At 60.5% G+C, this 56,062-nt stretch carries 56 protein-coding genes, 1 tRNA gene and 1 pseudogene (1 of these 58 cut by a window edge); 32 read left to right on the forward strand and 26 right to left on the reverse strand.

Annotated features, from left to right (window positions below):
• The 4 genes from K5E37_RS12030 to K5E37_RS12045 all read right to left on the reverse strand — a co-directional run.
• The coding region (locus tag K5E37_RS12030) for a DUF4350 domain-containing protein (protein ID WP_221533946.1) at positions 1 to 315 on the reverse strand (315 nt) is incomplete at its 3' end.
• Entirely contained in the window at positions 312 to 1,856 is a 1,545-nt protein-coding gene (locus tag K5E37_RS12035) for a DUF4129 domain-containing protein (protein ID WP_221533947.1), read from the reverse strand. The genes K5E37_RS12030 and K5E37_RS12035, both read right to left, overlap by 4 nt.
• The gene (locus K5E37_RS12040) at positions 1,843 to 2,820 is read right to left on the reverse strand and encodes a stage II sporulation protein M (protein ID WP_085607023.1); all 978 of its coding nucleotides are present in this window, start codon (positions 2,818 to 2,820) and stop codon (positions 1,843 to 1,845) included. The genes K5E37_RS12035 and K5E37_RS12040 overlap by 14 nt, the downstream gene beginning before the upstream one ends.
• Positions 2,817 to 3,542, reverse strand: coding sequence for an RDD family protein (locus tag K5E37_RS12045; RefSeq protein WP_085606644.1), 726 nt, complete (start codon positions 3,540 to 3,542; stop codon positions 2,817 to 2,819). Before K5E37_RS12045 ends, K5E37_RS12040 begins: the two co-directional genes overlap by 4 nt.
• 180 nt (positions 3,543 to 3,722) lie before the next feature.
• Here K5E37_RS12045 and sbcB point away from each other — a divergent pair, with 180 nt between their 5' ends.
• Positions 3,723 to 5,153 (forward strand): exodeoxyribonuclease I, encoded by a 1,431-nt coding sequence (gene sbcB, locus K5E37_RS12050; protein WP_074688370.1) that lies wholly within the window; start codon positions 3,723 to 3,725, stop codon positions 5,151 to 5,153.
• Positions 5,154 to 5,254: 101 nt separating this feature from the next.
• Here the strand turns inward: sbcB and mvaT are convergent, their stop codons facing one another.
• Entirely contained in the window at positions 5,255 to 5,632 is a 378-nt protein-coding gene (gene mvaT, locus K5E37_RS12055) for a histone-like nucleoid-structuring protein MvaT (protein WP_007951234.1), read from the reverse strand.
• 339 nt (positions 5,633 to 5,971) lie between these two features.
• On the opposite strand from mvaT, the gene purU reads away from it, so the two are divergent.
• Together purU and K5E37_RS12065 are read left to right on the forward strand one after the other, a co-directional pair.
• Positions 5,972 to 6,820, forward strand: a complete 849-nt coding sequence (gene purU / locus K5E37_RS12060) for a formyltetrahydrofolate deformylase (protein WP_011335666.1) — start codon at positions 5,972 to 5,974, stop codon at positions 6,818 to 6,820.
• A gap of 133 nt (positions 6,821 to 6,953) precedes the next feature.
• Entirely contained in the window at positions 6,954 to 7,130 is a 177-nt protein-coding gene (locus K5E37_RS12065; RefSeq protein ID WP_007951232.1) for a hypothetical protein, read from the forward strand.
• Here the strand turns inward: K5E37_RS12065 and K5E37_RS12070 are convergent.
• The 5 genes and pseudogenes from K5E37_RS12070 to K5E37_RS29665 form a co-directional block, all read right to left on the reverse strand.
• Entirely contained in the window at positions 7,114 to 8,112 is a 999-nt protein-coding gene (locus K5E37_RS12070) for a lysylphosphatidylglycerol synthase transmembrane domain-containing protein (RefSeq protein ID WP_221533948.1), read from the reverse strand. The genes K5E37_RS12065 and K5E37_RS12070 overlap by 17 nt on opposite strands.
• The gene (locus K5E37_RS12075) at positions 8,109 to 8,885 is read right to left on the reverse strand and encodes a DUF2334 domain-containing protein (protein WP_221533949.1); all 777 of its coding nucleotides are present in this window, start codon (positions 8,883 to 8,885) and stop codon (positions 8,109 to 8,111) included. Before K5E37_RS12075 ends, K5E37_RS12070 begins: the two co-directional genes overlap by 4 nt.
• Entirely contained in the window at positions 8,878 to 9,990 is a 1,113-nt protein-coding gene (locus tag K5E37_RS12080) for a glycosyltransferase family 1 protein (RefSeq protein WP_221533950.1), read from the reverse strand. Before K5E37_RS12080 ends, K5E37_RS12075 begins: the two co-directional genes overlap by 8 nt.
• Positions 9,991 to 10,148: 158 nt before the next feature.
• Positions 10,149 to 10,913 (reverse strand): methyl-accepting chemotaxis protein, encoded by a 765-nt coding sequence (locus tag K5E37_RS29660; protein WP_371915861.1) that lies wholly within the window; start codon positions 10,911 to 10,913, stop codon positions 10,149 to 10,151.
• Between the two features lie 93 nt (positions 10,914 to 11,006).
• A pseudogene (locus K5E37_RS29665) lies at positions 11,007 to 12,038 on the reverse strand (cache domain-containing protein); the annotation flags it as partial.
• 188 nt (positions 12,039 to 12,226) lie between these two features.
• Between K5E37_RS29665 and K5E37_RS12090 the strand changes: the two are divergent.
• Positions 12,227 to 13,714 (forward strand): helicase HerA-like domain-containing protein, encoded by a 1,488-nt coding sequence (locus K5E37_RS12090; protein WP_085607021.1) that lies wholly within the window; start codon positions 12,227 to 12,229, stop codon positions 13,712 to 13,714.
• A 10-nt stretch (positions 13,715 to 13,724) separates the two neighbouring features.
• Here the strand turns inward: K5E37_RS12090 and K5E37_RS12095 are convergent, their stop codons facing one another.
• Entirely contained in the window at positions 13,725 to 14,180 is a 456-nt protein-coding gene (locus K5E37_RS12095; protein WP_007951226.1) for a DUF721 domain-containing protein, read from the reverse strand.
• 307 nt (positions 14,181 to 14,487) lie between these two features.
• Here K5E37_RS12095 and secA point away from each other — a divergent pair, with 307 nt between their 5' ends.
• From secA to K5E37_RS12115, 4 genes are all read left to right on the forward strand, one after another.
• Positions 14,488 to 17,226 (forward strand): preprotein translocase subunit SecA, encoded by a 2,739-nt coding sequence (gene secA, locus K5E37_RS12100; protein WP_127799575.1) that lies wholly within the window; start codon positions 14,488 to 14,490, stop codon positions 17,224 to 17,226.
• A gap of 122 nt (positions 17,227 to 17,348) precedes the next feature.
• Positions 17,349 to 18,566: a bifunctional glutamate N-acetyltransferase/amino-acid acetyltransferase ArgJ gene (gene argJ, locus K5E37_RS12105; RefSeq protein WP_085606632.1), complete on the forward strand. Its 1,218-nt coding sequence runs from the start codon at positions 17,349 to 17,351 to the stop codon at positions 18,564 to 18,566.
• A 62-nt stretch (positions 18,567 to 18,628) separates the two neighbouring features.
• Complete coding sequence (locus K5E37_RS12110) at positions 18,629 to 19,261, forward strand: glutathione S-transferase family protein (protein ID WP_221533951.1); 633 nt, start codon at positions 18,629 to 18,631, stop codon at positions 19,259 to 19,261.
• Positions 19,258 to 20,202 carry a Nudix family hydrolase gene (locus tag K5E37_RS12115; protein ID WP_221533952.1) on the forward strand — a complete coding sequence of 315 codons (945 nt, stop codon included), beginning with the start codon at positions 19,258 to 19,260 and terminating at the stop codon, positions 20,200 to 20,202. The genes K5E37_RS12110 and K5E37_RS12115 overlap by 4 nt, the downstream gene beginning before the upstream one ends.
• A 137-nt stretch (positions 20,203 to 20,339) precedes the next feature.
• Here the strand turns inward: K5E37_RS12115 and K5E37_RS12120 are convergent, their stop codons facing one another.
• The 3 genes from K5E37_RS12120 to K5E37_RS12130 are packed head-to-tail and all read right to left on the reverse strand — an operon-like array spanning position 20,340 to position 23,927.
• Positions 20,340 to 20,924, reverse strand: coding sequence for a cob(I)yrinic acid a,c-diamide adenosyltransferase (locus tag K5E37_RS12120; RefSeq protein ID WP_221533953.1), 585 nt, complete (start codon positions 20,922 to 20,924; stop codon positions 20,340 to 20,342).
• 3 nt (positions 20,925 to 20,927) lie between these two features.
• Positions 20,928 to 22,964 (reverse strand): HAMP domain-containing sensor histidine kinase, encoded by a 2,037-nt coding sequence (locus K5E37_RS12125; RefSeq protein WP_085745209.1) that lies wholly within the window; start codon positions 22,962 to 22,964, stop codon positions 20,928 to 20,930.
• A gap of 45 nt (positions 22,965 to 23,009) precedes the next feature.
• A complete protein-coding gene (locus tag K5E37_RS12130; protein WP_221533954.1) occupies positions 23,010 to 23,927 on the reverse strand; it encodes a putative 2-dehydropantoate 2-reductase in 918 nt (305 codons plus the stop codon).
• Between the two features lie 140 nt (positions 23,928 to 24,067).
• Between K5E37_RS12130 and K5E37_RS12135 the strand changes: the two genes are divergently transcribed.
• Positions 24,068 to 24,553 (forward strand): YajQ family cyclic di-GMP-binding protein, encoded by a 486-nt coding sequence (locus tag K5E37_RS12135; RefSeq protein ID WP_007951218.1) that lies wholly within the window; start codon positions 24,068 to 24,070, stop codon positions 24,551 to 24,553.
• A 138-nt stretch (positions 24,554 to 24,691) separates the two neighbouring features.
• Positions 24,692 to 25,531 carry a mechanosensitive ion channel family protein gene (locus tag K5E37_RS12140; RefSeq protein ID WP_064599011.1) on the forward strand — a complete coding sequence of 280 codons (840 nt, stop codon included), beginning with the start codon at positions 24,692 to 24,694 and terminating at the stop codon, positions 25,529 to 25,531.
• Positions 25,532 to 25,654: 123 nt separating this feature from the next.
• Here K5E37_RS12140 and K5E37_RS12145 read toward each other — a convergent pair whose 3' ends face one another.
• Positions 25,655 to 27,001, reverse strand: coding sequence for an OprD family porin (locus K5E37_RS12145; RefSeq protein ID WP_085606620.1), 1,347 nt, complete (start codon positions 26,999 to 27,001; stop codon positions 25,655 to 25,657).
• A gap of 75 nt (positions 27,002 to 27,076) precedes the next feature.
• Between K5E37_RS12145 and K5E37_RS12150 the strand changes: the two genes are divergently transcribed.
• The 3 genes from K5E37_RS12150 (at position 27,077) to K5E37_RS12160 (ending at position 28,535) form a co-directional block, all read left to right on the forward strand.
• On the forward strand, positions 27,077 to 27,430 hold the full coding sequence (locus K5E37_RS12150) for a hypothetical protein (RefSeq protein WP_139834488.1): 354 nt from the start codon (positions 27,077 to 27,079) through the stop codon (positions 27,428 to 27,430).
• Between the two features lie 470 nt (positions 27,431 to 27,900).
• The gene (locus tag K5E37_RS12155; RefSeq protein WP_085606618.1) at positions 27,901 to 28,326 is read left to right on the forward strand and encodes an HIT domain-containing protein; all 426 of its coding nucleotides are present in this window, start codon (positions 27,901 to 27,903) and stop codon (positions 28,324 to 28,326) included.
• Between the two features lie 2 nt (positions 28,327 to 28,328).
• Complete coding sequence (locus K5E37_RS12160; RefSeq protein WP_007951214.1) at positions 28,329 to 28,535, forward strand: SlyX family protein; 207 nt, start codon at positions 28,329 to 28,331, stop codon at positions 28,533 to 28,535.
• 94 nt (positions 28,536 to 28,629) lie between these two features.
• Here K5E37_RS12160 and K5E37_RS29580 read toward each other — a convergent pair whose 3' ends face one another.
• Entirely contained in the window at positions 28,630 to 29,232 is a 603-nt protein-coding gene (locus K5E37_RS29580) for a cold-shock protein (protein WP_007951213.1), read from the reverse strand.
• A 309-nt stretch (positions 29,233 to 29,541) separates the two neighbouring features.
• On the opposite strand from K5E37_RS29580, the gene K5E37_RS12170 reads away from it, so the two are divergent.
• The 19 genes from K5E37_RS12170 to nadA all read left to right on the forward strand — a co-directional run bounded on the left by K5E37_RS12170 (position 29,542) and on the right by nadA (position 44,611).
• Complete coding sequence (locus tag K5E37_RS12170; RefSeq protein ID WP_007951212.1) at positions 29,542 to 30,012, forward strand: Dps family protein; 471 nt, start codon at positions 29,542 to 29,544, stop codon at positions 30,010 to 30,012.
• A gap of 243 nt (positions 30,013 to 30,255) precedes the next feature.
• Positions 30,256 to 30,603, forward strand: coding sequence for a ribbon-helix-helix domain-containing protein (locus tag K5E37_RS12175; RefSeq protein WP_007951211.1), 348 nt, complete (start codon positions 30,256 to 30,258; stop codon positions 30,601 to 30,603).
• A 113-nt stretch (positions 30,604 to 30,716) separates the two neighbouring features.
• Complete coding sequence (locus K5E37_RS12180) at positions 30,717 to 30,938, forward strand: FmdB family zinc ribbon protein (RefSeq protein WP_007951210.1); 222 nt, start codon at positions 30,717 to 30,719, stop codon at positions 30,936 to 30,938.
• Between the two features lie 108 nt (positions 30,939 to 31,046).
• Positions 31,047 to 32,822 carry an aspartate--tRNA ligase gene (aspS, locus tag K5E37_RS12185; protein ID WP_007951209.1) on the forward strand — a complete coding sequence of 592 codons (1,776 nt, stop codon included), beginning with the start codon at positions 31,047 to 31,049 and terminating at the stop codon, positions 32,820 to 32,822.
• Between the two features lie 124 nt (positions 32,823 to 32,946).
• Positions 32,947 to 33,693 (forward strand): YebC/PmpR family DNA-binding transcriptional regulator, encoded by a 747-nt coding sequence (locus tag K5E37_RS12190; protein WP_003227527.1) that lies wholly within the window; start codon positions 32,947 to 32,949, stop codon positions 33,691 to 33,693.
• 101 nt (positions 33,694 to 33,794) lie between these two features.
• Positions 33,795 to 34,322 carry a crossover junction endodeoxyribonuclease RuvC gene (ruvC, locus tag K5E37_RS12195; RefSeq protein WP_007951206.1) on the forward strand — a complete coding sequence of 176 codons (528 nt, stop codon included), beginning with the start codon at positions 33,795 to 33,797 and terminating at the stop codon, positions 34,320 to 34,322.
• A gap of 114 nt (positions 34,323 to 34,436) precedes the next feature.
• The gene (ruvA, locus tag K5E37_RS12200; RefSeq protein WP_007951205.1) at positions 34,437 to 35,045 is read left to right on the forward strand and encodes a Holliday junction branch migration protein RuvA; all 609 of its coding nucleotides are present in this window, start codon (positions 34,437 to 34,439) and stop codon (positions 35,043 to 35,045) included.
• Positions 35,046 to 36,107 (forward strand): Holliday junction branch migration DNA helicase RuvB, encoded by a 1,062-nt coding sequence (ruvB, locus tag K5E37_RS12205; RefSeq protein ID WP_085606616.1) that lies wholly within the window; start codon positions 35,046 to 35,048, stop codon positions 36,105 to 36,107.
• 127 nt (positions 36,108 to 36,234) lie between these two features.
• Positions 36,235 to 36,702 (forward strand): tol-pal system-associated acyl-CoA thioesterase, encoded by a 468-nt coding sequence (ybgC, locus tag K5E37_RS12210; protein ID WP_007951203.1) that lies wholly within the window; start codon positions 36,235 to 36,237, stop codon positions 36,700 to 36,702.
• Complete coding sequence (tolQ, locus tag K5E37_RS12215; RefSeq protein ID WP_007912733.1) at positions 36,692 to 37,387, forward strand: protein TolQ; 696 nt, start codon at positions 36,692 to 36,694, stop codon at positions 37,385 to 37,387. Before ybgC ends, tolQ begins: the two co-directional genes overlap by 11 nt.
• Before the next feature lie 23 nt (positions 37,388 to 37,410).
• Entirely contained in the window at positions 37,411 to 37,863 is a 453-nt protein-coding gene (tolR, locus tag K5E37_RS12220; protein ID WP_162130475.1) for a protein TolR, read from the forward strand.
• Positions 37,863 to 38,942, forward strand: coding sequence for a cell envelope integrity protein TolA (tolA, locus tag K5E37_RS12225; RefSeq protein ID WP_085606614.1), 1,080 nt, complete (start codon positions 37,863 to 37,865; stop codon positions 38,940 to 38,942). The genes tolR and tolA overlap by 1 nt, the downstream gene beginning before the upstream one ends.
• Before the next feature lie 17 nt (positions 38,943 to 38,959).
• Positions 38,960 to 40,240, forward strand: a complete 1,281-nt coding sequence (tolB, locus tag K5E37_RS12230; protein WP_162831782.1) for a Tol-Pal system beta propeller repeat protein TolB — start codon at positions 38,960 to 38,962, stop codon at positions 40,238 to 40,240.
• Positions 40,241 to 40,292: 52 nt separating this feature from the next.
• On the forward strand, positions 40,293 to 40,790 hold the full coding sequence (pal, locus tag K5E37_RS12235; RefSeq protein ID WP_003178634.1) for a peptidoglycan-associated lipoprotein Pal: 498 nt from the start codon (positions 40,293 to 40,295) through the stop codon (positions 40,788 to 40,790).
• Between the two features lie 6 nt (positions 40,791 to 40,796).
• Positions 40,797 to 41,636 (forward strand): tol-pal system protein YbgF, encoded by an 840-nt coding sequence (gene ybgF, locus K5E37_RS12240; protein ID WP_007951199.1) that lies wholly within the window; start codon positions 40,797 to 40,799, stop codon positions 41,634 to 41,636.
• A 164-nt stretch (positions 41,637 to 41,800) separates the two neighbouring features.
• Complete coding sequence (gene queE, locus K5E37_RS12245; protein WP_007951198.1) at positions 41,801 to 42,448, forward strand: 7-carboxy-7-deazaguanine synthase QueE; 648 nt, start codon at positions 41,801 to 41,803, stop codon at positions 42,446 to 42,448.
• Between the two features lies 1 nt (position 42,449).
• The gene (queC, locus tag K5E37_RS12250; RefSeq protein ID WP_007951197.1) at positions 42,450 to 43,142 is read left to right on the forward strand and encodes a 7-cyano-7-deazaguanine synthase QueC; all 693 of its coding nucleotides are present in this window, start codon (positions 42,450 to 42,452) and stop codon (positions 43,140 to 43,142) included.
• 63 nt (positions 43,143 to 43,205) lie between these two features.
• A tRNA-Lys gene (locus K5E37_RS12255) sits at positions 43,206 to 43,281 on the forward strand.
• A 271-nt stretch (positions 43,282 to 43,552) separates the two neighbouring features.
• Positions 43,553 to 44,611 carry a quinolinate synthase NadA gene (gene nadA, locus K5E37_RS12260; protein ID WP_039766022.1) on the forward strand — a complete coding sequence of 353 codons (1,059 nt, stop codon included), beginning with the start codon at positions 43,553 to 43,555 and terminating at the stop codon, positions 44,609 to 44,611.
• Between the two features lie 58 nt (positions 44,612 to 44,669).
• Here the strand turns inward: nadA and K5E37_RS12265 are convergent, their stop codons facing one another.
• From K5E37_RS12265 to K5E37_RS12310, 10 genes are all read right to left on the reverse strand, one after another.
• A complete protein-coding gene (locus K5E37_RS12265; RefSeq protein WP_221533955.1) occupies positions 44,670 to 45,158 on the reverse strand; it encodes an RDD family protein in 489 nt (162 codons plus the stop codon).
• Positions 45,159 to 45,254: 96 nt separating this feature from the next.
• Positions 45,255 to 45,467, reverse strand: a complete 213-nt coding sequence (locus K5E37_RS12270; RefSeq protein ID WP_007951194.1) for a cold-shock protein — start codon at positions 45,465 to 45,467, stop codon at positions 45,255 to 45,257.
• Between the two features lie 404 nt (positions 45,468 to 45,871).
• A complete protein-coding gene (gcvT, locus tag K5E37_RS12275) occupies positions 45,872 to 46,993 on the reverse strand; it encodes a glycine cleavage system aminomethyltransferase GcvT (RefSeq protein WP_221533956.1) in 1,122 nt (373 codons plus the stop codon).
• 93 nt (positions 46,994 to 47,086) lie between these two features.
• On the reverse strand, positions 47,087 to 48,463 hold the full coding sequence (locus K5E37_RS12280; protein ID WP_007951192.1) for an L-serine ammonia-lyase: 1,377 nt from the start codon (positions 48,461 to 48,463) through the stop codon (positions 47,087 to 47,089).
• Between the two features lie 203 nt (positions 48,464 to 48,666).
• Complete coding sequence (gene gcvP, locus K5E37_RS12285) at positions 48,667 to 51,519, reverse strand: aminomethyl-transferring glycine dehydrogenase (protein ID WP_221533957.1); 2,853 nt, start codon at positions 51,517 to 51,519, stop codon at positions 48,667 to 48,669.
• A 10-nt stretch (positions 51,520 to 51,529) separates the two neighbouring features.
• A complete protein-coding gene (gene gcvH / locus K5E37_RS12290; RefSeq protein ID WP_114885059.1) occupies positions 51,530 to 51,913 on the reverse strand; it encodes a glycine cleavage system protein GcvH in 384 nt (127 codons plus the stop codon).
• A gap of 306 nt (positions 51,914 to 52,219) precedes the next feature.
• Positions 52,220 to 53,728, reverse strand: coding sequence for a sigma-54-dependent transcriptional regulator (locus tag K5E37_RS12295; protein WP_011335629.1), 1,509 nt, complete (start codon positions 53,726 to 53,728; stop codon positions 52,220 to 52,222).
• Between the two features lie 198 nt (positions 53,729 to 53,926).
• Entirely contained in the window at positions 53,927 to 54,289 is a 363-nt protein-coding gene (locus tag K5E37_RS12300; RefSeq protein WP_085606600.1) for a DUF5064 family protein, read from the reverse strand.
• Positions 54,290 to 54,351: 62 nt separating this feature from the next.
• Positions 54,352 to 55,281 carry a carbamate kinase gene (gene arcC / locus K5E37_RS12305; protein WP_007951187.1) on the reverse strand — a complete coding sequence of 310 codons (930 nt, stop codon included), beginning with the start codon at positions 55,279 to 55,281 and terminating at the stop codon, positions 54,352 to 54,354.
• Between the two features lie 69 nt (positions 55,282 to 55,350).
• Positions 55,351 to 56,062, reverse strand: the 3' portion of a protein-coding gene (locus tag K5E37_RS12310; RefSeq protein ID WP_007951186.1) for an ornithine carbamoyltransferase. Its footprint extends 299 nt past the window's final position; only the last 712 of its 1,011 coding nucleotides appear in the window; the start codon falls outside the window, past its right edge — the gene reads right to left on this strand; it ends in the stop codon at positions 55,351 to 55,353.

Genomic DNA, 56,062 nt, shown 5'->3' on the forward strand with positions numbered 1-56,062 from the left:
GGCCCGGGCCCAGTTCAGCACCTGATCGACCTGACGCGGGGTCATTTTCGAGCGGTCGTTGAACATCAGCAGCGTATGCTGGCGCGGATCGATATCGGGCAACACGGCGAGGCTTTCAGCATGGGTTACGTCGATCCCGCGTTCGCGCAAAAATATCTCTGCTGCCAGATAAGGATTGGCTTGCGCGGCGGGGGACGGGCCGTGATCGACCTCGGCCTGGTAAGGCGTGGCCTTGAGGTACAGATAAATGCCCAGCGCACCGAGCAGGGCGACGATCAGCGCGCCGCCCAAAAGCCAGAGCGTGCGCCGGCTCAACGGGCGACTCCTTGGCCAAACAGGGTGCGCCAGCCGTCACACAATTCCTGTTGCAGATGCGCCGCCGGTACTCGGTGCCCATAGGCCATGTTCTGCCAGTGACCGGTGAGCTGACGGCTATAAGTGAGCAGGTCCGGTCGCTGCAACTGTTCGATCCGGGCCAGCACTTCGTTTTCGGTGTCGGCGGGTTTCAGGGTCAGGTTGAAGTCGTGCAATAGATGACTGAGCAGTGCCCGGTACAGCAGACCCAATGCCGCGCGCGGCTCGGTTTGCCAGAGCTGTTCCGCATGGCTGGCTATGTCATCGGGCAGGCTTTCCTTTTGCAGATCCAGACCGAAGGCTTGTTGCGGCAAGGGCCTTTTGTTCGTTTCGGGCAAGCGCGGACGGCGGCCGACGAACGTTTGCAGAAAATCCCGATAACGCCAGACCAGCCAGCCGAGCCCGGCGATCACCGCGCCCCACAGCACGACTTCAATCGCCTTGGCCAGACCGTCGAGGTGTCGGCCATCCAGCCAGTCGAGCAGGGTCTTCAACCATTGCGGTGCTTCGCCTTCCTTGGGCTTTTCAGCAGCCGCGGTATCTTCGCCGAAGCGATAACGGGTGACGGTTTCCTTGTTCTTGAACGGCGGCTGTTCGAGCAAGGCCTTGATGCTGTTGCGGGACGCCTCGCTGGTCAGCGGCTGGTTCAACAGACGCGGTGCATCCGGAGCAGTGGCGGGCTCGGCAGCCCAGGCTGAGGGCAACCCCGGCAACAGCAGACACGCCACCATTAGCAAGCCGATCGCGCTGCTGTTCAAACGCTGGCGCAAGCGGCGGAACACCAGTTCGATGTCCCAGGCTTCGAGGACGGTGCGGCGGTTCAGATACAGGCTGAATCCGCAGGCGACATACACCGGTTCCCAGATCACCAGAATCAGCGCATAGAACGCATTGGTCAGATGCTCCAGCCAGCGCCATTCGTAGTCGGCCGCGAAGATCAGGCTTTGCCAGTCCCAATCGGTTTCGACCTGTTGCGGCAGAAGCAGGTAGAACAACACCATCAGGCCGATCCACAGCGCCGTTTCCAGGTGCACGCCGATGATCGTCAGCCACTGCGCGGCGCCGGCATTGCGTTGCAACAACACCTGCAAACGCTGCTGGCGGGCCGTGCCGTCGAGGCCTTCGAGTTGCAGCACGGGCAGCAGGAAGCTGCGACTGAGGCTGAGGCGGCGCCAGGTCAGGCTGGCGATGAGTTGCGGCTTGAGCAGGCGCGGCCATTGGCGCAAGGCCTGTTTCAAGGTGGGTGTTTCGCCGAACAGCGCCTTGGACAGGATGTACAGCGGCAGGCGTTCGTAGGCCGGTTTCAGCCACCAGAAGATGAACACGGCGAGCGACGGTGAATCCCACAATAACAGGCTGAGCACCGCGAACAGCGGCAGGGTGACGATGGCCCAACTGGTCATCAGCAGGCGCCGATGTTGCTGGCTCATGAGCACGCCCAGATCCATGGCTTCCCAGGTGGTGCGCGGACGGATCGCCACGGTTGCGTCACTCAGGCGCATGGCGGGTCCTTCCGGCGAACAGCAGATAGAGCGCCACGCAGAGCCAGAGCCCGGCGCCGACCAGGTATTTGGTCTGCGGCGTAACCCCGGTGCGCGACGACCAGTAGGCTTCGATAAACGCGGCGATCAACAGAAACAGCATCACGCCGCAGATCAACAGGATGCTCTGGCGCGCCGCGATCTGCAGGGCCTCGATTCGTGTCAGGCGTCCCGGCGCGATCAATGCCCAACCCAGTTTCAGTCCTGCCGCGCCGGCCAGGGCGATGGCGCTGAGTTCGAACGCACCGTGCCCGATCACGAACGACCAGAAGGTCTGGCCAAAGCCGATTTCACTGAGGTGTCCGGCCACCGCGCCGATGATCAGCCCGTTGTAGAACAGGAAAAACGCACTGCCCACCCCCAGCAGCAAACCGCTGGCGAAGGTCTGAAAGGCGATGCCGATGTTGTGCATGATGTAGTAGCCGAACATCACCCAGTCTTCGCTCGCCGCGCGCTCGGCCGAACGCCCGAGATGGCCGGCGGCGGGGTCGTACATGCTTTGCATCTCGCGCACCTGATCGGCGGGTATCAGGTTGTAGACCAGCTCCGGAAACAGGAAAACCAGCAAACCGAAACCGGCCAGGCTGCCGAAGAACAACAGGGCGGCGGCCAGCACGAAGCGCCATTCGGCGCGCACCAGCCGTGGAAACCCGGCGAGGATGAAACCCAGCACGTTAGCGCCGAGCTGGCTGCGATGCCGGTAAAGCTGTTGATGCCCGCGCAGCACTTGCTGTTGCAAGGAGTCGACCAGAAAACTGCTGTATCCACGTTCCTGCGCCAGCGCCAGATGCTGGCAGAGTCGGCGATAGGCCTTGGGAAATTCCGCGACCTGCGAAGTGTCCTTGCCTCGTTCAAGTCGTTCGAGGGCGAGGGTGAAACGCTCCCATTCGGCCTTGTGGCGGGTTTCGAAAAGGCTTTGCTTCATGTCGGACCCAACAGGCCGCGAGCGATGCCGTTGAGTTCACCGACGGCTTTCGGCGCGCTGATGTGCAGCGGCTGGGCCAGCAGTGCAGCGAGTTCGTTGACCCGCGCTGTCGACAGTTCACCTTGGCGTTCGGCGAAGGCGAGCAGGGCGCGTTGTTCAGTCAGGGTCAGCGGGATCGGTGAGCGGCGGGGTTCGGCATCGGGCAACTGCGGGCGCTTGAGCGGGCGTTCGCTGTAGATCACCAGCGTGCCGGCAGCGATGTCGCCGAGGCGTTTGAAGGTCGGGTGTTGCAGGCAACTGATCGCACCGAGGAAATAGCCGAACGGCATCAGGTCGACAAAACGCAGCAAATTGCGCAACAGGGAGGCTGACCAGCCGACCGGCGTGCCATCGTCGTGCACCACCCGCAGGCCCATCCATTGCTTGCCCGGCGAGCGGCCCTGACGCAGCACTTCGAACAACACCATGTACCACCAGCTCACCACGAACAGCAGCAATGAACCGAGGCCGATACCGAGCTTGCCAAGCAACGCCAGCACCATGAGCAGCAGGCCCAGGATCAGCCCGCGCAACCCCAGATCGATGGTGAACGCCACGGCACGCACCGTCAGGCCGGCGGGACGCAGCGGCAGGTCGATGCCTTCCGGCGTTTCGACCTGGTGCCGCGTATCCAGTGGCGGGGCCAGCGGTGCTTTCCTTGGCGGTGCTGTGGTCTCGAGCATGGGCTACCTGATGTTGCCGGATCGGGATGCAAGTGCGTCCGATGCTAGCAGTCTCTCGGGGGGAAACGACATAACTATGTCATACACATCCTTCAACCAAAGGTGACTGAATGATGCGGCGCTGGCCGCGACCGCAGTCGAACGCCTAGACTTTGCCGATCTTCAGTTCAGGAACCGCCCGTGACTTCCATTTTCTGGTACGACTACGAAACCACCGGCATCAATCCCCGATGCGACCGCCCGTTGCAGGTGGCCGGGATCCGCACCGACCACGAACTCAACGAAATCGACGCGCCGGTCAATCTCTACTGCCAGCCCAGCGAAGACATCCTGCCGCACCCGGCGGCGTGCGCGATCACCGGCATCACCCCGAGTCGTCTCGCCGAACAGGGCTTGAGCGAAGCTGATTTCATGACCCGTGTTCACGCCCAGCTCGCGGCACCCGGCACTTGCGGTGCGGGGTACAACACCTTGCGCTTCGACGATGAGATGACCCGCTACAGCCTGTACCGCAACTTTTTCGATCCCTATGCCCGTGAATGGCAGGGCGGCAACAGTCGCTGGGACCTGATCGACGTGGTACGCGCCGCCTACGCATTGCGCCCCGATGGTCTGGTCTGGCCGACCGATGACGAGGGCAAGGTGACGCTCAAGCTCGAACGCCTGACCGCCGCCAACAACATCGATCACGGCAATGCGCACGAAGCCCTGTCGGACGTGCGCGCCACCATTGCCCTGGCCCGGTTGATCCGCGAGAAGCAGCCGAAGCTGTATGACTGGCTGTTCCAGTTGCGCAGTAAACAGAAGGTCATGGATCAAATTCGCCTGTTGCAGCCGATGGTGCACATTTCCGGCCGTTTCTCCGCTGCGCGCAGTTATGTCGGCGTGGTGCTGCCGCTGGCTTGGCATCCGCGCAACAAGAACGCGTTGATCGTCTGTGATCTGCACCTGGACCCGCAGGGTCTGCTCGACCTGGATGCCGAAACATTGCGTCAGCGCCTGTATACCCGGCGCGACGATCTGGCCGAAGGCGAGTTGCCGGTACCGCTCAAGCTTATTCACATCAACAAGTGCCCGGTGGTGGCGCCGTTGGCGGTGCTGAGAGCTGAAGATCAGCAGCGTCTGGGTCTGGACATGGCGTTGTATCAGGCGCGTGCATTGCGACTAAGTGACGCACAACAAGTTTGGAAAGATAAAGTCTCGGCGATTTATGCCAGCGAAGATTTCGCCTCGAGTGAAGATCCCGAACAACAGTTGTACGACGGATTTATCGGTGATCGCGATCGTCGTTTATGTGAGCAAGTGAGGGCGACCGATCCTGCTCAATTGGCGCGAGAGCAATGGCCGTTCGATGATGAACGTTTACCTGAATTGTTGTTTCGATATCGAGCACGTAACTTTCCCGATACGTTGAATTTCGAAGAGCAAGAACGCTGGAAAATCTTTTGCCGGCAACGCTTGTCCGCGCCGGAGTGGGGCGCCCCTAATACCTTGCAATCTTTTGCCGAGGCCATGGAGCAATGGCTGCTTAGTGCTGCGCCGATGCAGGCCGAGGTGTTGGTTGAATGGCAGAACTATGTCCAGGCATTACGCAAACGTTTGGATCTTTGAAATCGAACATGTCCGGCGCTTGAATGCCGGGCATAAAAAAACGCCAGCATTCGCTGGCGTTTTTTTGTGTCACAGAAGCGCTCTGCGACAAGGGTTGCGGCTTAGCCCAGCAGGGTAGCCCAGCCTTCAACCACGTCACCGCCCCACTTGGCTTTCCACTCTTTCAGAGTTTTGTGGTTGCCACCTTTGGTTTCGATGACTTCGCCGTTGTGCGGGTTTTTGTATTGTTTAACTTTGCGAGCACGCTTGGTGCCGGTAGTTTTGGCTGCGCCGCCACGTGGTGCTTTGGTTTTGGACTCTGGATCCAGCAGCGCGATGATGTCGCGCAGGGATTTGGAATATTCGCCCATCAGTGTGCGCAGTTTGCCTTCGAATTCCAGCTCGGCTTGCAGTTTGTCGTCTTGCGACAGGTTCTTCAAACGGGCTTGCAGCTCTTTGATAGCTTCTTCGGTGGCACGATATTCGTTGATCAAGGACATGATTACTACCTTATGTGGGAGTGCGCGATGGCAGGGGACAGTGCGGCAATAATAGTCAGGCTGTTTCATCAAGTAAACATTTAACCGGGGTTTTTATTTGAATTAGTTACGTTGAAAAGCCATGAATTGAATGTTCAGTTAAATAATGTGATGGAGTCTTCACAGATATTCACACAAGCCTGTTCATGCATGGCTATTACTGCGCCATCATTCTGGCGTTTGCCAGCGTCAAAAAAGCTGCGACGGGCTGCCGTGAGGCTCCGAGGGTCATCAATACTGCAGTTTTCCCGCGCAGTCGCTAGAATGGCCGCCTTTGCGAAGTTCTGGAGTTTCCCCCTCATGCGCACTTTTCGGCTGGTGATTTCTTGCCCGGACCGCGTTGGCATCGTTGCCAAAGTCAGTAACTTTCTGGCGGCCCACAATGGCTGGATCACCGAAGCGAGCCACCACTCGGATAACCAGGTCGGCTGGTTCTTCATGCGTCACGAAATCCGTGCCGATTCCCTGCCTTTTGGTATCGAGGTGTTGCGCGAGAAGTTTGCACCGATCGCCGAAGAGTTCTCGATGGACTGGCGCATCACCGACACCGAGCAGAAAAAACGCGTGGTGCTGATGGCCAGCCGCGAATCCCACTGCCTGGCTGACCTGCTGCACCGCTGGCACAGTGATGAACTCGATTGCGAGATTTCCTGCGTGATCTCCAACCACGACGACCTGCGCAGCATGGTCGAGTGGCACGGCATTCCTTATTACCACGTGCCGGTCAATCCGCAGGACAAGCAACCGGCCTTCGATGAAGTGTCACGCCTGGTCAAGCAGCACGACGCCGAAGTGGTGGTGCTGGCGCGCTACATGCAGATCCTGCCGCCGGACATGTGCCGCGAATATGCGCACAAAGTCATCAACATTCACCACAGCTTCCTGCCGTCGTTCGTCGGTGCCAAGCCGTACCACCAGGCTTCGATGCGCGGCGTGAAGCTGATCGGTGCGACCTGCCACTACGTGACCGAAGAGCTGGATGCCGGCCCGATCATCGAGCAGGACGTGGTACGCGTCAGCCACAGCGACAGCATCGAAGACATGGTGCGTTTCGGCCGTGACGTCGAGAAGATGGTGCTGGCCCGTGGTCTGCGTTATCACCTGGAAGACCGCGTGCTGGTGCACGGCAACAAGACCGTGGTGTTCTGATTCACGATCGTTCCCACGCTCTGCGTGGGAACGCCTCTTCAGACGCTCCGCGTCTGCTTTGGGACGCAGAGCGTCCCGGGCTGCGTTCCCACGCAGAGCGTGGGAACGATCCACGGACCTTGAGGACATATCGATGAGCGATCCACTGGACAAAGCCACTTCCAAGGCACCCGCCACCCTCGGCGAAGGCTGCTTGAGCCGCTATGACCCGGATGACCTGAGCCCGGAGGACGGCACGGAGTTTCCCGGCGCTGCCGAACTGTGGGAACAACTCAAGGACGAAGAGGATGACCTCAAGAAGCCTGTCTGACGCTCAGCAGCTTTTTCAGCAACGGCCGGCCCAGCATCAATAGAAACACCGGACCACCGACCAGCAGATAGAAGTAAAACGTCACCACCCGCCAGATCAGGATCGCCGCCGCCGCGGTCGATTTGCCGACCATCGGCGCCAGCAGCGCCGCCGAGGTCAATTCCGCTGCACCGGCACCTCCCGGCAACAGGCTGAATTGCCCCGCACCCAGCGAAAGCATCTGGATCAGAAACGTCCAGGCCCACTGCACATCCGCCCCCAGCCCGCGCAACGCCAGATACAGCACACTGTATCGCAGCGACCAGTGCACGCAGGTCAGAACGAACACCTTGATCAATGTCTGCCACGGCAATTTCAGCGCATCGGTGAAAGCGGCCAGAAAGTGCAGCAACTGCCGCGCCCAGCGCCGTCGAGTGCGTGGTTCGACGTTCATCCCGGCCAGCAGGCGCCCGCTCAGGCGAATCAATCGACGGTGATAGCGCGCGACCAGCACACAACTGAACAGACCGCCGGTCAAAGACAGGGCACTGACGATCAGCAGCCATTCCATACGGTCGCTGAGATGCTGGAACAGCGCGTAGATCAGGATCCCGCTCAAGGCGCAGAGAAAAAACAGCAGATCGCTCAACTGATCCATCGCAAACACGGCGCTGCCCCGGGCCGGACGCACGCCGCTGCGCGCCAGCAGCGCCATGATCGTCAACGGCCCGCCGCTGCCGCCGGGCGTGGCGCACCAGGCGAATTCGGCAGCCATCACCACCCCGAGGCTTTTGACGGGCGTGACCCGGTCACGCTGATCGCCGAGCAGCAGCCGCAGACGCAAGGTGTTGATGCCCCAGCACAGCAGAACCATGGCGAACATGATCAACAGCCAGCGCAGCGGAAAGGCCTGCAGGCGCTCCCAGGTTTCGCCGCCCCCGAGCAGGACGGGCACCGCCACGGCCACCAGCAGGCCGATCATCAATAGAATGCCGCGGCTCAAGCGGCACGCTCGGCTTGAGTTTGCTGGCGCGTCAGCCAGTCGATTTTGGTCATGGGCACGCGTCCGTCCGCCAACAGTCGTTCAAGGGTGCGCCACCAGTAATCCCGGGAAAACCGGTGGCGCATGTCCACCGGGTGCAAGCCTAGACGAATCACCGGCGCCTGACGCCAACGCTGCTCACGCTGTTCGCTGATGACCTTCGACATGCCGCGACGCCAGGCGCTGCGTGCGCTCCACACCAGTCCCGGAGCCTCGACCGCAGTGAAATCCGGCAAGTGATAAAGATGCTGCGGATCGCTGGTGTAGCGCAGCGGCAATTCGCGCAATGCCTGGCGTGTGCCGGCACTCATCAACCAGGCGGGGGCGACGAAACCGTGCAGCGGCCAGTCGTGGCGCCGAAACAGATCGATGCCCGGGCGCAGGCGGGCGAGGGCGGCTTCCCGGGACAGCTGATAGAACTCGCCTTCATGGGTGTAGACCCGGCGCATGAACCAGTCGCGCGCCGTGCGCGGGCCGGGCTCGGTGTCTTCATGAAAGTGGCCGTGCAGGGCCAGTTCATCACCGCGTGCGACGCGCTCGTCGAGCATTCGACAAAACGCTGGATGGCCTTCAAGTGCCTCGCGTCGATGTAAGTCCGGAACCACCAGCCACGTCATCGGGACGTTGCCCAACCGGTCAACGGCTTCGACGAAGGCTCGATAATCGGCCCACGTGGAGGGCGCCACGTCATGCAGCACCAGCATCAGCGCCGGGCGCTCGTGAGATTCAGCCATTGGCCACCCGTGGAACCGAATCGCCGAGTACGGCGTGATAATGCCCCAGCAGGCTATCGACCACCGTGTCCCAGGCGTAATGCCGTTCGACATGCTGGCGTGCCTGTTGACCGAGTACGCCGGTCCCGCGACTGAACAGTTCGCGCACCGCATTGGCCATGGCTTGCGCATTGTTCGGCGCGCAGAGCAGGCCGCAGGATTCGCTGACGATTTCTTCGAACGCCCCGGCTGCCACTGCCACCACCGGAATCCCGCAGGCCATGGCCTCCAGAATCACCAGGCCGAAGGTTTCCTGATCGCCGGCGTGGATCAGCGCGTCGGCACTGGCCATCAGTCGCGCGACCTGCGCGGCCGGGCAGAAACGGTCGATCACGCTGACGTTGTCCGGGACGGACACCGGCATCGACGAGCCGACCAGCAACAGGTGATAGCGCGGGCCCAGGCGTTTCATGCAATCGAGCAGCACCGGCAGGTTTTTCTCCTTGGAACCGCGACCGGCGAAGATCAGCAGGCGCGTGTCCTCGGCGATCCCCAGTTCGCTGCGCAACCCGGTATCGCGGGCATCCGGATGGAAAGTGTGCAGGTCAACGCCCAGCGGTTGCACGAAGACGTTGCGCACGCCCAGCCCGCTGAGCTTGTCGGCCATGACCAGGCTGGGCGCCAGCACCCGGTCGAAATTGCCGTACAACTTGCGCACATACGCATCGATATTCGGCGTGACCCAGTGGCCCATGCGGTTGCCCACTAGTAGCGGCAGGTCGGAGTGATAGAAGCCGATCACCGGCACATCCAGCTGCCGACGCGCATCGAGCGCGGCCCAGGCGGTGAGGTACGGGTCGCCGACTTCGATCAGATCGGGTTGCAGGTCCTGCAGGACGTTTCGCCAAGGGGCCAGGCGCAGGGGAAAACGATAGCCCTTGCCGAAGGGCAGGGCGGGGGCGGGAACCGTATAGACGCCATCACGTTCGCCGAAATCCGCGCCGGGAATCAGCAGGCTGTGGCGGATGCCGGGTTTGATTCCCAGCCGACGGTGCTTGGCATCCAGATAGGTGCGCACGCCACCGCTGGCCGGGGCGTAGAACATGGTGATGTCGGCGATATGCACGGTGAACGTCCCTCCGCGTTGATCTCCCTTGGTTGACCTTTATCAAGAATAGATGTTCGGTCGGGGTTTCGCGGTGGGGTGCAAGGCCGGTTTCGGAGGGATTGTCGGTCGTCTTCGTCGGATAGTTGTGAACGACGAAGACGACCGGCAGAGCGGCTTTAAATGCGGAAGCTGCCAACCAGTTGCTTCAAGCGCGAAGCCTGCTGCTCCAGATCCGAGCAGGCACGCAACGTCGCCTGCAAGTTCTCGACACCTTCCTGGTTCAGCGTGTTGATCTCGGTGATATCCACGTTGATCGACTCGACCACAGCCGTCTGTTCCTCGGTCGCGGTGGCCACCGACTGGTTCATCCCGTCGATTTCACCAATGCGCTGGGTCACGCTGTTCAGGCGCTCGCCGGCGAGGTTGGCGATGTCCACGCTGTCCTGGCTGTGGCGCTGGCTGTCGCTCATGGTGCTGACGGATTCGCGGGCGCCGACTTGCAGCTCCTCGATCATGGTCTGCACCTGTTGTGCCGATTCCTGGGTGCGGTGGGCGAGGTTGCGCACTTCGTCCGCCACCACCGCAAAACCGCGCCCGGCTTCACCGGCACGTGCTGCCTCGATGGCCGCGTTGAGCGCCAGCAGGTTGGTCTGCTGGGAAATGCTGGTGATCACTTCCAGGATCTGGCCGATGTTCACGGTCTTGCTGTTCAGCGATTCGATATTGCTGCTCGATGCGCTGAGCATGCTCGACAGCTGGTTCATCGCCTTGATGCTGCGATCCACCACTTGCTGACCGTCTTCGGCCAGGCCACGGGCGTCGCTGGCCTGGGACGAGGCCTGGGCGGCGTTACGGGCGATTTCCTGGGCGGCGGCGCCGAGCTGGTTGATCGCGGCGGCCACGCTGTTGGTGCGCGAGGCTTGCTGGTCGGAGTTGTACATCGACGAGTTCGAGGCCGCGACCACGCGCAGGGCGACTTCGTTGACCTGGCCGGTGGCCGACGACACTTCGCGGATCGAGCCGTGAATACGTTCGACAAAACGGTTGAACGCGGTGCCGAGTACGCCGAATTCGTCCTGGTTCTGGATGGTCAGGCGCTTGGTCAGGTCGCCTTCGCCGTCGGCGATGTCTTCCATGGCGCGGGTCATCACGTGCAGCGGCTGGATCAGGATACGGATCAGCATGCCGAGCAGGGCAATGATGATCGCCACGGCAATCACGGTTGCGATCACGGCCGAAGCGCGGAATTCGCTGAGCATCGAGAAGGCTTTGTCTTTGTCCACCGACAGGCCGATGTACCAGTTCACCGACGGCAGGCCCTTGATCGGGGTGAAGTTGACGATGCGGGTCTTGCCGTCGACGGTGACTTCACTGAAGTCGCTGCTGATGCGCGGGGTGTCCTGCGGATAGGCTTCCTTCAGTGACTTCATCACCAGGGCCTTGTCCGGGTGCACCAGGATCTTGCCGTCGGCGCTGACCAGGAACGCGTAGCCCATGCCGGAGAAGTCCCGGGCGCTGAGGGTGTTGATCAGGGTTTGCAGGCTCAGGTCGCCGCCCACCACGCCCACGCTCTGACCGGCCTTTTTTGCGGCGGTGGCGATGGAAATGATGGTCTGGCCGGTCGCCGCGTCGATGTACGGTTCGGTCAGGGTCGAGGTGCTGCTGCTTTCGGCACCTTTATACCAAGGGCGAACGCGCGGATCGAAACCGTCCGGCATCTTCGCATCCGGGCGGATGGTGAAGTGCCCGGTGGCATCGCCGAGGTAGGACGCCATGAAGGTCGACGTCAGGGCTTTCTGTTCCAGCAGACTGGCAACGGCGGCAGGATCGGGGTTGATCGCGATGTTCTGGGCAGCGTTCTCGATCAGCAGGATGCGCCCGCTGAGCCAGGTCTGGATGTTGTCGGCTGTGACCTCGCCCATCTCGTTGAGGTAATTGTCCAGGTCCTCGCGGATCGCATTGCGCTGCAACCAGTCGTTGTACAGCGTGAACGAGGCGAAGGCGGCAATGACGATGAGGGCGGCGGCAAGCAGGATTTTATGGCTGAAACGCAGATTTTTGTTCATGGCTTGGGGTTCCGCTAAGGTCTTATTATTCAGGGCGTGCTTCTATAGATACTCGCCAGGTGGGCTTGATGGGTACAAGCAGGTATTTCCGCTTCTCCTTAGGGAAATCTCCGATGCGGATGTCAGTCGCATCTGTCACCTTTAGCTATCGGCCATGCTCGATCAAAGATTAACCATTGGGTGACCAAATGCCTGAATCTTCGCAACTCACAATCGGCGCCGACCTCGCCGGGCAACCGATCGCCCAGGCCATGCGCCTGGCCAACCGTCACGGACTGGTCGCCGGCGCAACCGGTACCGGCAAGACCGTTACTTTGCAGCGTCTGGCCGAGGCGTTCAGCGACGCCGGGGTCGCGGTGTTCGCCGCCGACGTCAAGGGCGACCTGTGCGGCCTCGGTGCTGCCGGCAACCCTCAGGGCAAGATCGCCGAGCGCATCGCCGGCATGCCGTGGCTCAAGCACACGCCTCAGGCGTATCCCGTGACCTTGTGGGACATTCACGGTCAGTCCGGTCATCCGTTGCGCACTACGTTGAGTGAAATGGGCCCGCTGCTGATCGGCGCCTTGCTGGAACTGACCGACAGCCAGCAATCGGCGTTGTACGCTGCGTTCAAGGTGGCGGATCGCGAAGGCCTGTTGCTGCTGGATCTCAAAGACCTGAAAGCGCTGCTCAATCACCTCAAGGACAATCCGCAGCTGCTGGGCGAAGACGCCGCGCTGTTCACCACCGGTTCCAGCCAGGCACTGTTGCGGCGTCTGGCGACGCTGGAGCAGCAGGGCGCCGAAGCGTTGTTCGGTGAACCGGCGCTGCAACTGGAAGACATTCTGCAGCCGACCGCTGACGGTCGCGGGCGCATCCATTTGCTCGATGCCAGTCGTCTGGTGCATGAGGCGCCGAAGGTCTACGCGACTTTCCTGCTGTGGCTGCTGGCCGAGCTGTTCGAGCAACTGCCGGAGCGCGGCGATGCCGACAAACCGTTGTTGGCGCTGTTTTTCGATGAGGCACATTTGTTGTTCGGCGATACGCCCAAGGCTCTGCAAGAGCGCTTGGAGCAAGTGGTGCGGCTGATCCGTTCCAAAGGCGTGGGCGTGTATTTCGTCACCCAGTCGCCGGGCGATCTGCCGGACGATGTGCTGGCGCAACTGGGACTGCGGATACAACACGGCCTGCGCGCGTTTACCGCCAAGGAACAGAAGTCCCTGCGGGCGGTGGCGGACGGCTTTCGGCCGAATCCGGCATTTGACACGTTGTCGGTGCTCACCGAGCTCGGGATTGGCGAAGCCCTGGTTGGCACCTTGCAGGAGAAGGGCACGCCGGAAATGGTTCAGCGAGTGCTGGTGGCGCCGCCGCAATCGCGGATCGGGCCGTTGACCGAGACCGAGCGCACGATGCTGATTGCCGGTTCGCCGTTCAAGGGCCGTTATGACAAGCCGATCGACCGCGAGTCGGCCTATGAAATCCTGATGGGTCGCAAGGGGCTGGCGCCGGAGGCGGAAGCGGCGCCGGGCAAACCGGCCGCTGAAGAGCCGAGCCTGGCGGACAAGGCCGGAGAATTCCTCGGCACGGCGGCGGGGCAGGCGCTCAAGTCGGCGATGCGTCAGGCGGCGAATTCGCTGGGTAAACAGTTGGTGCGCGGTCTGATGGGGTCATTGCTCGGCGGCAGCAAACGCCGCTGATCAACAAGGCTCAGGTTTTGGGTTTGGCGTGGGCGGCCAGTCGCTCCAGTGCCGCTCGCAGATTCGGATCGCTGATCCCGTCGGCGGTGGCCTGGATGGTCGCCGCCGCATCCGTCGACAGGTCGATCGTCGGCCCGCTCGCCTCGCGCTGGATGGTCGGTGGCCGCACGGCGAACTTGATCCGCGTCAGATTGGCGAACTCGTCGAACATCTGCAGTTGCCGTTGCAGACGTTTCTGCTGATAGCGCAGGCGCGTGGCCCAATGGCCGTCGGTGACAATCAGCAACAGTTCGCCTTCGCGCCACTTGGCCACGTGGCAATGTTCACGGGCGGCGGGTTGCAGTTGGCTTTCGAGCAGACGTTGCAGATGGGCCAGGCGTTGCGCATGACCGAGGATGGCTTTCAACGGCCTGGCTTCGCGTAGCAGAACGGCGGGCGCTCTGGCTGTGAGAGGGCGAAATGCCATGATCTAGGACCTGAAGTGACAGAGGCGCCATGGTAGCAGATGGCACCCATTTCACTCGCCCATTGCTTTTGTCCCTGCTTTGCCCATTAAATCAACGACTAACTTCTTTGCTGTACGGCTTGAAGTTGAGCAAAACGCCCCTATTTTAAGTGAGCCCCGTCAAAGCGCAGTGCCAGCATCGTGGAATATCCCCACTTTCCTCACCACCGTTTCCGGGTAGAATGCTCGTTCGCATGCGGCCATGAGGGCTGCACGGGCGACTCACGGGGCCGCCCTCCATCCCTTTAGTGTGGAAGATCCTGCCGATATGTTTGCGCCTTTGTTAAAGAAACTTTTTGGAAGCAAGAACGAGCGTGAAGTCAAACGCATGCTCAAGACGGTGCAGCTCGTCAATGCCTTCGAAGAGAAGATGGTCGCCCTCTCGGACGATCAACTGCGCGCCAAGACCGCAGAGTTCAAGGACCGCATTGCCAAGGGGGAGACCCTCGACAAGCTGTTGCCCGAAGCCTTTGCGGTCGCCCGCGAAGCCGGCAAGCGTGTCATGGGCATGCGCCACTTCGACGTCCAGCTGATCGGCGGCATGACCCTGCATGAAGGCCGGATCGCCGAAATGCGTACCGGTGAAGGCAAGACGCTGGTGGGTACCCTGGGTGTTTACCTCAACGCGCTGTCCGGCAAGGGCGTGCACGTTGTGACCGTGAACGACTACCTGGCCCGCCGTGACGCCAACTGGATGCGCCCGCTGTATGAATTCCTCGGCCTGACCGTCGGCATCGTGACGCCGTTCCAGCCGCCGGAAGAGAAGCGCGCCGCCTACGCCGCCGACATCACCTACGGCACCAACAACGAATTCGGGTTCGACTACCTGCGCGACAACATGGCGTTCAGCATGGAAGAGAAATTCCAGCGCGAACTCAACTTTGCCGTGATCGACGAAGTCGACTCCATCCTCATCGACGAAGCGCGTACTCCGCTGATCATTTCCGGTCAGGCCGAGGACAGCTCCAAGCTGTACATCGAGATCAACAAGCTGATCCCGAAACTCAAGCTGCACGTCGAAGAAGTCGAAGGCGAAGTCACCCAGGAAGGCCATTACACCGTTGACGAGAAGACCCGTCAGGTCGAACTCAACGAAGCCGGTCACCAGTTCATCGAAGACCAGCTGACCAGCATCGGTCTGCTGGCCGAGGGCGAGAGCCTGTACTCGGCGCACAACCTGAGCCTGCTGACTCACGTCTACGCCGGTCTGCGTGCGCATAAACTGTTCCACCGCAACGTCGAATACATCGTGCAGGACGGTCAGGTCGTACTGGTCGACGAACACACCGGTCGTACCATGCCGGGCCGTCGTCTGTCCGAAGGCCTGCACCAGGCCATCGAAGCCAAGGAAAACCTGAACATCCAGGCCGAGAGCCAGACCCTGGCATCGACCACGTTCCAGAACTACTTCCGTCTGTACGAAAAACTGTCCGGCATGACCGGTACGGCTGACACCGAAGCGTTCGAATTCCATCAGATCTATGGCCTGCCGGTCATCGTGATCCCGACCAACAAGCCGTTGGCCCGTAAGGACTACAACGACCTGGTGTTCCTGACCGCCGAAGAGAAATACGCGGCGATCGTCAACGACATCAAGGAAAGCATGGCTGCCGGCCGTCCGGTGCTGGTGGGTACTGCGACCATCGAAACCTCCGAGCACATGTCCGCATTGCTCGAGAAGGAAGGTATCGAACACAAGGTCCTGAACGCCAAGTTCCACGAAAAAGAAGCTGAAATCATCGCGCAGGCCGGTCGTCCGGGCGCACTGACCATTGCTACCAACATGGCCGGTCGTGGTACCGACATCCTGCTGGGCGGCAACTGGGAAGTTGAAGTGGCTTCGCTGGAAAACCCGACCCCTGAGCAGATCGCCCAGATCAAGGCCGACTGGCAGAAGCGTCACCAGCAAGTGCTGGAGTCCGGCGGTCTGCAGGTGATCGCCTCCGAGCGTCACGAATCCCGCCGTATCGACAACCAGCTGCGTGGTCGTGCGGGCCGTCAGGGCGACGCCGGTTCCAGCCGCTTCTACCTGTCGCTGGAAGACAGCCTGATGCGCATCTTCGCCTCTGACCGGGTGAAGAACTTCATGAAAGCCCTGGGCATGCAGTCCGGTGAAGCGATCGAGCACCGCATGGTGACCAACGCCATCGAGAAGGCACAGCGCAAGGTTGAAGGCCGCAACTTCGACATCCGCAAGCAACTGCTCGAGTTCGACGACGTCAACAACGAACAGCGTAAAGTGATCTATCACATGCGTAACACGTTGCTGGCTGCGGACAACATCGGCGAGACCATCGCTGATTTCCGTCAGGACGTCCTGAACGCCACCGTCAGCGCGCACATTCCGCCGCAATCGCTGCCAGAGCAGTGGGACGTAGCCGGTCTGGAAGCGTCGATCGCCAGCGACTTCGGCGTGAAACTGCCGATCCAGCAATGGCTCGACGAAGACGATCACCTGTACGAAGAAACCCTGCGCGAGAAGCTGATGAACGAGCTGATCGCCGCGTACAACGAAAAAGAAGACCAGGCGGGCGCCGAAGCTCTGCGTTCCTTTGAGAAGCAGATCGTGCTGCGCGTTCTGGACGACCTGTGGAAAGACCACCTGTCGACCATGGATCACCTGCGTCACGGCATCCACCTGCGTGGTTATGCGCAGAAGAACCCGAAGCAGGAATACAAGCGCGAGTCCTTCACGCTGTTCTCCGAGCTGCTGGATTCGATCAAGCGCGACTCGATCCGTGTGCTGTCGCACGTTCAGGTTCGCCGCGAAGATCCGGCCGAGGAAGAGCAACGCCTGCGTCAGGAAGCCGAAGCACTGGCCGCCCGCATGCAGTTCGAACACGCCGAGGCTCCTGGCCTGGAAGCGCAACCGGAACTGGTCGGTGAAGAGGTCGATGTGGCCCTCGCCACCGCCCCGGTTCGCAACGAGCAGAAGCTGGGCCGCAACGAACTGTGCTACTGCGGTTCGGGCAAGAAATTCAAGCATTGCCACGGGCAGATTCAGTAAAACCCGTTTCAATCGCTGAAATACCCGCGCCGCGACCGGCACCAGCCGTCGCGGCGTTTTGCCATTTACACCACCGTCACTACGCTTGGCGGTGCTGACATCATTGAGTAAGGAGCGCATTCATGGCTGTTGGTCTTGGTCCTTTGCCAACGTTGCACCCGGTTGCCGGTTTTGAACTCGGTATCGCTTCGGCCGGCATCAAGCGCCCGGGGCGCAAGGATGTCGTCGTGATGCGTTGCGCCGAAGGTTCCACCGTGGCGGGCGTGTTCACGTTGAACGCTTTCTGTGCAGCGCCGGTGATCCTGGCCAAGAAGCGCGTGCAGAACCCGGTGCGCTACCTGTTGACCAATACCGGTAATGCCAACGCCGGCACCGGCGAGCCGGGCCTGGCTGCTGCCGAGCGCACCACCGCCAAACTGGCCGAGCTGACGGGCGTGGACGCCAGCCAGATCCTGCCGTACTCCACTGGCGTGATCGGCGAGCCGCTGCCGGTCGAGAAGATCGAAGGCGCCTTGCAGGCCGCACTGGACGATCTGTCGGAAAACAACTGGGAAGCTGCCGCCACCGGCATCATGACCACCGACACCCTGCCAAAAGGCGCCAGCCGCCAGTTCCAGCATGACGGCGTGACCATCACCGTCACCGGCATCAGCAAGGGCGCGGGCATGATCCGTCCGAACATGGCGACCATGCTCGGTTACATCGCCACCGACGCCAAAGTCTCCCGTGACGTGTTGCACAACCTGATGCTGGACGGCGCCAACAAGTCGTTCAACCGCATCACCATCGACGGCGACACCTCGACCAACGACTGCTGCATGCTGATCGCCACCGGCAAGGCTGCGCTGCCGGAAATCACCCGTGCCGAAGGCGAGCTGTTCGCCAAGCTGAAACAGGCCGTATTCGAAGTGTGCATGGATGTGGCCCAGGCCATCGTGCGTGACGGCGAAGGCGCGACCAAGTTCGTGACCGTTGAAGTCAACGGCGGCGGCAATCACCAGGAATGCCTGGACGTCGGCTACACCGTGGCCCACTCGCCGCTGATCAAGACTGCACTGTTTGCGTCCGACCCGAACTGGGGCCGCATCCTCGCCGCCGTCGGCCGTGCCGGCGTGCCGGATCTGGACGTGAGCAAGATCGACGTGTTCCTCGGCGACGTGTGCATCGCCAGCCGTGGCGCCCGCGCCGCGACCTACACCGAAGCCCAGGGCTCGGCAGTGATGCAGCAGGAAGAAATCACCATCCGTATCGAACTGGGTCGCGGCGATTGCAGCGAAACCATCTGGACCACCGACCTGTCCCACGAGTACGTGAAGATCAACGCCGAATACCGCACCTGATCCCTGCCGAAGAGGGAGGTCTGCGGACCTCCTTTTCTTCTGTCCCATGAAAGGACCCGAACATGAGCCTTCACCTGATCATCGGCGACAAACTGCTTTCCTCCTGGTCCCTGCGGGCGGCGCTGGCGCTTGAACTGACCGGCGCGCCCTACACCGAAGAACTGGTCAAACTCGGCAAACCCGACACCCGTGAGCGGCTGCTGGCGCACTCGCCGACCGCCAAGGTGCCGCTGCTGAAAACAGCCCGTGGCACCGTCGCCGACTCTCTGGCGATTGCCGAATACCTGGCCGAACAGTTTCCTTCCGAGCAACTCTGGCCCACCGATATCGCCGCCCGTGCCCAGGCCCGATCCGCCTGCGCGCAGATGCACAGCGGCTTTTTCGCCATGCGCAATCACATGCCGTTCAACCTGAGCCACGACGCGCCGCTCAACCCGGTGCCGCCGGAAGTGAAGGTCGATGTCGAGCGCATGCTCGCGCTGTGGGCCGAATGCCGCGCCGTCGCGACCGAGCCTGGGCCTTACCTGTTTGGTCGGGTGTCGCTGGCCGATGCGTTCTTCGCACCGATTGCCGTGCGCCTGCGCACCTATCAGGTGAAGCTGCCGGCCGATGATGAAGCCTATGTTGAAACCGTCTACCAATGGCCGGCCTTCAAGGCCTGGCAAAAGGCAGGACTGGAGGAGTTGCAGTCGTGAAACGTGTACACGTCGCCGCCGCCGTCATTCGTGACGACAGCGGCAAGATTCTGATCGCCCGCCGTGCCGATACCCAGCACCAGGGCGGCCTCTGGGAATTTCCCGGTGGCAAGGTCGAAGCCGACGAGTCGGTGCAAACCGCGTTGTCTCGCGAGCTGCACGAAGAATTGGGCATCGTCGTCGGTGCCGCCCGGCCGCTGATCAAGGTGCGTCATGATTACCCGGACAAGCAGGTGTTGCTGGATGTCTGGGAAGTCTCGAGCTTCACCGGCGAACCCCACGGTGCCGAAGGCCAGCCATTGGCGTGGGTTTCCGCCAAGGAGCTGACGGATTACGAATTCCCGGCGGCCAACCAGCCGATCGTCGCGGCAGCGCGTCTGCCCGCTGAATACCTGATCACCCCGGAAGACCTGGAAACCCCGGCTTTGCTGCGCGGCATCCAGAAGGCGATTGCCGGCGGTATCAAACTGATTCAGTTGCGTGCGCCGAATGGCTATGACCCGAAGTACCGCGATCTGGCGGTAGATGCGGTCGGCCTCTGCGCCGGCAAGGCACAGTTGATGATCAAGGGCCCGTTTGAGTGGCTGGGCGATTTCCCGGCCGCCGGCTGGCACATCACCTCGGCGCAGCTGCGCAAGTACGCGGCGGCGGGGCGTCCGCTGCCGGCAGATCGCTGGTTGGCAGCGTCCTGCCACAACGCTGAAGAACTGGCGCTGGCCGAGCAGATGGGCGTGGATTTCGTCACCCTGTCGCCGGTGCAGCCGACCCAGACTCACCCGGATGCACAGCCGTTGGGCTGGGAGCAGGCTTCGACGCTGATCGAAGGCTTCAGCAAACCGGTGTTTCTGTTGGGCGGAGTCGGCCCGGCGGAGCGCGAAAAAGCGTGGGATGCCGGGGCTCAGGGTGTGGCGGGGATTCGGGCGTTCTGGCCTGAGGTCTGATTTTGTATTGAGGCTGACGTCCCCTTCGCGAGCAAGCCCGCTCCCACAGTTGAGTGCATTCCAACAGGAAGAACTCGGTCAACTGTGGGAGCGGGCTTGCTCCGGGCGGCGTTCCGACGAAGGCAGTTTGTCAGGCGCTACTTTTCTGTGGGTTTTGCTGCCGGCTGCCACAGGATTTCTGCAACACCCTGGCGCCGGGCGATCAGTCTGGCCGCCACAAACAACAGATCCGACAAGCGATTGATGTACGCCAAGCCAACCCCGGCCAACGGTTCGATCGCATTCAAATGCTGACAACGACGTTCGGCACTGCGCGCCAGGCTGCGGCAGACATGCGCTTGGGCAATCAGCATCGAACCGCCCGGCAGAATGAAATTCTCCAGCGGCCCCAATTCCTCGTTCCACACATCAATGGCCGCTTCCAGCCGTTCGATTTCTGCTGTGTTGAGTGCCTGATATTCCGGCATCGCCAGCTCACCGCCAAGGTCGAACAACCGATGTTGGCAAGGCGCTAACACGTCGATCAATTCATTGAGCCCGGGGCAGGTTTCGCGTTCGGCGATCAATCCGGCCAGCAGTACGCCGACCTGACTGTTCAGCGTATCGACCTCGCCAATGGCCTCGATGCGCGGGTGATCCTTGGGCACCCGGCGGCCGTCGCCGAGTCCGGTTTCGCCCTTGTCGCCGGTGCGGGTGTAGATCTTCGACAAGCGAAAGCCCATGGTTTACCTCGGTAGTTGATTGGTTTCGGCGGCGATGGGTGCCGGTTGCGCCAGTGGCAGGCGCAGGGTGAAGCAGGTGCCTTGCCCCGGTGCCGACTGCACTTCCATCTGCCCTTTGTGGTTGTTGGTGATGATGAAGTACGACACCGACAGGCCGAGGCCCGTACCCTGGCCGATTTCCTTGGTGGTGAAGAACGGCTCGAAGGTGCGTTTGCGCACGTTCTCGCTCATGCCGATGCCGTTGTCCTCGACCTGAATCTCGGCCCAGGGCGGATTGAGTCGGGTGCGCAGAGTGATCCGCCCCGGCTCGCTGTCATCTTCGCGCTGGTGGATCGCCTGCGCGGCGTTTTTCAACAGGTTGAGCAGCACCTGTTCGAGTTCGTTGGCAGTGCCGGGTACCGGGCCCAGCGCCGGGTCGAACTGGCGAATGATCGCCTGGCCCTTGAAGTCGAAGCCGATGGCCAGGTCGAAGTCGTTGCCGGCGATTTCCACGGCTTGATCGATCAGAGCCGGCAGGTCGCACGGCGCCATCTGGCGGTTGCTGCGGCGGCTGAAGCTGAGCATGTGGGTGACGATTTTTGCTGCCCGGGCGCCGGCCTGCTGGATGCCGTCGAGCAGTTGCGGGACTTCCCGGCCTTGAAGGTAACGGTTCACGGTATCGAGTTCGATGCCCAGTTGTTCGGCCTGTTCGAGGTTCTTCGGCAGGTCTGGCGACAGACGTCGGCGAATGTTCTGCACGTTGTGCAGGATCGCCCCCAGCGGGTTGTTGATCTCGTGGGCCATGCCGGCGGCGAGGCCACCGACCGACAGCATTTTCTCCGACTGCACCATCATTTCTTCCAGCGACAGGCGCTGGGTGATGTCGTCGATCCGGATCACCACGCCGCGCCCGGCGCCGCCCATCAACGGATAGAAGGTCAGGGCGTAGTGCTTGGGCTCGTCGTCCTTGAACCACGTCACCCGCTCGATTTTCGCCACTGTGTGTTGCTCGACGGTCTGCTTTAGTTGCGGCAGGAACGGCTTGAGCGGCTCGAAGGCGAGGAAGATCGGCTGGTTCAGCGCTTCGTCCAGCCGTGTACCGGAAAGCGCGCTGGCCTCCTGGTTCCACTGCGTGACATAGAGCTGTTCGTCGAGGGCGATCAGCGCCGAGGGCATGGAGTCGATGATGCTGTTGAGGTAGTTCTGGAAGCCGGTGAGTTTCTTCTCGATCTTGCTGCGCACCTGGACTTCCAGTTCCAGCTTGCGGTTGGTGTGGCGGGTTTCTTCGGCCAGCCCCTGGGCCTGATCGTAGGCCGCCTGGGAATCGTCGCGGGCGCGCTTGAGTTGCTGCTCCCGGGCCTCGATGCGCGAGAGCATGGTGTTGAATGCTTCGGCCAGACTGCCGATTTCATCGTGGTTACCCCGGGAGGCGCGCAAGGCGTAGTTCTCCTCGCGGGTCACCTGGCGGGACAGTTCTTCCAGTTGATGGATCGGGCGGGTAATCAGGCGCTTGATCTGCCGGGCGATGACCAGCCACAGCAGCACACTGAAAATCAGGATCCCCAGACTGGCCGTGAGTGTGCCGGTGTAGAACGCGACTGGCAGCTCGCTGCTGGCCACCAACAGCAGGTGGCCCGGCGCAGTACCGGGGCGGGGCAGGGTGATGAGTTGATTGCTGCGAAACTCGGTCAGTTGCCAGGCTTCGATGTGCCGGTAGCGTTCCGGCAGTTTGAGTTTGTCGCCGTGCTGCAGCTGCGCCAGACGTTCGCCTTTGCCGTCATATAAAGCGGCGGCACGCAGCGGGGAATAGCTGTCGAGTTCCTTGAGCAGGCGTTCGGCGCTTTGCGGCGACTGCAAGGCTTCGGCCACCAGACTCGGGTTCGACACCAGCCGGCCGATGGTCTGCAACGCCTGAGGCGCCATGCTTTCCTGGGAAATGTAATAGGCGGCGCTGATAAAGGTCAGGTTGGCGACCAGCAACACAGTGGTCAACAGCACCAGCAGAGCGGCCAGCAGTTTCTGGCCGACCGGCAGGTTTTCGAGACGCTGGCGCAATGGCATCAGGTTTATCGCAGCAAAGGAACAAGTGGCCAGCGTAGCCGCTGCTCAGTCGACGGGCAATCCGAGACTGTGCAGATGAGCGGTCAGTCGCTGTTGCAATTGCTTGAGATGCGGCAGGTTCAACTGATGACGCTCTGCGACCTTGCAGGCATGGCCGAGCAGATAGCTGATCTCGGTGCGGCGCTGGCTGGCCACGTCCTGATACATGGACGAGAAGTTCGCTGCCGTAGCCTGGATCACCCGTTCGACTTCCTGTTGCAGGTTGTCCGCTGCGGCCGGTTGCCCGCAGTTTTCGAGCAGTTCGGTCAGTTCGCCGCACAGCGTGGCGACTTCGCAGTGATGTTGCTGCAAGCCGCCGTTGCGGCAGTCGTGCAGCACCGTCAGCGGATTGATCGCACAGTTGAGCGCCAGCTTGCGCCACAGGCGGGTGAGGATGTCGGCGCTCCATTCATGGGGGATTTTCGCTGCCTCAAGATCGTCCAGCCAGAATGGCGCCACGGGATGGCCGGCGTCGCCCAGCCAGGTGTAGCCATGGCCGGCGAATACCACGCGCCAGTCGCCGTCGCGAAACGCGCCCTCGGTGCTGGAGGCGCTGATGCAGCGGGCCTGCGGGACTTGTGCGGCGACCGCTTCCTGGCTGCCGAGGCCATTCTGCAAAAGAATCAGTTCGGCGTCCGGTGCCAGGCGATGAGCAAGCCCGGCCACGGCCGCTTCGGCGTCGTAGGCCTTGCAGGCCACCAGCAGGCGACGGATGGGGCCGGGACTGTCCGGGGTTTCACCGGGGATTGCGTAACTAGTGGCCACGCCTTGTTCGACGAGGGTCAGGCCGCCCGCCGTTGCATAGTCGTGCAGGCGGTCGATGTCGCGCAGGATCAGCCGGACCGGCAATCCGGCCCGGGCCAGACGCGTGGCCCAGAGCGTGCCGAGACTTCCGGCGCCGAGGACGTGCCAGGGGGTGGACATCAGTTTTTCACTCGGTAAGGTACAGGCATGCAAGGCTCGCCGTGTCGGTGGGAAAAGACCCGTTATAATGAGCCCGATTTTAACCGCAAGCCAAGCGCGCCGCGTCCCGTACGAGCGCGCCTTTTTATTGGAGAGATTACATGCCGTCGTTCGACGTGGTATCCGAACTGGACAAACACGAACTCACCAACGCGGTCGAGAACGCCGTGAAGGAACTCGATCGTCGTTATGACCTGAAAGGCAAGGGCAGCTTTGAATTCAAGGAAAAGGACCTGACCGTCCACCTGACCGCTGAAGCCGATTTCCAGCTGGAAGCGATGATCGAGATCCTCAAGCTGGCCCTGGTCAAGCGCAAGATCGACGTGCAGTGCCTTGAAGTCAAAGACTCCTTCGCTTCGGGCAAACTGATGAAACAGGACGCCGTCCTCAAGGAAGGCATCGACAAGGAGCTGGCGAAGAAAATCGTCGGCCACATCAAGGAAGCCAAGCTCAAGGTGCAGGCCGCCATCCAGGGCGAGCAGGTGCGTGTGACCGGCAAGAAGCGTGACGACCTGCAGGAAGCCATCGCGGCCCTGCGTGCCAAGGAATTCGGCATGCCACTGCAGTTCAACAACTTCCGCGACTAAGCTTTTCGGTCGGGAACCTCTCGGCGTTTAAAGCGTCCGAGGCCCAAGCAACGGCAGAAACGATTGAGCCCTTAACGGCCCGGTCTTTCTGCCGCTGGTTTTTTACAGCCCGGGAAGCCGGCAATCAGGAGATAAAAGATGGATTTGAATGCTGAGGTGGACAACCTGGTCAAGGCGTCCCAGGCGTGGATTCCGATGATCATGGAATACGGCAGCCGTGTGTTGCTGGCGGTGATTACGCTGGCCATCGGCTGGTGGCTGATCAACAAGGTCACGCAAAAGCTCGGCGGCCTGCTGGCCCTGCGCAATGCCGACCTGGCCCTGCAAGGCTTCATCAGCAGCCTGGCCAACATCATTCTCAAGGTTTTGCTGATTGTCAGCGTGGCGTCGATGATCGGCGTCGAGACCACCTCGTTCGTCGCGGCGATCGGTGCGGCAGGCCTGGCCATCGGTCTGGCGTTGCAGGGCAGCCTGGCGAACTTCGCCGGCGGCGTGCTGATTCTGCTGTTCCGTCCGTTCCGCATCGGTGACTGGATCGAAGCCCAGGGTGTGGCAGGTACTGTCGACAGCATCCAGATCTTCCACACCGTGCTGCGCACCGGTGACAACAAGACCATCATCGTCCCGAACGGCAACCTGTCGAACGGCATCATCACCAACACCAACCGTCAGCCAACCCGCAAGGTTGTGTTCGACGTAGGTGTGGATTACGAAGCCGATCTGCAAAAGGCCCGTCAGGTGCTGCTGGATCTGGCCAAGGATGAGCGCGTGTTGCAGGATCCGGCACCTCAGGCCGTTATTTCGACACTGGGTGACAGTTCGATCACTGTTTCTCTGCGCGTGTGGGTTAAAACTGCGGATTACTGGGATGTCATGTTCATGTTTAACGAACAATCCCGTGATCGTTTAAAGACTGCTGGCATTGATATTCCTTTTCCGCAACGAGTGATTCGTGTGGTTCAGGAATCGGCAGTGTAATGATAGGTTGCTAATTAATTGCCTGACTTATCGGTCAGGCATTTATTACAAGTGACAGGCAATAAAAAAGGCCCATCCGAAGATGGGCCTTTTTGTTTTGTTACCGCAACTAACTCGGTGCGATTACAAAAGCGACAGCGGGTAGTCGACGATCAGACGGAACTCTTTGGTATCGCCTTCACCTTCGTCGGCGTTAGCAAAGTGCCAGGCTTGACGAATACGGAAGGACAGGTCTTTGGCCGGGCCAGACTGAACTACGTATTTGGCTTCGAAGTTGGTTTCGTTGTGCTTGCCATCTTCGCCATACAGACCAGCGTAGGCGCTGCCTGCTGGAGTGTGGGTGCCGTCGATGTCCCAGCCTTTAACGTAGCGGGTCATGAAGCTCAGACCTGGAACGCCGTACTCGGCCATTTTGATGTCGTAACGGATCTGGGCAGACTTCTCGCCCGGGGCGTTGAAGTCAGAGTACTGGATGGAGTTGGCGAGGAAGATCGAGTCGCCGCCACGGTTGTTCTTGCCCACGCCGATGTAGTCGAACGGAGTGTCGCCGTTGACCTTCTGGAACGCCAGGGTGATGGTGTGCGCTTTCAGGAACGACAGAGCGGTGGCCAGGGAGAACGCGGTGTTGCTGATGTCACCGGCTTTCGCGCTACCGGTGTCGGTGGTGCGATAGATGTTGAAGTCGGTGTTCAGCGAGGTGTCACCACCGAACGGAGTGGTGAGGTTCACGTTGGCGTAGTACTGGTTCCAGATGTCTTCCAGTTTGGCGCCGTAGAGCGATGCGCTCAGGTTTTCGGTGATGCCGTACTTGCCACCGAAGTAGTCGATGGTGTTGGCTTCAACGCCGGCGTAGGTCGCGTACAGACCGCCTTCACGGGAGTTGCGGTCCTGGCTGGTTGCCGAGTAGAAGTGACCGGCTTCGAGGTCAAGGTCTTTGATCTCGCTGCTCTGCAGTTGGAAACCGCTGGCAGTTTGCGGAAGGATACGGGAGCCGCCGACAGCGAATACCGGAGCGGTGCTAGGCTGCATGTCACCGATTTTCAGCTCGGTTTTCGAAACGCGGAACTTGATGGCAGCGCCGGCTTTGCCTTGGCTGTCGTCAGGGTCGCGGGAACCGTTTGCATTGAATTCGTTGCTGCGGCTCATGTTGCCGGAGCCGCTGGTGCCGGCGCCGCCGTCCAGTTTGATGGCCAGGTAGCCGAATGCATCAACGCCGACGCCAACAGTACCTTGGGTGTAACCGGAGCTGAAGTTGCCCCAGATACCCTGGGTCCAGTCTTTTACGTCACGGGCACCGTCTTTGTTGTCACGGTTGAAGTAATAGTTGCGAATCAGCAAATCAGCTTTCGCGTCTTCAACAAAGCCTTTGGCTTCAGCCTGGTCACTTACGAACGGTGCGGCCGTAGCCATCTGAGTACTGGCAGCTGCTGCAACTGCCAGTGCGATCATGCTCCACTTCATCACGCGCATCGTGATTTGCTCCTTTGGTTTTAGAAGAGTACTGCCGTCCCACCTGTTTTATTATCTGGGCGGCTCTTTCTTTTTGTGTCGGCGCAAACTTATATCACGCCGACAATGTTGGCGATACTTGCGCATCCAACCTTTCAGCTTCTTTACGAGCGTGTCGCAATCGGCTTGGTAGATGTCGCAAATTTACAGTCCAAATGCAATGGGACTGACAACTTCAGCGCTGTTTTACAGGGCTTGAGCATCGGTAAAAAAGAGTCCCTTGGCAAAACGCTTGAATCTCCATCGGGCAACCCTGCCACTATTTTTATGGGGCTCAAGGCATCCACTTCTTGTGGTGCGCTTATAGTCCATATGGGTATGAATGCAACAAGCGTGCACAAACCGCTGAATTGTTCCGGTTTTTTTCAAGGTGCTCGTCTGACGCTGTAAAAACCTCATAAAACCGGGGGCTTCGAGGGCCTTTCAAACAGGCTTGACGCCGTCCTTCGCATGGTGTTGCTCCCTGAAAGTCGCAGCGCGACAACCAAAAACGTTACCGGTTCACCCCGTCGGTGAGTATTCGGCGGATGCCCGACGCACTGAGCGTAGACGCACTGTGCGGTTTTGGTGCAAAAAAATTCAAAGGCTGTACTGAATTCATACAGTTGGGTCGCTGGATGAACGTAAACGCTGAGGTATGAGCGGGTCATTTTGCTCGGTTTATTCGCATTCCCGGTTCCGTCCTGGTGCACGCGAGGCATAAATGTCACATCCCGGAGCGTTGAGGCATTCTTGCTGCAACGCTGTTCGCCGTGAAGCTCACTCCAATCGCAGGTATGCTGCCGTCCAGTCGCTTGGCGCAGCGCATTCACAGCGGGGCGCTAAGCTGAAAACAGGTCATTTCGCCGGGAGTGCGCGCAGTGTTTGCTTTAGATCCACGACTTCAACAGGACACGCTGACCATCGGCGATTTCCCGCTTTGCCGATTGCTGTTGTCCAACGACGCCAACTACCCGTGGTTCATCCTGGTGCCACGCCGCGACGATATCAGCGAGTTGTTTCAGTTGGATGTCGCCGACCAGCAGGCCTTGTGGGAGGAAACCACGGCCCTGGCCGAGGTGCTCAAGGACTCCTTCGACGCCGACAAGATGAATGTGGCGACCCTGGGTAATGTGGTCAGCCAGATGCATATGCATGTGATCGTGCGTAAAAGGGACGACGCCGCCTGGCCGGCACCGGTCTGGGGCAAGCATCCCGCCAAGCCTTACAGTGCCGAGCAAGTGGCCGCGATTCGCGAGCGCCTGCGTCTGGTGCTGGACGAAGAATTCACCTTTCTGGAGGGCTGATCATGAGCCTCGAGCAACGCGTTACCGAGCTGGAAAGTCGTCTGGCATTTCAGGATGACACCATCCAGGCATTGAACGATGTGCTGGTAGAGCAGCAGCGAGTGGTCGAGCGTCTGCAATTGCAGATGGCAGCCGTACTCAAGCGCCAGGAAGAGATGGTGGGGCAGTTCGGTTCTTTCGAAGAAGACGCACCGCCGCCACACTATTGAGAAGTGCGCGGGCACGCTCCCGTGAAAAACGCATTCATTAAAAAACCGCGAACAGCCTGGCTGTTCGCGGTTTTTTTATTGCGGGATACGTGGATCAGCGACGCGGCAGGGCGGCGATCACGTCTTCGGCCTGCAGGCCCTTGTCACGGTTCATCACCGAGAACTCCACACGCTGGCCTTCGACCAGAACGCGGTGGCCTTCGCCACGGATGGCGCGAAAGTGCACGAAAATATCATCGCCGGAATCCCGGGAGATAAAGCCGAAGCCCTTGGAGGTGTTGAACCACTTGACGGTGCCGGTATCGCGATTGCTCATGTCGTAGCTTTGCGCGGCGGCGGCCGGTGAGGATTTGTAGAAGCTGACGGCCAGGTGCAGAACCACGGCGACCAGTGCGATCACCAGGCTGAACAGCACGGCTGGCTGGCCGGCGATGACAGGCATCGGCGCGATCAGGGTCAGGGTTTGCAGGACAACGGTCAGGACCAGCAAAGCGCTGACCAGGTTTTGCAGATGCTGGCGCGGACCTTTGTTCCAGTAAGGGATAACTGGCGCAAGGATCAGGTTCAGCAGGCCGAAAAAGGCCAGGTAAAGTGCATCGGGTTGTTGCAGGTAAGGTACCGCTTCGGACTTCAGGCTGGGTATGAAGGACAGCAGCAAGGCTGCTGCGCCCATTAGCAGGTGGACGATTTTCAACATTTTTATTGACTCACGTTATGACGGCTCACAAGGAAGAGCTGAAGGCGCACGGTTCGCTTCGGAACAATAAAGAGGCGTTGGACACGTGCACGGCATCAGCCTATGCGCAGGCCCGGAAAACGGGGCGTAGCGACACACTGCCTATTTAACAGCAAAGCCTGCGGCTACTCAAATCACGCCGGCCAGCGGCAGCGTGTGGGGCGATTTGTCGCTTCTATCGGGTCGATACGGGGGCTGCGATGCGAGGGAGGCCTTGCTACAGTGAACCGACACCTGCTGGATGAATTCAATCGCCGTTAGGGGGTAAGCATGGCAATCGATATCGGTATCAGTGAAGAAGACCGCAAATCCATCGTCGAAGGGCTCTCGCGCCTGCTGTCGGACACCTACGTGCTGTATCTGAAGACTCACAACTTCCACTGGAACGTCACCGGGCCGATGTTCCGGACCCTGCATCTGATGTTCGAGGAGCAATACAACGAACTGGCCCTGGCGGTGGATTCGATCGCCGAACGGATCCGGGCGCTGGGCTTTCCGGCGCCGGGCGCGTACGCGACCTATGCGCGCCTGTCTTCTATTAAGGAAGAGGAGGGCGTGCCGAGTGCCGAGGACATGATCAAACAATTGGTCGAGGGGCAGGAAGCGGTCACGCGCACGGCGCGGGGGATTTTCCCTCTGCTGGACAAGGTCAGTGACGAACCGACAGCCGACCTTCTGACCCAGCGCATGCAGGTTCACGAGAAAACCGCGTGGATGCTTCGCGCACTGCTCGAGGCCTGATGACGGAAAGCGCACGGATCCTTCGTTCGTGCGCTTTTCTCTTTTTTGCCCGGAAAAATCATTCGCGACGGTAGGAAACAAGGAAGACGACCCGCCGCTCCATGATCCTCCGTATCGCGTTGGCTTATCCTACGTGGATGGTCAAAAAGTCATCTGGATCTGCCTTTGCACCTGCGCTTTTAATGAGGTCACAGGAACTCGCCTTGATCACAGGCGCAGAAATGGCAAAGGAGTGTCAGCGATATGGAAGGTGGAGACAGGCGAGGCGACATTGCTGTCGGTTTGCAGCAGGACAGATTCGGGGAGCCGTTTCTCGGCGGGTTCGACATGGCGTTGACTCGGCCGCTGTCCCGATCGGTACGCTTGAACGGGTTCGCGACCTGCATGCGGCTGGAGCAGGTTTACTGGAACATCCTGGGCCGGATGGCCGAGGACAATTGCTGTTCGGTCGGCACGTTGTTGTCCCGTGTCGATCGTGAAGTTCACCTGCGCCATGGCGGGGTGAAAAACTTCAGCGGTCTGGTGCGGGTGGTGTGTGTGGTGCATGGCCTGCGGGATTCTCCGGGGATGCACGACGCGGGTTGTCACTGACAAGACGGCCTGTGCAGTCTTCCGGCTGCACAGGCCGCATTTAATGGATATAATCCCGCTCTTTCGCCGCACAGCCCTGCGCGTGCTGGCAATCTGATTGCCGAGACAACCCCATGCCGATGTACGATTACCAATGTGCTTCCTGTGGTCATCAGTTGGAAGCCATTCAAAAGATCAGCGACGCACCACTGGTCGATTGCCCTGCCTGCCAGGCGCCGGAACTCAAGAAGCAGCTGTCGATGCCGGGCTTTCGCCTCAGCGGCAGCGGCTGGTACGAAACCGATTTCAAGACCGGCGCGAAGAAGAATCTGGCCGGTGGCGACAAATCTGACTAGGGTTCAAACCCAGGTCGAACGACACGCGCGAGTTTCCACACGTTGCACAGTGCTTGAGTGCAGCGGGATCTCCACCGAATTTCGAATTACGAGAAGCGAACCACTACCATGATGCGCAGCCATTATTGCGGCCAACTGAACGAAAGCCTGGAAGGCCAGGAAATTACCCTTTGCGGATGGGTTCACCGTCGTCGCGACCACGGCGGGGTGATTTTCCTCGATATCCGTGATCGTGACGGTCTGGCCCAGGTAGTGTTCGATCCGGATCGCGCCGAGAGCTTCGCCGCCGCCGATCGCGTGCGCAGCGAATACGTCGTGAAGATCACCGGCAAGGTGCGTCTGCGTCCGGCCGGTGCCACCAACGCCAACATGGCGTCGGGCATGATCGAAGTGCTGGGCTACGAGCTCGAAGTGCTGAACGAGTCGGAAACCCCGCCGTTCCCGCTGAACGAGTTCTCCGACGTCGGCGAAGAAACCCGTCTGCGCTATCGCTTCCTGGACCTGCGTCGTCCGGAAATGGCCGAGAAGCTGCGTCTGCGTTCGCGCATGACCACCAGCATCCGTCGCTACCTGGACGAGAACGGCTTCCTCGACGTCGAAACGCCGATCCTGACCCGTGCCACTCCGGAAGGCGCGCGCGACTACCTCGTACCGAGCCGTACCCACGCCGGTTCGTTCTTCGCGCTGCCGCAATCGCCACAGCTGTTCAAGCAACTGCTGATGGTTGCCGGCTTCGACCGCTACTACCAGATCGCCAAGTGCTTCCGCGACGAAGACCTGCGTGCCGACCGTCAGCCTGAGTTCACTCAGATCGACATCGAGACCAGCTTCCTCGACGAAAAAGACATCATGGGCCTGACCGAAGGCATGATCCGCAACCTGTTCAAGGAAGTGCTGGATCTGGAATTCGGCGAATTCCCGCACATGACCTTCGAAGAAGCCATGCGCCGTTACGGTTCCGACAAACCGGACCTGCGTAACCCGCTGGAACTGGTCGACGTGGCCGATCAGCTGAAAGAAGTTGATTTCAAGGTCTTCAGCGGCCCTGCCAACGATCCGAAATGCCGTATCGCCGCACTGCGCGTTCCAGGCGGGGCGAGCATGCCGCGCAAGCAGATCGACGACTACACCAAGTTCGTCGGCATCTACGGTGCCAAGGGCCTGGCGTACATCAAGGTCAACGAGCGTGCTGCCGGTGTTGACGGTCTGCAATCGCCGATCGTGAAAAACATCCCGGAAGCCAACCTGAACGTGATCCTCGATCGCGTCGGCGCAGTCGACGGCGACATTGTGTTCTTCGGCGCTGACAAGGCCAAGATCGTCAGCGAAGCCCTGGGCGCGCTGCGTATCAAGCTCGGTCACGACCTGAAGCTGCTGACCTGCGAATGGGCTCCAATGTGGGTCGTCGACTTCCCGATGTTCGAAGAGAACGACGACGGCAGCTTCTCCGCATTGCACCACCCGTTCACCGCACCGAAGTGCTCGCCGGAAGAGCTGGAAGCCAACCCGGCTGGCGCTCTGTCCCGTGCCTACGACATGGTGCTGAACGGCACCGAGCTGGGTGGCGGTTCGATCCGTATCCACCGCAAAGAGATGCAACAGGCGGTCTTCCGTCTGCTGGGCATCAACGAAGCGGAACAGGAAGAGAAGTTCGGCTTCCTGCTCGACGCCCTGAAATACGGCGCGCCGCCGCACGGTGGTCTGGCCTTCGGTCTGGACCGTCTGGTGATGCTGATGACCGGCGCCCAGTCGATCCGTGAAGTGATCGCCTTCCCGAAAACCCAGAGTGCTGCCGATGTGATGACGCAGGCGCCGGGTGTCGTGGATGCGAAGGCATTGCGCGAATTGCACATTCGTTTGCGCGAAACGCCAAAGGCCGAGTAAGACGGGCCTGAAGGCGCATCTTCGGATGCGCCTTTTTTCTTTCTGCAGTGATTGAAAACAAGATTTTTTTGCTGGCCGATGCACCTGCACGGCGGGCATTGTTCAAGAGAATTCGGAGCGAGTTATGGCAGGTCATTCCAAGTGGGCGAACATCAAGCACCGCAAAGAACGCCAGGATGCCAAGAGAGGCAAGATCTTCACCAAGTGGATCCGCGAACTGACCGTTGCGGCCCGTCAGGGCGGCGGTGATCCGGGTTCCAACCCGCGTCTGCGTCTGGCACTGGACAAGGCGCTGGGCGCCAACATGAGCCGGGACATCATCGACCGTGCCGTGGCTCGTGGCGCCGGTGCGACCGAAGCCGACAACGTTGAAGAACTGACCTACGAAGGTTACGGCCCGGGTGGCGTGGCGGTGATGGTCGAGTGCATGACCGACAACCGCAACCGTACCGCAGCGGCCGTGCGCCACGCGTTCAGCAAGTGTGGCGGCAACCTTGGTACTGACGGTTCGGTAGCCTATCTGTTCGAACGCAAGGGCCAGATCAGCTTTGCCCCGGGCGTCGACGAAGACGCACTGACGGAAGCGGCACTGGAAGCCGATGCCGACGACGTGGTCAGCCACGAAGACGGCTCGATCGACGTGTTCACTTCGTTCACCAGTTTCTACGCGGTACGCAATGCCCTGGAAGCCGCCGGCTTCAAGGGTGATGACGCGGAAATCGTCATGCAGCCGACCACCAGCGCCGAACTGGATCTGGAGGGCGCGGAGAAGGTGCTCAAGCTGATCGACATGCTGGAAGACCTGGACGACGTGCAGAACGTCTACTCCAACGCGGACATTCCGGAAGACGTGGCCGCTCAGCTCGGTTGAGAGCGACTACGATTCAATGTGGGAGATTCCGTGTTTGAGGCTTACCCTCAAGCACGGGATCTCCCACATTTGTTTTTGTGTTTTTTCGAACCAGCAGGCTTATGACTTTAATTCTTGGTATCGACCCCGGTTCGCGCATTACCGGTTACGGCATTGTTCGCGATACCGGACGCGGCGGTTGTATCTATGTCGCCTCGGGTTGTATCCGCACCGGTGCCGGTGAGCTGCATGAGCGGTTGCAGATCGTCTATCGCGGCGTGCGGGAAATCATCCAGACCTACGGCCCGGTCACCATGGGCATCGAAAAGGTGTTCATGGCAAAAAACGCCGACTCGGCGCTCAAGCTCGGGCAGGCCCGTGGGGCCGCTATCGTTGCCGGCGCCGAAGAAAGCCTGGAGATCGCCGAGTACACGGCCACTCAGGTCAAGCAGGCTGTGGTGGGAACTGGCGCTGCCAATAAAGAGCAGGTGCAGATGATGGTCATGCACATGCTCAAGCTGACCAGCAAACCGCAAATCGACGCTTCGGATGCCCTGGCGATTGCCATTTGTCACGCCCACACCCGCTCCAGTCTGTTGCCGCATGGCCTGGGAACAGCACGCAGTCGTGGCGGGCGCCTGCGTCTCTGATAGCATCAGCAGTCAATTTCACGGAATGTGGATTGCGCGCCTGGGTCGTCGGCCGTCAATCCATGTTCTGTCGGTCGCCAGCCCACGGCTGGCCAACGCTCAAGGATCTGAAACGTGATTGGACGCTTGCGCGGCACTCTGGCTGAGAAACAGCCGCCGCACCTGATTCTGGATGTAAACGGCCTCGGGTATGAGCTGGAAGTGCCCATGACCACCCTTTATCGTCTGCCGTCGGTCGGTGAACCGCTGACCTTGCACACCCATTTGGTCGTACGCGAAGACGCGCAGTTACTCTATGGTTTTGCCGGCAAGCGTGAGCGAGACTTTTTTCGCGAGTTGATCCGTCTCAATGGTGTGGGGCCGAAACTGGCCCTGGCCTTGATGTCGAGTCTGGAAGTCGATGAGCTGATCCGCTGCGTGCAATCCCAGGACACCTCGGCGCTGACCAAGGTGCCGGGCGTGGGCAAGAAAACCGCCGAGCGCCTGCTGGTCGAGCTCAAGGATCGCTTCAAGGCCTGGGAAACCTCGCCGGCCATGTTCGCACTGGTGCCGAACCAGCCGGACGGCCCGGCGCCGGTCAACACCGCCGAGAACGATGCGGTCAGCGCGCTGATTTCCCTGGGCTACAAGCCACAGGAAGCGAGCAAGGCGATTTCCGCGATCAAAGAGAAAGGCCTGAGCAGCGAAGACATGATTCGACGCGCCCTGAAGGGAATGATTTAAGTGATTGAAGCTGATCGTCTGATCGCCGCCACGCACAGTCCGCGTGAGCGCGAAGAAGTCCAGGATCGGGCGATACGTCCCGTCAGCCTGGCCGAATACATCGGCCAGCCGACCGTTCGCGAGCAGATGGAACTGTTTATCCAGGCCGCCCGTGGCCGTAGCGAATCCCTCGACCACACCCTGATCTTCGGTCCGCCGGGGCTGGGTAAAACCACGCTGGCCAACATCATCGCCCAGGAAATGGGCGTGTCGATCAAGAGCACTTCCGGCCCGGTGCTGGAACGTCCGGGGGATCTGGCAGCGCTGTTGACCAACCTTGAGCCGCACGATGTGCTGTTCATCGATGAAATCCATCGCCTGTCGCCGATCGTCGAAGAAGTGCTGTACCCGGCGATGGAAGACTTCCAGCTCGACATCATGATCGGTGAAGGGCCGGCGGCGCGTTCGATCAAGCTCGATCTGCCGCCGTTCACCTTGGTCGGCGCGACCACGCGGGCGGGCATGTTGACCAACCCGTTGCGTGACCGTTTCGGTATTGTCCAGCGTCTCGAGTTCTACAGCACCGCCGACCTGGCGACGATTGTCAGCCGTTCGGCGAGCATCCTCGGCCTGCCGCTGGATCCGGAAGGGGCGTTCGAGATTGCACGTCGTGCACGTGGTACGCCGCGAATCGCCAACCGACTGTTGCGTCGGGTGCGGGATTTCGCTGAAGTCCGGGCCAAGGGCCACATTACCAAGTCTGTCGCGGATCTGGCGCTGAACCTGCTGGATGTCGACGAACATGGCTTCGATCATCAGGACCGGCGTCTGCTGTTGACCATGATCGAGAAATTCGACGGCGGTCCGGTGGGCATCGACAGCCTGGCGGCGGCAATCAGCGAAGAGCGCCACACCATTGAAGACGTGCTGGAGCCATACCTGATTCAGCAGGGTTACATCATGCGGACGCCGCGGGGCAGGGTGGTTACCCGTCACGCGTACCTGCATTTTGGTTTAAACATTCCGACACGAATGGGCGAAATGCCCGTGGTAGACGAGTTTCTCGATGCCGTGGACGATTGATACACATTTATTGTCGATTTATTCAGCGTTTGTACTGTCACAGGACGGTACTTTTGCGGTAAAGCCTTCCAACAATGAAAAACAGTTGCCTGGCTGGATTGGCAACCCGAGGAGTAAGCACTAGAGTATGCGCGCGCAAAACGGGCTTGAGCCGTTCGCACATCGTTGTCGCGTTTATTACGAGGACACCGATGCGGGCGGCATCGTGTATTACGTTAATTACCTCAAGTTTATGGAACGGGCTCGAACCGAGCGGCTCCGGGAGCTGGGCTTTGCCCAGTCGGCGCTGGCCGGGGAGGACCTGTTGTTCGTCGTGCATTCCAGCGAAGCGCGTTATCACGCGCCGGCGCGACTGGACGACGAGCTTCTGGTAAGCGCTGATGTAATCGAATTGAACCGTGCCAGCCTGCGCTTTCGACAGCAGGTCAGGCGGGCAACGGATAATGTGCTGCTCTGCGAAGGGCAGTTTCTGGTGGCCTGTGTGCGCACTAACAGTTTGAAACCCCGGGCCCTTCCCGAAGACCTGCGTGCGGCCTTTGCCGACGCGGTCGGCACGGGTACACACTCAAAGCAGGAGATAAAGCGTGGAAGCTAACGTCGTCGACCATTCCTCCATGTGGAGCCTGGTCAGCAATGCCAGCATCGTGGTGCAGTTGGTAATGTTGACCCTGGTGGCCGCATCGGTGACCTCATGGATCATGATCTTTCAGCGCAGCAACCTGCTGCGCGCCGGTCGACGTGCCCTGGAGAGCTTCGAGGAGCGCTTCTGGTCGGGTATCGACCTGTCCAAACTCTACCGTCAGGCCGGCAGCAACCCGGATCCGGATTCGGGCGTCGAGCAGATCTTCCGCGCCGGCTTCAAGGAGTTCTCCCGTCTGCGTCAGCAGCCAGGCGTCGATCCTGAAGCGGTGATGGAAGGCGTGGCCCGTGCCATGCGCGTCGCCATCTCCCGCGAAGAAGAAAAGCTCGAGCAGAGCCTGCCGTTCCTCGCCACCGTCGGTTCCGTCAGCCCGTACATCGGTCTGTTCGGTACCGTCTGGGGGATCATGAACTCCTTCCGTGGTCTGGCCAGCGCCCAACAGGCCACTCTGGCTACCGTGGCTCCCGGCATCGCCGAAGCCCTGATCGCCACCGCGATCGGTCTGTTTGCCGCGATCCCGGCCGTTATCGCTTACAACCGTTTCTCTGCCCGCAGCGAAACCTTGCTGAGCCGCTACTACACCTTCGCCGATGAATTCCAGGCGATCCTGCACCGCAAAGTGCACACCAGCGAAGAATAAGCAGGTATTTCCCGATGGCTTTAATCACTCGAGCCCGACACAAGCGCAAGCCGGTCGCCGAGATGAACGTAGTGCCTTACATCGACGTGATGCTGGTGCTGCTGGTCATCTTCATGGTGACTGCGCCGATGCTCAATCAGGGCGTGAAAGTGGATCTGCCCAAGGTTTCCAGCGAAGCCTTGCCGCAGGACAACAACACCCAGGTGCTGACCATTTCGATCAAGTCGGACAAGACCTACTACTGGAACCTTGGCAGCGAAGTCGACACCGAGAAGCAGCAGGACCGGGCCATGACCCTGCCACAGATGACCGACGCGGTGACCAAGATCATTCGCGCCGGCACTGAAGGCGGCAAGCGTACCCAGGTCTTCATCCGTGGCGACAAGTCCGTCGATTATGGCTCCGTCATGGGCGCCATGGGCGGGTTGCAGAAAGCCGGGGTCGGTAACGTTGGCTTGATCACCGAGGCGCCCTGATGCAGCAACAGCGAGAGCCGTCCGCCTCGGAAAGCTACTTCTGGCCTAGTGTCTGGGCGATTGGCTTGCACGTGCTGGTGTTCGGCATGCTGTTCGTCAGTTTCGCCCTGACCCCGGAGCTGCCGCCGGCCAAGCCGATTGTCCAGGCGACCCTGTACCAGCTGAAATCGAAAAGTCAGGCAACCACCCAGACCAATCAGAAGATTGCGGGTGAGGCGAAAAAATCCGCCGCGCGCCAGACCGAAGTCGAGCAGATGGAGCAGAAAAAGGTCGAGCAGGAAGCGGTGAAGGCTGCGGAACAAAAGAAAGAAGAAGCGGCTCAAAAGGCCGAGGAAGCCAAGAAGGCCGATGAGGCGAAGAAAGCGGACGAGGCGAAGAAGGCTGATGAAGCCAAGAAAGCCGAAGACGCGAAGAAAACCGCCGAAGCCAAGAAGGCAGAAGAGAAACAATTGGCTGATATAGCCAAGAAGAAAGCCGAAGAAGAAGCCAAGAAGGCTGCTGAAGAAGAGGCCAAGAAAGCGGCCGCTGAAGAAGCCAAGAAGAAGATCGTCGAAGACGCGAAGAAGAAAGCCGCCGAAGACGCCAAGAAGAAAGCTGAAGCTGAAGAGGCGAAGAAGAAAGTCGCCGAGGACGCGAAGAAGAAAGCTGCTGCCGATGCTGCGAAGAAGAAAGCGCAGGAAGCGGCACGTAAATCCGCCGAAGACAAAAAGGCTCAGGCCCTGGCAGATTTGCTTTCCGACACGCCGCAGCGCCAGCAGGCCTTGGCCGATGAGCAGGGCGATGAAGTCGCGGGCAGTTTCGATGACCTGATTCGTGCGCGGGCAGCGGAAGGCTGGGCACGTCCACCTTCGGCACGCAAAGGCATGACGGTTGTACTGCAGATCGGCATGTTGCCGGACGGTACGGTGACTTCGGTCAGCGTGGCCAAGTCCAGTGGCGACGGTCCGTTCGATGCGTCGGCAGTGGCAGCGGTCAAGAATATTGGACGTTTGACGGAAATGCAGGGAATGAAGCCGAGCGATTTCGCTCCGTATCGTTCATTCAAGATGACATTCACACCTGAGGATCTAGCCTTGTGAGAAACCTTCTTCGAGGAATGCTGGTCGTGATCTGCTGCATGGCAGGGATCGCGATGGCGGATGAAAAGAACATTCTGGTCACCAGCGGCAGCGATCGGGCAACTCCGATCGCCGTCGTACCGTTCGGTTTCCAGGGCGGTGCCGTCCTGCCGGATGACATGGCTGAAATCATTGGTAACGATTTGCGCAACTCGGGCTATTACTCGCCGATTCCAAAGCAAAACATGATCAGCCAGCCAAGCCAGCCGAGCGAAATCATCTTCCGTGACTGGAAGGCGGTGGGCGCGCAATACATGATGGTCGGCAGCATCGCGCCGGCCGGTGGCCGTCTGCAGGTGCAGTGGGCTCTGTTCAACGTCGCCACCGAGCAGAAAGTGGCTGATGGCAGTGTGTCCGGTACCACCGAACAGCTGCGTGACATGGCGCACTTCATCTCCGATCAGTCGTTCGAAAAGCTGACCGGTATTAAAGGTGCATTCTCGACTCGCCTGCTGTACGTCACAGCCGAGCGTTTCTCCGAGAAGAACACCCGTTACACCCTGCAGCGCTCGGACTATGACGGCGCCCGCGCCGTGACCCTGCTGCAATCGCGCGAGCCGATCCTGTCGCCGCGTTTTGCACCGGACGGCAAGCGTATCGCCTACGTGTCGTTCGAACAGAAGCGTCCGCGCATCTTCATGCAGAACATCGACACCGGTCGTCGCGAGCAGATCACCAACTTCGAAGGCCTGAACGGCGCGCCAGCCTGGTCGCCGGACGGCAATCGCCTGGCGTTCGTGCTGTCGAAAGACGGTAACCCGGACATCTACGTGATGAACCTCGGTTCGCGTCAGATCACCCGCGTGACCGCAGGTCCTGGCATCAACACTGAACCGTACTGGGGCAAGGATGGTTCGACCATCTACTTCACCTCCGACCGTGGCGGCAAGCCGCAGATCTACAAGACCAGCGCTGGTGGCGGCGGTGCCGAGCGTGTGACTTTCGTGGGCAACTACAACGCCAACCCGAAGCTTTCGGCGGATGAAAAGACCCTGGTGATGATCCATCGTCAGGACGGTTTCACCAATTTCAAAGTGGCGGCCCAGGATTTGCAGCGCGGAAGTGTAAAAATCCTCACTGATAGCACTCTGGACGAGTCGCCTACTGTTGCGCCCAACGGCACCATGGTAATCTACGCCACCCGCCAGCAGGGCCGGGGAGTCTTGATGCTCGTGTCCATTAATGGACGCGTGAGGCTCCCGCTTCCTACCGCTCAAGGCGAAGTCAGAGAACCGTCCTGGTCCCCTTACCTGAACTGACGCGGCGCTTTACGTTTTACTTAACACACTGGGGTTCATTAGGAGTTTCACGATGGAAATGCTGAAGTTTGGTAAATTTGCTGCGCTGGCTCTGGCCATGGCTGTAGCTGTAGGTTGCTCGTCCAAAGGCGGCGACAACGCCGGTGAAGGCGCTGTTGATCCAAACGCTGGTTACGGCGCAAACACTGGTGCAGTTGACGGTTCCCTGAGCGAAGAAGCTGCTCTGCGCGCAATCACCACCTTCTACTTCGAATACGACAGCTCGGACCTGAAGCCAGAAGCCATGCGCGCTCTGGACGTTCACGCCAAAGACCTGAAAGCAAACGGCGCTCGCGTTGTTCTGGAAGGCAACACCGACGAACGTGGTACTCGTGAGTACAACATGGCACTGGGCGAGCGTCGTGCGAAAGCCGTTCAGCGCTACCTGGTACTGCAAGGTGTTTCCCCAGCTCAGCTGGAACTGGTTTCCTACGGCGAAGAGCGTCCAGTTGCTACCGGCAACGACGAGCAGTCCTGGGCTCAAAACCGTCGCGTCGAACTGCGTAAGTAATTCGATATGCGAACGTGCCGTCGTGCTGTAACTGTTCTGGCTCTCAGCCTCGCGCCGCTTGCGGCGTGGGCTGCGGTTCCTGTGGTCGATGACAACTCCGGTTATAACAATAGCGGGAGCAGTTATCCGCCTGCAGGTTACGGTACGAACGGCGCCTATGCCGGGGGAGCGGCTTCGGCCCCTGCCTCGGCAAACGGCATGCTGTTCAACCAACTGCAACAAATGCAGGATCAGATATCGCGCCAGCAAGGCGTGATCGAAGAACTGCAGAATCAAGTTTCGCGCATGAAGCAGGAATCCCTGGAGCGATACCAGGATCTTGATCGGCGCATAGGATCCGGCGTTGCACCTGCCGCGACTCCCGAGAATTCTTCTGCCGGTGGCGATGCAAGTGCTGCTGCCGGTGCCGCCGCTGGAGCCGGGGCTGCTGCTGCCGCCCAGGCACCTGCTGCGGGTGGCGAACCGGCTGATCCGGCCAAGGAAAAGCTGTATTACGACGCAGCTTTCGACCTGATCAAGGCCAAGGATTTCGACAAGGCCAGCCAGGCATTTGCCGCTTTCCTGCGTAAATACCCGAACAGCCAATATGCGGGCAACGCCCAGTACTGGCTGGGTGAAGTGAACCTGGCAAAAGGCGATCTGCAAGGTGCAGGTCAGGCTTTCGCCAAGGTTTCGCAGTTGTATCCCAAGCACGCCAAAGTGCCGGATTCGCTGTACAAGCTGGCTGACGTAGAGCGCCGCCTCGGTCATACCGACAAAGTCAAAGGCATTCTGCAGCAGGTGGTGGCCCAGTATCCGGGCACGTCCGCCGCGCAGTTGGCCCAGCGCGATCTGCAACGCATGTAACAGCTTTGACCCGTTTGGAAGAAACCCGCGCTTGTCGCGGGTTTTTTCGTTAGAATTCACGCCCTTTTATGAAACACGCTTCTGGTGATCTACGCGTTGGCGGGGTTGCCTGAAGTGCCTGACGGAGGCGGACAGCCTGTTTAGCTGTTACGCCCGTGGCGACTATGCAAGACACATTGAGAATCACCGAAGTTTTCTACTCGTTGCAGGGGGAAACGCGGACTGCCGGGCTGCCCACTGTTTTTGTGCGCCTGACCGGTTGCCCATTGCGTTGCCAATACTGCGACAGCGCCTACGCGTTCAGCGGTGGCACGATCCGTACTCTCGACGACATCCTCGAGCAAGTGGCCGGCTTTCGCCCGCGCTACGTCTGCGTCACTGGCGGTGAGCCGCTGGCACAACCCAATGCCATCCCTTTGCTCAAACAGTTGTGCGATGCCGGCTACGAAGTCTCGCTGGAAACCAGCGGCGCCCTCGACATCTCGGCGGTCGATCCGCGGGTCAGTCGGGTGGTCGACCTGAAGACGCCAGACTCCAAAGAAGCCCATCGCAACCGTTACGAGAACATCGAACTGCTGACGCCCAACGATCAGGTGAAGTTTGTCATCTGCTCGCGGGAGGACTATGACTGGGCGGTATCGAAGCTGATCCAGTACGGTTTGGAGCGACGTGCAGGTGAAGTGCTGTTTTCCCCAAGTCACCACGACCTGAACGCTCGGGATCTGGCGGACTGGGTGGTGGCGGATAACCTGCCAGTGCGCCTGCAACTGCAGCTGCATAAATATCTATGGAATGATGAGCCGGGGCGCTGAGATGACTGAACAACTGAACACTAGCCAGAAACGTGCGGTAATCCTGCTGTCGGGTGGTCTGGACTCGGCAACTGTCGTGGCCATGGCCCGCGCTGAAGGCTACGCCTGCTACACCATGAGTTTCGATTACGGTCAGCGTTCCCACGCCGAACTGCATGCCGCTGCTCGCGTTGCCCGCGATCTGGGTGTGGTCGAGCACAAGGTGATCGGCCTGAACCTGAACGGCATGGGCGGTTCGGCCCTGACCGACACCAGTATCGACATCCCGGAAGAGTTGGGCGAAGGTATTCCGGTCACTTACGTGCCGGCGCGTAACACCGTCTTCCTGTCGCTGGCTTTGGGCTGGGCTGAAGTGCTCGGTGCCCGTGACATCTTTATCGGCGTCAACGCGGTCGATTACTCCGGTTACCCGGATTGCCGTCCCGAGTTCATCGAGTCGTTCGAGCGCATGGCCAATCTGGCGACCAAGGCCGGTGTGGAAGGCAATGGTTTCCGCATCCAGGCACCGCTACAGAACCTGAGCAAGGCGCAGATCGTCCAGGCGGGCGTGAAGCTCGGCGTTGATTACGGGCTGACCGTTTCCTGCTATCAGGCCGACGATGATGGCCGCGCTTGCGGCAAATGTGACAGCTGCCGACTGCGTGCAGAAGGCTTCGCAGCGGCCGGAATCAGCGACCCGACACCTTATTTTTGATTTTTTTCAAATTAGGTGTTGAATAGTCCTTAAAAATCAGTATTATACGCGCCACCACACAGCGGGTCGTTAGCTCAGTTGGTAGAGCAGTTGGCTTTTAACCAATTGGTCGTAGGTTCGAATCCCACACGACCCACCATATTTGGCGGTTTAGAAAATCCGGAAGGCCCACGAAAGTGAGGATTTCCGGGTTTTTTTTTGCCTGCGATTCGGGCATTTCTCTCTTCGTTTCCTCCCGCCGTGACGCAGGTCAGAATCATCTTTTGTATCAACGGGATATTCTGTAGCCTTGCGCAGCTTCAATGCTGTCCGTGCCTGATAATACTCACTCTCCCGGCGGTACCCTCAAGCGGTCCGGAGCCGGGTGTATACTCGACTTTCGCGCGAATGCGCCTGCAGGTCTTGCGAACATGACGCAGATTTCCGAACGCCTTCTGGTACAAGCCCACCTCGATGCCAAGCAGCCCAAGCCGCTGACAGCCGAGGAAGAGGCTTATTACCGTTCCGCCATCGCCGCCGAGCTCAAGGCTCAGGACGCGGTGCTGGTTGCCCACTTTTATTGCGATCCGATCATCCAGGCCCTCGCCGAAGAAACCGGCGGTTGTGTTTCCGATTCTCTGGAAATGGCCCGCTTCGGCAACGCCCATCCGGCCAAGACCGTGGTGGTCGCTGGCGTGAAATTCATGGGCGAGACCGCGAAGATTCTCAACCCTGAAAAACGCGTGCTGATGCCGACCCTGGAAGCGACCTGCTCGCTGGATCTGGGTTGCCCGGTGGACGAGTTCTCGGCGTTCTGCGATCAGCATCCGGAACGCACCGTGGTGGTGTATGCCAACACCTCGGCGGCGGTCAAAGCCCGGGCCGACTGGGTAGTGACCTCCAGCTGCGCACTGGAAATCGTCGAAAGCCTGATGGACAACGGCGAAACCATTATCTGGGGGCCGGACAAGCACCTGGGCACCTACATCCAGCGTCAGACCGGCGCCGACATGTTGCTCTGGGACGGTGCTTGCATCGTTCACGAAGAGTTCAAGTCCAAGCAGTTGGAAGACATGAAAGCGCTGTACCCGGACGCTGCCATTCTGGTGCACCCGGAGTCGCCGACCTCGGTGATCGAACTGGCGGACGCCGTCGGTTCCACCAGTCAGCTGATTGCCGCCGCGCAATCGCTGCCGAACAAGACCCTGATCGTCGCCACCGATCGCGGCATCTTCTACAAGATGCAGCAGCTGTGCCCGGACAAGGTCTTCATCGAGGCGCCAACCGCCGGTAACGGCGCGGCATGCCGCAGTTGCGCACATTGCCCGTGGATGGCCATGAACACCCTTGAACGCACGCTCAAGTGCCTGAAGGAGGGCTCGAACGAGATCTTCGTCGACCCGGCTCTCATTCCTCAGGCGATCCGCCCGCTCAAGCGCATGCTCGATTTCACTCAGGCCGCGCGGATGAAGCTGGCCGGCAACGCCTGACCTTGAGCCGCAAACAAAAACGCCCCGATTGGATCGGGGCGTTTTTGCATCTGGAGGATTATTTGGTTTTCTTCGGGATTCGCACGAGCTGTGTGTCGGAGTAGATGTCATGCCAGGCGCGTTTCTGTTTGTCGAACAGCGACCAGAAGAATCCCAGGCCCAGGCACAGCCACGACGCAATCGACACCATGAACCGCAGCAACGCCTGCCACAGACTGATCGCAGTGCCATCGGCGTTCTGCACACGAATGCCCCAGACCTGCATGCCCAGGGTCTGCCCGGCGTGGGTCCAGAACTTGGCGAAGAAGCCGAACAGCACCAGCAGCAGCACCGTGGAGTACAGCGGATCGCCATCCAGTTGCCCGGCGTCGGTCAGAACCCGCAGACGCTCCTCACCGATGACCGCGGCCTGAATCATCTTGTAGACGCCACCGGTCACGATCAGCAGGGCAGTGCACAGCAGAAAGTCATAGAACATCGCTGCCAGACGACGGCCCAGGCCGACGGCGGGGAAATCGCCCTGGGGAGTGAGCAGGTGTTTCGACATGGCAGCCTCTGGACGGAAAGTGAAGCGCCATTTTACGGATTTGCGCCCACAAAAAAGCCCCTGATATCAATATCAGGGGCTTTTTCGTAACAGAAATCAGGCTTCTGCGATGACTTCGTCAGCTTGCATGCCTTTCTGGCCTTGCACAGCAACGAAGGTCACTTTCTGGCCTTCTTTCAGGCTCTTGAAGCCGTTGCCCTGAATGGCGCGGAAATGCACGAACAGATCCGGACCGCTTTCTGGAGTGATAAAACCAAAACCTTTCTCGTCGTTAAACCACTTGACGGTACCGCTCTGACGTGTGGACATTTCTTATTTCCTTTGACGCATAAATTGATGACAGTCTCTTTCTCATGAAAGAGTACTGGGGCTGGTTGCAGGAGAGTAAGAAGACGTCGAACGGGATGTAGCTAACTTGTAGGCTACTGCCCAGGTCACGATTCCAAGCTGACCCATGCAAACACAGTGGACAAACTCTACGCCAACTACGGGAGGAAAAACAAGCCCTGTGAAGGCCCCGGTTTTCCTGCGCTTGCTGGCACTTAGTCGATCCACTAGTCCGGCTTATTCGATTGGCTTGTTCAATTGTTTTCGAACGTTATAAGCCAAGTTCATATTCGAATCGAATGTAAACAGAGTGCACTGTTTTATGGCGATTGCGTTACACATTAGTGCACGCATAACGCAATCGCGTTACTTATAGAAACAGTCAATCAACCGCGATAGTAGCGTTGTGGAACAAATGGCATTTTGCTTACAAGCAATGGCACCTTTTTCCCACGAACAATCGCCCAAACTGGCGTGTCGAGTGCGACGTAGGCGCTGTCCAGGTAACCCATGGCCAACGGGCCGCCCAGGGTCGGGCCGAAACCGCCGCTGCACACGCTGCCGATGATCTCGCCCGCTTCGTTGACGATTTCTGCACCTTCACGGACCGGCGTGCGCTCTTGCGGCAGCAGGCCGACGCGTTTGCGCTGAACGCCGTTCTGCTGTTGAGCGAAGACTTGTTCCGCACCCGGGAAACCACCGGCGCGCGCACCGTCGGCACGCCGAGGCTTGGAGATTGCCCACAGCAGGCTGGCTTCGATCGGGGTGGTCTCGGTGTTCATGTCGTGGCCGTACAGGCACAGGCCGGCTTCCAGGCGCAGCGAGTCGCGGGCGCCGAGGCCGATGGCGGCCACTTCCGGTTCGGCCAGCAGGGCGCGGGCGAGTTTTTCCGCGTCGGCTGCCGGAACCGAGATTTCGAAACCGTCTTCACCGGTGTAGCCCGAACGGCTGACAAAGCAGTCAACGCCCAGCAGCTTCACGCGGGTGAATTGCATGAAAGTCATTTTCGCCACTTCCGGCGCCAGGCGTGCCAGCACGGTCACGGCGGCCGGGCCTTGCAGGGCGAGCAGGGCGCGTTCTTCGAACAACGGCTCGATCTTGCACTGGTCGCCGATGTGTTTTTGCAGATGGGCCAGGTCCTGGTCCTTGCACGCGGCGTTGACCACCAGGAACAACTCGTCGTTGCCCAGGTTGGCGACCATAAGGTCATCGAGGATGCCGCCGGTTTCGTTGGTGAACATCGCGTAGCGCTGCATGCCGACCGGCAGGTCGATGATGTCCACCGGCACCAGGGTTTCCAGGGCTTTGGCGGCATTGGCGCCGGTCAGGCGGATCTGGCCCATGTGCGAGACATCGAACAGCCCGGCCTGCTCACGGGTGTGCTGGTGTTCTTTCATCACGCCCAGCGGGTATTGCACCGGCATGTCGTAGCCGGCGAACGGCACCATGCGGGCGCCGAGTTCGATGTGCAGAGCGTGCAGCGGGGTTTTCGACAGTTGTTCGGACATGCGTGACTCCTTGATTCACACCAACCCTCTCCCGGAGGGAGAGGGGGCCAGTTTTGTGTTCTCTCCCAAAGGGAGAGCGAGTTAATGGCGCGATCAGCACTCGATAATGTTGACCGCCAGACCGCCACGGGCGGTCTCCTTGTATTTGCTTTTCATGTCGGCGCCGGTCTGGCGCATGGTGCGGATGACCTTGTCGAGGGAGACGAAATGCTGCCCGTCTCCGCGCATGGCCATGCGCACGGCGTTGATCGCCTTGACCGAGCCCATGGCGTTGCGCTCGATGCACGGCACCTGAACCAGCCCGCCGATAGGGTCGCAGGTCAGGCCGAGGTTGTGTTCCATGCCGATTTCAGCGGCGTTTTCCACTTGTTGCACGCTGCCGCCGAGCACTTCGCACAACGCGCCGGCGGCCATCGAACAGGCCACGCCGACCTCGCCCTGACAGCCGACTTCGGCGCCGGAGATCGAGGCGTTTTCCTTGTACAGAATGCCGATGGCCGCGGCGGTGAGCAGGAAGCGCACCACGCCGTCATCGTTCGCGCCGGGAATGAAGCGCATGTAGTAATGCAGCACCGCAGGAATGATCCCCGCCGCGCCATTGGTCGGTGCCGTGACCACGCGCCCGCCGTTGGCGTTTTCTTCGTTGACGGCCAGGGCGTAGAGGTTGACCCAGTCCAGCACCGACAGCGGATCGCGCAGCGACGATTCCGGGTTCTTGCACAGTTGCCGGTGCAGCGCCGCCGCCCGCCGCTTGACCTTCAGGCCACCCGGCAGGATGCCTTCGTTGCGACAGCCGGCGGCCACGCAGTCCTGCATCACTTGCCAGATTTTCAGCAGACCGGCGCGGGTTTCCGCTTCCGGGCGCCAGGCGCTTTCGTTGGTCAGCATCACCTGACTGATCGACAGACCATAGGTGGCGCAGTGACCGAGCAGGTCCTTGGCGCTTTTGAACGGGAAGGTCAGCGGGGTGGCGTCCTCGACGATGCGGTCGGCGCCGGCCGCGTCTTCGTCGACCACAAAACCGCCGCCGACCGAGTAGTACTCGCGGCTGCGGATCTGCAATCCCGCCGCATCGAAGGCACGGAAGATCATGCCGTTGGGGTGATAGGCCAACGGCTTGCGGATCATTGCCAGGTGTTCTTTCTCGTTGAACGCAATGCTGTGTTCACCGAGCAGGTTCAAACGCCCGTTGCCACGAATCTCCGCGAGACGGGCGGCGACGGTTTCGGTATCCACGGTGTCCGGGTGTTCACCTTCCAGGCCCAGCAGCACGGCCTTGTCGCTGCCGTGGCCCTTGCCGGTGGCGCCGAGGGATCCATACAACTCGACCCTGACGCTGGTGGTGGCCGACAACAGGTTTTCCCGACGCAGCCCTTCGACGAAGCGCGCAGCGGCGCGCATCGGGCCGACGGTGTGGGAGCTGGAGGGGCCGATGCCAATCTTGAACAGGTCGAACACGCTTAACGACATGGTTGTTCTCCGGTTTCTTGTTATAGGAATTGGCGGGATATCAGGCTTGATGCATTTCCTTGTGGGAGTGAGCTTGCTCGCGAAAGCGGAGTGCCAGTCACCATCAATGTTGGCTGATCTGCCGCTTTCGCGAGCAAGCTCGCTCCCACAGGGTTTTGTGGTGTTCTTGAAGTTGGGGGCGTGGTGGCCGCCCCCTCATTCGTTTAAGCGTAGCTTTCGATCGACGGGCAGGCGCAGACCAGGTTGCGGTCGCCGAACACGTTGTCGACGCGACCGACCGGCGGCCAGTACTTGCCTTCGATCAACGACGCCACCGGGTACACCGCTTGTTCGCGGCTGTACGGGTGAGTCCACTCGCCGACCAGCTCTGCAGCGGTGTGCGGAGCGTTCTTCAGCGGGTTGTCGTCCTTGTCCAGGGTGCCGTTTTCCACCGCGCGGATTTCTTCGCGGATGCGGATCATGGCGTCGCAGAAGCGGTCCAGTTCTTCCTTGGATTCGCTTTCGGTCGGCTCGATCATCAGCGTGCCGGCCACCGGGAACGACATGGTCGGGGCGTGGAAGCCGAAGTCGATCAGGCGCTTGGCGACGTCATCAACGCTGATGCCGCTGCTGTCTTTCAGTGGGCGCAGATCGAGGATGCACTCGTGCGCCACCAGACCGTTGCTACCGGTGTACAGCACTGGGTAGTGCTCTTCCAGGCGACGGGAAATGTAGTTGGCATTGAGGATCGCCAGCTGCGAAGCGCGCTTCAGGCCTGCGCCACCCATCATGCGAATGTACATCCAGGTGATCGGCAGAATGCTCGCGCTGCCGAACGGTGCTGCGCAGACCGCGCCTTCTTTGCGTTCCATGTGGCCGTGGCCGGGCAGGAACGGAGTCAGGTGCGATTTCACGCCGATCGGGCCGACGCCCGGGCCACCACCGCCGTGCGGGATGCAGAAGGTCTTGTGCAGGTTCAGGTGCGACACGTCGCCGCCGAACTTGCCCGGTGCACAGAGGCCGACCATCGCGTTCATGTTGGCGCCGTCGATGTACACCTGGCCGCCGTTGTCATGAATGATGCCGCAGATTTCGCGGATGCCTTCTTCGAACACGCCGTGGGTCGACGGGTAAGTGATCATCAGCGCCGCGAGGTGTTCGCGGTGCTCGATGGCCTTGGCGCGCAGGTCTTCGATGTCCACGTTGCCACGGGCGTCGCACGCGGTCACGACCACGCGCATGCCGGCCATGTTGGCGGTCGCCGGGTTGGTGCCGTGGGCGGACGACGGGATCAGGCAGATGTCGCGACGGTCTTCGCCACGGCTCTGGTGATAGGCGCGAATCGCCAGCAGACCTGCGTACTCACCCTGGGAACCGGCGTTCGGTTGCAGCGAGATCGAGTCGTAACCGGTGGCGGCGCAGAGCATCGCTTCCAGTTCGTCGGTCAGTTGCTGGTAACCGGCGCTTTGCTCGGCCGGGGCGAACGGGTGCAGGGCGCCGAATTCGGCCCAGGTCACCGGGATCATTTCGCTGGCGGCGTTGAGTTTCATGGTGCACGAGCCCAGCGGGATCATGGTGCGATCCAGTGCCAGGTCCTTGTCCGCCAGTTTGCGCAGGTAGCGCATCAGCTCGGTTTCCGAGTGATAACGGTTGAAGACCGGATGGCTGAGGATCGGCGACTGGCGAACCAGCGCGGCTGGAATGGTGCTTTGCGCGGCAGCGGCCAGAGCAGCGAAATCCGGCAGGGTCTTGCCGTCGGCGAACAGGCTCCACAGGGTTTCGATGTCGGCCTGGGTGGTGGTTTCGTCGACCGACAGGCCCAGACGCTGGGCGTCTATCACACGCAGGTTGATCTGTTGGGCGCGGGCCTTGTCATGCAGCGCGGAGGTTTGCGCGCCGGTGGCCAGGGTCAGGGTGTCGAAGAAGCTGGCTTGCTCGACGGTCACGCCCAGTGCGCTCAGGCCCTTGGCCAGGATCGCGGTCAGGTGATGCACGCGGTTGGCGATCTGGGTCAGGCCTTTAGGGCCGTGGTACACGGCGTACATGCTGGCGATGTTGGCCAGCAGCACTTGTGCGGTGCAGATGTTCGACGTGGCTTTCTCGCGGCGGATGTGTTGCTCGCGGGTCTGCATCGCCAGACGCAGGGCCGGCTTGCCGAAGCGGTCAACCGAAACACCGACCAGACGGCCCGGCATGTCGCGCTTGAACGCATCTTTGGTGGAGAAGTAAGCCGCGTGCGGGCCACCGAAGCCCAGCGGAACGCCGAAACGTTGCGCGCTGCCGATGGCCACGTCGGCGCCAAACTCGCCCGGCGGGGTCAGCAGGGTCAGGGCCAGCAGGTCAGCGGCCACGGCGACCAGTGCGTTGGCGGCGTGGAAGCGTTCGGTCAGTTCGCGGTAGTCGAACACATCACCGTTGCTGGCCGGGTATTGCAGCAGCGCGCCGAAGAACGGCGTCACGTCGGTCAGCTCGCGCTCATCGCCCACGACCACGTCGATGCCCAGTGGCTCGGCACGGGTGCGCAGTACGTCGAGGGTTTGCGGGTGGCTGTGGATCGAGGCGAAGAACTGGTGGCTGCCCTTGTTCTTGCTCAGGCGTTTGCAGAAGGTCATGGCTTCGGCAGCGGCTGTGGCTTCGTCGAGCAGGGATGCGTTGGCGATCGGCAGGCCGGTGAGGTCGCTGATCAGGGTCTGGAAGTTCAGCAGCGCTTCGAGACGGCCTTGGGAAATTTCTGGCTGGTACGGGGTGTAAGCGGTGTACCAGGCCGGGTTTTCCAGCAGGTTGCGCAGGATCGGCGACGGCGTGTGGCAGTTGTAGTAGCCCTGACCGATGTAGGTCTTGAACAGTTGGTTCTTGCCGGCGATGCCTTTGATCATCGCCAGGGCATCGGCTTCGCTCAGGCCGTCGTCGAGGCCGAGCACGCTGGTGCCCTTGATGCTTTCCGGGATGACGCTGGTGCTCAGGGCTTCGAGCGAGTCGAAACCGAGGCTGTTGAGCATGGCTTGCTCGTCACCGGCGCGCGGGCCGATGTGACGGGCGATGAATTCGTTGGCGGTGCCGAGATTTACTTGGGTCATGTCAGGTTCCTCAGGCTTCGGCTTGGGCTTTGATCAGGCGGTCGTAGGCGTCCTGATCCAGCAGCTTGGCGACGGCCGAAGCGTCGGATGGCTTGAAGCGGAAGAACCAGCCTTCGCCCAGCGGATCTTCGTTGACCAGCTCAGGGCTGTCTTCCAGGGCCGGGTTGGTGGCCAGGACTTCACCGTCCAGTGGCATGTAAACGCCGCTGGCGGCTTTTACCGATTCCACGGTGGCGGCTTCGGCGCCTTTCTCGTACGCCTGCAATTCAGGCAGTTGCACGAACACCACGTCGCCCAGGGCGTTCTGCGCAAAAGCGGTGATGCCAACGGTGACAGAACCATCGGCTTCGGCGCGCAGCCATTCGTGATCTTCAGTAAAACGCAACTCGCTCATGGAATCTCCTAGGGGCCAGACTCGTCTGGTGGACGCGGTGGAATACTCGGGCGGCAATGCCCTGATTTTATGAGCGGTTACTTAGCAAGAACGCGGCCAACGTAAAAATATCGTTATAAATCAATGGTTTGATTGATTTATTGGCGAGCGCGATCAGGTTAGCTGTAGCGAAATCGCTACAGCGAGGGGCGAAGAAAAAAGGTGAACCGGATCAAAGCCTTGCACAGCGGTGATCGGAGGAGGGTGTATCGATATCGTTCCGCTGTAGCGCTTTCAGTACAGATGGAGGTCGCTTTTGGGGCGGTGTCAGGCTTTTCCCGGAATCCCGTACTTGCGCAGCCGATGGGCGATCGCCGTGTGCGAGGTTTGCAGGCGGCTGGCCAGTTGGCGGGTCGAGGGGTAGCTGACGTAGAGTTTTTCCAGCAGCGATTTCTCGAACGCTTCCACGGCTTCTTCGAGGCTGTCGACGTCAGTGTCGGTCTGGCGCGCCACCGAGGTGCCGGCGATGTCGAGGTCGCCGATGTCCACCAGGCTGCTTTCGCAGATCGCGGCGGCGCGGAAGATCACGTTCTGCAATTGCCGCACGTTGCCTGGCCAGCGGTTGCCGAGCAGCGCCGGATAGGTGCCGGGCGCGAGCCGGCAAACCGGACGCTGGATCTGCGCGCAGGCCTGCTGCATGAAATAGCGCGCCAGCAACAGAATGTCCTGACCGCGTTCGCGCAACGGCGGCACTTCAACGTTGAGTACGTTGAGGCGATAGAACAGGTCTTCGCGGAACAGGCCTTCGCTGACCATTTTTTCCAGGTCGCGGTGGGTGGCGCTGAGGATGCGCACGTTGACCTTTACCTCACGATCACCACCGACCCGACGGAAGCTGCCGTCGTTGAGAAAACGCAGCAGTTTGGCCTGCAAGTACGGCGACATCTCGCCGATCTCATCGAGGAACACCGTGCCTTGGTTGGCCAGTTCCATCAGCCCCGGTTTGCCGCCGCGTTGTGCGCCGGTGAAGGCGCCGGGTGCGTAGCCGAACAGTTCGCTCTCGGCGAGGTTCTCCGGCAGGGCCGCGCAGTTCAGCGCGAGGAATGGTGCGCTGTGCCGGGCGCTGATGGCGTGACAGGCGCGGGCCACAAGTTCCTTGCCGGTGCCGGTTTCGCCCTGGATCAGCAGCGGCGCATCGAGGGCCGCCACCCGCTGCGCGCGGGCCTTGAGTGTGCGGATTGGCGGCGATTCACCGAGCAGCGCATCGAAGCCTTCGGCGTGATCGTGATGTAGCGCCGAGAGTTGTTCGCCGATGCGGTTCGGTTGATACAGGGTGAGCAGGGCGCCAGCGTCGGTGATCGGCGTGGCGTCGAGCAACAGGGTCTGGCCGTTGACGGTGATTTCTCGCAGCGGCAGGCGGAAGCCTTGTTCGAGCAGGGTTTCGAGCAGGCCCGGATCGTTGAACAGTTCCGAAACGCTTTCGCCCGCCGGCTCGCGGCCGTACAGGGCGATCAGTGCCGGGTTGGCCAGCAGCACCTTGCCGGCGCTGTCCAGCGCCAGCACCGGGTCGGTCATCGCCGCGAGCAACGCGTCGAGCTGCAAGTGCCGACGTTGACCGGGCAGGATGTCGACCACGGTTACTGCTTCTACACCACGCACGCGAAACAGCGCATCTTTCAGTTCTTCGAGCACTTGCGGGCTCAAGGTCGGGGCGTCGATGTAGACGTTGGGCGGGATCATCTCCACCGCATCCAGATTGAGATTGCGCCCGCCGAGGATAGCCAGGACTTCCTGGGTGATGCCGACGCGGTCGATGAAGCTGACGTGGATACGCATGGGGCGGTTCTGGGTTCTGGAGTGCGGAGGGGGGCAAGTATGCCTTGGGGCGGGGAAATGGTGAAATCTGCGTCCTGCGCTGATCGTTCCCACGCTCCTGCGTGGGAATGCATCCCGTGACGCTCTGCGTCACAGTGGACGCGGAGCGTCCATGGCGGCGTTCCCACGCAGAGCGTGGGAACGATAATTAGAAAAGGGTTACTCGAAATGCTCGGGATTGACCGGATCCCCGGATTTCATATTCAACTTCATGCGGATGTCTTCAAACATCAAATCGTAATGCTTGTGCACCGAGCCAATCTGGCTGTGGCTCTTGGGAATGCCGTATTTTTCGGCGATCTGCGTCACGTTGCGAGCGAAGTTGTAGGCCTCTTCCTTCGGCAGGAAGAAGGGCTCGTTGACCTCTTTGCCCTGAATGCTTCCAACCAGCCGGAACTGTATCCCTTTGCCTTTTTGCGGATCCTGCGACACTTCGTATTCGAGGCGGATGTTGTAGTTGACGTCATCTTGGGTCAACGCATGCCGCTCGATATGCAAATGACCGGGTTCGAACTGGGCCATGGTTTTCTCCTTTCAAGGCATGGGAGAAGGGCAGACCTGAGGTCTGCCCCCGGAGTTTCTTTTTATCGGTAGGTGATGCCCGGCGCTGCCGTGCTGACCCGCGTACCCGCGGTGCCCTGGACGATGGCTTCGATGTCCGAGAGCGAACCGATCACCGCGACCTTGCCAGTATGGCGCGCAAATTCACAGGCTGCCTGCACCTTCGGCCCCATGGAGCCGGCGGCGAAGCCAAGGCGTTCGAGTTCGTCCGGGTGGGCCTGGGCGATGGCTTTCTCGGTCGGTTTTTTGAAGTCGATGTACGCCGCGTTGACGTCGGTGGCGATCACCAACAAGTCCGCCTCCAGCTGTTCGGCCAGCAGCGCCGAGCACAGGTCCTTGTCGATCACCGCTTCGATGCCTTGCAGCTTGCCGTGCGCGCCATACATGGTCGGAATGCCGCCACCGCCGGCGCAGATCACGATGCTGCCCTTGTCCAGCAGCCACTTGATCGGGCGGATTTCGAAGATGCGTTTCGGCCGTGGACTGGCGACCACGCGGCGGAACTTGTCGCCGTCCGGGGCGATGGCCCAGCCTTTTTCAGCGGCGAGTTTTTCCGCTTCGGCTTTCTCGTAGACCGGGCCGATCGGTTTGGTCGGGTTCTTGAAGGCCGGGTCGTTGGCGTCGACTTCGACCTGGGTGAGCAGGGTGGCGAACGGGACTTCGAAGTCCAGCAGGTTGCCCAGTTCCTGTTCGATGATGTAGCCGATCATGCCTTCGGTTTCGGCACCGAGCACGTCCAGCGGGTAAGGGGTGACGGAAGTGTAGGCCGCTGCCTGCAACGACAGCAGGCCGACTTGCGGGCCATTGCCGTGGGCGATGACCAGTTGGTTGCCAGGATGGATCTTGGCGATTTGCTCGGTGGCGATGCGGATGTTGGCGCGCTGGTTGTCAGCGGTCATCGGCTCACCACGGCGGAGCAGGGCGTTACCGCCCAGAGCTACGACGATACGCATGGTGCATGTCCTTTTTTCGTGTTGATCGTTCCCACGCAGAGCGTGGGAACGATCAGTGCCAAAGTCGGGTTACAGATCAGCCAAAGTCGACACCAGAATCGCCTTGATGGTGTGCATGCGGTTTTCCGCTTGCTCGAAGGCGATGCAGGCAGGCGACTCGAACACGTCGTCGGTCACTTCGATGCCGTTTTTCAGGTGCGGATACTGTTCGGCGATCTGTTTGCCGACCTTGGTATCGCTGTTGTGAAACGCCGGCAGGCAGTGCATGAACTTGGTGCGCGGGTTGCCGGTGGCTTTCATCAGCTCGGCGTTGACCTGATACGGCAGCAGTTGCTGGATACGCTCGGCCCAGGCTTCCACCGGCTCGCCCATCGATACCCAGACGTCGGTGTGGATGAAGTCCACGCCTTTGACCGCAGCTTTCGGGTCTTCGGTCAGGGTGATGCGGGCGCCGCTTTCCTCTGCATATTTCTTGCAGCGATCCACCAGATCATCGTGGGGCCACAGGGCTTTCGGCGCGCAGATGCGCACGTCCATGCCGAGTTTGGCGCCGACCAGCAGCAGCGAGTTACCCATGTTGTTGCGCGCGTCGCCCAGGTAGGCGTAGCTGATCTCGTGGATCGGCTTGTCGGCATGCTCACGCATGGTCAGCACGTCGGCGATCATCTGGGTCGGGTGATATTCATCGGTCAGGCCGTTGAACACCGGCACGCCGGCGAACTTGGCCAGCTCTTCGACGATTTCCTGCTTGAAGCCACGGTACTCGATGGCGTCGTACATG

Origin of the sequence: Pseudomonas sp. RIT778, assembly GCF_019718735.1 — a bacterium.
GTDB classification, from domain to species: domain Bacteria; phylum Pseudomonadota; class Gammaproteobacteria; order Pseudomonadales; family Pseudomonadaceae; genus Aquipseudomonas; species Aquipseudomonas aphyarum.

What these genes read in the sequence shown, in the direction of transcription:
- ybgF (WP_007951199.1), top strand. Translation starts at nt 40,797, where the DNA reads ATGCGAACGTGCCGTCGTGCTGTAACTGTTCTGGCTCTCAGCCTCGCG.
- K5E37_RS12090 (WP_085607021.1), top strand. Translation starts at nt 12,227, where the DNA reads ATGCCTGAATCTTCGCAACTCACAATCGGCGCCGACCTCGCCGGGCAA.
- K5E37_RS12145 (WP_085606620.1), bottom strand. Translation starts at nt 27,001, where the DNA reads ATGCGCGTGATGAAGTGGAGCATGATCGCACTGGCAGTTGCAGCAGCT.
- K5E37_RS12035 (WP_221533947.1), bottom strand. Translation starts at nt 1,856, where the DNA reads ATGCGCCTGAGTGACGCAACCGTGGCGATCCGTCCGCGCACCACCTGG.
- K5E37_RS12075 (WP_221533949.1), bottom strand. Translation starts at nt 8,885, where the DNA reads ATGGCTGAATCTCACGAGCGCCCGGCGCTGATGCTGGTGCTGCATGAC.
- K5E37_RS12170 (WP_007951212.1), top strand. Translation starts at nt 29,542, where the DNA reads ATGGCAATCGATATCGGTATCAGTGAAGAAGACCGCAAATCCATCGTC.
- K5E37_RS12045 (WP_085606644.1), bottom strand. Translation starts at nt 3,542, where the DNA reads ATGCTCGAGACCACAGCACCGCCAAGGAAAGCACCGCTGGCCCCGCCA.
- K5E37_RS12280 (WP_007951192.1), bottom strand. Translation starts at nt 48,463, where the DNA reads ATGTCGTTAAGCGTGTTCGACCTGTTCAAGATTGGCATCGGCCCCTCC.
- gcvH (WP_114885059.1), bottom strand. Translation starts at nt 51,913, where the DNA reads ATGAGCGAGTTGCGTTTTACTGAAGATCACGAATGGCTGCGCGCCGAA.
- K5E37_RS12175 (WP_007951211.1), top strand. Translation starts at nt 30,256, where the DNA reads ATGGAAGGTGGAGACAGGCGAGGCGACATTGCTGTCGGTTTGCAGCAG.
- ruvC (WP_007951206.1), top strand. Translation starts at nt 33,795, where the DNA reads ATGACTTTAATTCTTGGTATCGACCCCGGTTCGCGCATTACCGGTTAC.
- K5E37_RS12295 (WP_011335629.1), bottom strand. Translation starts at nt 53,728, where the DNA reads ATGCGTATCCACGTCAGCTTCATCGACCGCGTCGGCATCACCCAGGAA.
- K5E37_RS12040 (WP_085607023.1), bottom strand. Translation starts at nt 2,820, where the DNA reads ATGAAGCAAAGCCTTTTCGAAACCCGCCACAAGGCCGAATGGGAGCGT.
- nadA (WP_039766022.1), top strand. Translation starts at nt 43,553, where the DNA reads ATGACGCAGATTTCCGAACGCCTTCTGGTACAAGCCCACCTCGATGCC.
- pal (WP_003178634.1), top strand. Translation starts at nt 40,293, where the DNA reads ATGGAAATGCTGAAGTTTGGTAAATTTGCTGCGCTGGCTCTGGCCATG.
- K5E37_RS12270 (WP_007951194.1), bottom strand. Translation starts at nt 45,467, where the DNA reads ATGTCCACACGTCAGAGCGGTACCGTCAAGTGGTTTAACGACGAGAAA.
- K5E37_RS12190 (WP_003227527.1), top strand. Translation starts at nt 32,947, where the DNA reads ATGGCAGGTCATTCCAAGTGGGCGAACATCAAGCACCGCAAAGAACGC.
- K5E37_RS29660 (WP_371915861.1), bottom strand. Translation starts at nt 10,913, where the DNA reads ATGTACAACTCCGACCAGCAAGCCTCGCGCACCAACAGCGTGGCCGCC.
- purU (WP_011335666.1), top strand. Translation starts at nt 5,972, where the DNA reads ATGCGCACTTTTCGGCTGGTGATTTCTTGCCCGGACCGCGTTGGCATC.
- K5E37_RS12120 (WP_221533953.1), bottom strand. Translation starts at nt 20,924, where the DNA reads ATGGGCTTTCGCTTGTCGAAGATCTACACCCGCACCGGCGACAAGGGC.
- K5E37_RS12140 (WP_064599011.1), top strand. Translation starts at nt 24,692, where the DNA reads ATGGATTTGAATGCTGAGGTGGACAACCTGGTCAAGGCGTCCCAGGCG.
- mvaT (WP_007951234.1), bottom strand. Translation starts at nt 5,632, where the DNA reads ATGTCCTTGATCAACGAATATCGTGCCACCGAAGAAGCTATCAAAGAG.
- K5E37_RS12160 (WP_007951214.1), top strand. Translation starts at nt 28,329, where the DNA reads ATGAGCCTCGAGCAACGCGTTACCGAGCTGGAAAGTCGTCTGGCATTT.
- aspS (WP_007951209.1), top strand. Translation starts at nt 31,047, where the DNA reads ATGATGCGCAGCCATTATTGCGGCCAACTGAACGAAAGCCTGGAAGGC.
- gcvT (WP_221533956.1), bottom strand. Translation starts at nt 46,993, where the DNA reads ATGTCCGAACAACTGTCGAAAACCCCGCTGCACGCTCTGCACATCGAA.
- K5E37_RS12110 (WP_221533951.1), top strand. Translation starts at nt 18,629, where the DNA reads ATGAGCCTTCACCTGATCATCGGCGACAAACTGCTTTCCTCCTGGTCC.
- K5E37_RS12300 (WP_085606600.1), bottom strand. Translation starts at nt 54,289, where the DNA reads ATGGCCCAGTTCGAACCCGGTCATTTGCATATCGAGCGGCATGCGTTG.
- K5E37_RS12135 (WP_007951218.1), top strand. Translation starts at nt 24,068, where the DNA reads ATGCCGTCGTTCGACGTGGTATCCGAACTGGACAAACACGAACTCACC.
- gcvP (WP_221533957.1), bottom strand. Translation starts at nt 51,519, where the DNA reads ATGACCCAAGTAAATCTCGGCACCGCCAACGAATTCATCGCCCGTCAC.
- K5E37_RS12130 (WP_221533954.1), bottom strand. Translation starts at nt 23,927, where the DNA reads ATGTCCACCCCCTGGCACGTCCTCGGCGCCGGAAGTCTCGGCACGCTC.
- K5E37_RS12065 (WP_007951232.1), top strand. Translation starts at nt 6,954, where the DNA reads ATGAGCGATCCACTGGACAAAGCCACTTCCAAGGCACCCGCCACCCTC.
- K5E37_RS12125 (WP_085745209.1), bottom strand. Translation starts at nt 22,964, where the DNA reads ATGCCATTGCGCCAGCGTCTCGAAAACCTGCCGGTCGGCCAGAAACTG.
- secA (WP_127799575.1), top strand. Translation starts at nt 14,488, where the DNA reads ATGTTTGCGCCTTTGTTAAAGAAACTTTTTGGAAGCAAGAACGAGCGT.
- argJ (WP_085606632.1), top strand. Translation starts at nt 17,349, where the DNA reads ATGGCTGTTGGTCTTGGTCCTTTGCCAACGTTGCACCCGGTTGCCGGT.
- tolB (WP_162831782.1), top strand. Translation starts at nt 38,960, where the DNA reads ATGCTGGTCGTGATCTGCTGCATGGCAGGGATCGCGATGGCGGATGAA.
- queC (WP_007951197.1), top strand. Translation starts at nt 42,450, where the DNA reads ATGACTGAACAACTGAACACTAGCCAGAAACGTGCGGTAATCCTGCTG.
- K5E37_RS12180 (WP_007951210.1), top strand. Translation starts at nt 30,717, where the DNA reads ATGCCGATGTACGATTACCAATGTGCTTCCTGTGGTCATCAGTTGGAA.
- K5E37_RS12095 (WP_007951226.1), bottom strand. Translation starts at nt 14,180, where the DNA reads ATGGCATTTCGCCCTCTCACAGCCAGAGCGCCCGCCGTTCTGCTACGC.
- K5E37_RS29580 (WP_007951213.1), bottom strand. Translation starts at nt 29,232, where the DNA reads ATGTTGAAAATCGTCCACCTGCTAATGGGCGCAGCAGCCTTGCTGCTG.
- K5E37_RS12265 (WP_221533955.1), bottom strand. Translation starts at nt 45,158, where the DNA reads ATGTCGAAACACCTGCTCACTCCCCAGGGCGATTTCCCCGCCGTCGGC.
- ybgC (WP_007951203.1), top strand. Translation starts at nt 36,235, where the DNA reads ATGCGCGCGCAAAACGGGCTTGAGCCGTTCGCACATCGTTGTCGCGTT.
- tolA (WP_085606614.1), top strand. Translation starts at nt 37,863, where the DNA reads ATGCAGCAACAGCGAGAGCCGTCCGCCTCGGAAAGCTACTTCTGGCCT.
- arcC (WP_007951187.1), bottom strand. Translation starts at nt 55,281, where the DNA reads ATGCGTATCGTCGTAGCTCTGGGCGGTAACGCCCTGCTCCGCCGTGGT.
- queE (WP_007951198.1), top strand. Translation starts at nt 41,801, where the DNA reads ATGCAAGACACATTGAGAATCACCGAAGTTTTCTACTCGTTGCAGGGG.